Below are 53190 nucleotides of genomic sequence, written 5' to 3' on the forward strand. Positions count from 1 at the left end.
CCTGGACTGGACCGAGCGGCGTCACCACCTGGCCGGGGCCGCCGGGGCCGTGTTGTGCTCGGCGCTGCTGGAGCGCGGCTGGGTCGTGCGGATCGGCTCGGGGCGGGCGCTGCGGGTCACCGGCGGCGGGCGGCGGGCGCTGGCGGAGCTGCTGGGGCTGGACATGGGCGCGGACGCGGACGCGGATCCGGGCCGGGCTTGGGCGATGAGCGCCTGAGCGGTGAGGCGGCCCGGGGAGAGCGCCTCACTCCCCCCGGGGGGCGGGCGAACGCGCCGGCCCCCCGGGGGTGAGGCCCGGCCGCGGGCGACGGCGCGCCGGGGCCGGGTCTCACCCGGCGGTGACGCCGGCGCGGGCGGCGGCCAGGGCCGCTTCGGCGTCGGCGGCCGCCAGGTCGGCGTTGATGTGCGCGCCGGCCAGGGCGCCGGCCGCGGCGGACGCGCCGACCTGCGCCATCGGGTCGGTGGCGTTGCCCGCCACCCACACGCCCGGCACGGAGGTGCTTCCCGCGGGGCCGGTGGCGATGCGGCGGCCCATGCCGTGGGGCAGGTCCTCCATCGCCAGCCCCAGTCCGGTCAGGCCGTCGGTGCGGGCCAGCAGGGTGGTGGCCACCGCGATCACGCGGCGGGGCACGAGCCGCCCGTCGGTGAGCCGTACGCCCGTGATGCCGTCCTCGGTGGAGGTGACCTCCGCGACGGGGGTGTCTGTGACGGTGATGTCGCGGGCGGCGAAGCGCGCCCTGGTCTGCTCGTCCAGGTCGGTGCCGTGGGTGAAGTACACCAGGTCGCCGGTCAGTTGCCGGAACAGCAGCGCCTGGTGGGCGGAGGCCGGGCCGGCGGCCAGGACGCCGATGGGCTCATCGCGGACCTCCCAGCCGTGGCAGTAGGGGCAGTGCACCACGCCGCCGCCCCAGTGCCGGGCCAGGCCGGGGATGTCGGGCAGCCGGTCCCGCACGCCGGTGGCGATCAGCAGCCGGCGTGCGTGCAGGACGCGGCCGCCGGCCAGGGTGACGGTGAACCGGGGGTCGCCCCCGGCGGGTGAGGCGGGGGCGGCGGAGATCACCTCGCCGGTGGTGACGCGTCCGCCGTAGCGGCGTACTTCCGCCCGGCCGGTGCGCAGCAGCTCCGCCGGCGGGGTGCCGTCCAGGCCGAGCAGGCCGTGCACGCCCTCGGCGGGCGCGTTGCGGGGTGTGCCGCCGTCGATCACGATGACCGAGCGGCGGGAGCGGGCGAGCATCAGCGCGCCGTTCAGTCCGGCGGCGCCGCCGCCGATCACCACGGCGTCGGCGGTCTCGTCCGGCAGGTCGTCGCTTGCGTGCCCGGTGGTCGTCGGCGTCATGGGTGTGGCCCTTTCTCGTGGTCGGCGGACCTCATGGGGTGGGGTCCGGTGGTGACGACGCTAGGGGGGCTTTGCGTCTGAGGCATAGGGTTTTGCCTATGGAGCAAGACGATGACGAGTTGGACGGCCTGGTGCGCAAACGGATCCGTGCCCTGCGGGTGTCGCATGGCTGGTCCCTGGACGATCTGGCCGCCCGGGCCCGGCTCAGCCCTTCCACGATCAGCCGGATCGAGAACGGGCGGCGGCGCCTCGCCCTGGACCAGCTCGTCACGCTGGCCCGGGCGCTGGACACCTCCCTGGACCGGCTGGTGGAGACGGCCGGCGAGGACGTCGTCAGCAACCCGGTGCGTGATGCGGCCCATCGGCTGATGCGCTGGACGGTGCGCGCCGATCCCGGGGTCACCGTCCAGCGTCAGCGCCTGGTGGACCCGCCGCCGCGGGACCTGTCGCGGCTGCGCGCCCACCCGGGCCGGGAGTGGTTCGTGGTGCTGTCCGGCGCCGTGATCCTGCTCCTGGGCGAACGCCGTTTCCGGGTGGAGGCCGACCAGGCCGCGGAGTTCCCCACGATGCTTCCGCACGCCATCGGCGCCGCCGGCGGACCGGCCGAGATCCTGGGGATCTTCGACCGTGACGCCCGCCTCGGTCACCAGGACCGTGACGCCTCCGGGGCGGCCCGCCCGCCGCGCTGACCCGGGCGCCGGGTCTGGAGGCGTTCCAGGGCCCACAGGGTGAGGGCCGCGGCCGACAGGGTGCCGCCGAGCAGGCTGACCCCGCTCCGGCCGGCGTGGGTCCAGGCGAGTGAGGCCAGGGGCGGGCCGGCGGCGCAGCCGAGCTCGGACACCGTGCCCGCCGCGGTGCGGGCCGGCAGGCCACCGGGCAGCAGGCCCGTCATGACCGTGCCCACGACGCGGCCGCGTTCGCCGGGCGCGGCGGGGATGCTCCGCGGGGTCTGTGTCAGGGGTCGAGGTTGCGCCAACCCCCATCGATGACTCCAGCACATGATTTTCATCATGATCGATCGTGGTGCATGATGGGTTGGTGGAGCTGCAGCAGCTGAGGTATGTCGTCGCGGTCGCCGAGATCGGCAATTTCACCCGGGCGGCCGAGCGCTGCCATGTGGTGCAGTCGGCGCTCAGTCACCAGGTCGCCGCCCTGGAGCGGGAGCTGGGCGTCCGGCTGTTCGAGCGGACCAGCCGGCGCGTGCGGCTGACGTCGGCCGGGGAGGCGTTCCTGCCCGGGGCGCGGGCGTGCCTGGAGGCCGCCGAGCGGGCGCGGGCCGACGTCGCGGCCGCGAGCGGGGAGATCCGCGGGCGGCTCGCCGTCGGCGCCATCCCCACGGTCGCGGCCGTCGACCTGCCGGCCGCGTTGCGGGACTACCGGCGGCGCCACCCGCGGGTGCGGATCACGCTCGTCTCGGCGGGCAGCGAGAACCTCGTCGAGCAGGTCCGGCAGGGCGGCCTGGATGTGGCGTTCCTCGGCCTGCCGCCCCGCGCGCGGCCGAAGGGGGTGCGAAGCCGCAGGCTCGGCACGGGCGAGCTGGTGGCCGTGGTCGCGCCGGACCACCCCCTGGCGCACGGCGAGGCGGACTTGCGCGGCCTGGCCGATGAGCCGTTCGTCGACTTCCGCGCCGGCCACGCCGGGCGGGTGCAGTCGGATGAGGCGTTCGCGGCCGCGGGGGTGCGGCGCGAGGTGCCGTTCGAGGTGTCGTCGGCGGAGTTCATGGTGGATCTGGTACGGCAGGGCCTGGGGGTGGGCATGCTGCCGGCCGCGTACGCGCCGCGTTTTCCCGACCTGGGCGTCATCCGGCTCCGTGACGCCCCCACCCGGGCCGAGCACCTGATCTGGGGCGACCGGCCCTCCCCCGCGGCCGCGGCGTTCCTGGAGCTGGTCGGCGCCGGGGACGAGGAGGAGGGCTGATCGGGCGGTGGGACCGCCGGTCGTCTCCCGGGGCCGCCGTCACCGCGCCGGAGGGGACCGGGCATGATCGTGCGCATGGATCATGTTGTGGCACGGAAGTTCGTGGACGGCTGGGTGACGGCGTGGAACGCCCATGACCTGGAGGCACTGCTGGCTCACTTCGCGGAGGACGTGACGTTCCGTTCGCCGGTCGCGGCGCAGCTCCTCGGCGGCGACGGGATCATCCGGGGCAAGGCGGCGCTGCGCGCCTACTGGGCGGAGGGGCTGCGGCGCATCCCCGGCCTGCGCTTCGAGGTCATCGATTCCTACGTCGGTGTCGGCTGCCTGGTCATCAACTACCGCAATCAGAAGGGCGGCCTGGTCAACGAGGTGCTGATCTTCGACGGCCCGCTGGTGGTCGAAGGGTACGGGACGTATCCCGGCGGCGACGCCGACCCCGCCGGCGCGGCGGCGGACTGAGGCTCAGGCGGGGCGCAGCCGGTGGGTGAGGCTGGTGTGGCGGCGGCCGGCGCCGCGGGTGCGCACCGCCTGGCCCAGCGCGCGGCGCGAGCCGACGATGACGACGAGCTTCTTGGCCCGGGTGATGGCGGTGTAGAGCAGGTTGCGCTGCAGCATCATCCACGCGCTGGTGGCCAGCGGGACGACCACGGCCGGGTACTCGCTGCCCTGGGAGCGGTGGATGGAGACGGCGTAGGCGTGGGCGAGCTCGTCGAGCTCGTCGAAGGCGTACTCGACGTGCTCGTCCTCGTCCGTCAGCACGGTCATCCTGTGGTCGTCGGGGCGGATGTCGACGACCGTGCCGACGGTGCCGTTGAACACTCCCGCGGCGCCCTTGTCGTAGTTGTTGCGCAGCTGGGTGACCTTGTCGCCGACGCGGAAGACGCGGCCGCCGTAGCGGCGCTCCGGCAGGCCCTCGCGGGAGGGGGTCAGGGCCTCCTGCAGGAGGGCGTTGAGGTTGCCGGCGCCGGCGGCGCCGCGGTGCATGGGCGCCAGGACCTGCACGTCGCGGCGCGGGTCCAGGCCGAAGCGGCGCCGGATGCGGTTGGCCACCACGTCCACGGTCAGCGCCGCGATCTCCTCGGCCTCCTCGCAGGGGAACAGGAAGAAGTCGCCCATGCCCTCAAGGGCCGGCATCAGGCCGGAGTTGACCCGGTGGGCGTTGGTGACCACGCCCGACTCCTGGGCCTGGCGGAAGATGTGGGTCAGCCGCACCCGCGGCACGACGTCCTCGTCGGCGGCCAGCAGGTCGCGCAGCACCTCGCCGGCGCCGACGGAGGGCAGCTGGTCGACGTCGCCGACGAACAGCAGGTGGGTGCCGGGGGCGACGGCCTTGACGAGCTTGTTGGCCAGCAGCAGGTCCAGCATGGAGGCCTCGTCGACGACGACGAGGTCGGCGTCCAGGGGGTTGTCGCGGTCGAAGGTGGCGTCCCCGCCGGGGCGCAGCTGCAGCAGCCGGTGCACGGTGGTGGCCTCGTGCCCGGTCAGCTCCGACAGCCGTTTGGCGGCCCGGCCGGTGGGCGCGGCCAGGACGACCTTCGCCTTCTTGGCGCGGGCCAGGGTGACGATGGAGCGCACCGTGAAGCTCTTGCCGCAGCCGGGGCCGCCGGTCAGGACCGCGACCTTGTTCGTCAGGGCCAGCCGTACGGCGTGGGCCTGCTCGGGGGCCAGGTCGGCGCCGGTGCGTTTCCTCAGCCAGTCCAGGGCGACGTCCCAGTCGACGCCGGAGAAGACGCCGAGCCGGTCTGAGGAGGCGTGCAGCAGGGAGCGCAGCGAGGAGGCCAGCGACAGCTCGGCGCGGTGGAACGGCAGCAGGTACACCGCCGGGACGGCGCCGTCGCCGGCGGGCACCTCCTCGCGCACCACGCCCTCCTCGGCGACGAGTTCCTCCAGGCAGGCGCCGGTCAGCTCGGCCGGCACCGAGAGGATCTTGACGGCGTCGGCGACGAGGTTGGGCGCCGGCAGGTAGCAGTGGCCGTCGTCGGCGGCCTGCGACAGGGTGTAGCGCAGGCCGGCCTTGACGCGTTCGGGGCTGTCGTGCGGGATGCCGACGGCCTGGGCGATGGTGTCGGCGGTCTTGAAGCCGATGCCCCACACGTCGTCGGCCAGCCGGTAGGGCTCGCTCCTCACGACGGAGATGGAGGCCTCGCCGTACTGCTTGAAGATGCGCACCGCGATGGAGGTGGAGACCCCGACGCCCTGCAGGAAGATCATCACCTCTTTGATGATCTTCTGTTCCTCCCAGGCGGCGCCGATCATCTTGGTGCGCTTGGGGCCCAGGCCCGGGACCTCCACCAGGCGTTCGGGGGTGGTCTCGATGACGGTGAGGGTCTCGGTGCCGAAGTGGTCGACGATGCGCTCGGCCATCTTCGGGCCGATGCCCTTGATCAGGCCGGAGCCGAGGTAGCGGCGGATGCCCTGGACGGTGGCCGGCAGCACGGTGGCGTACGACCACACCTCGAACTGCCTGCCGTAGCGGGGGTGGGAGGTCCAGCGGCCGGTCAGGCGCAGCGACTCGCCGGGCTGGGCGCCCAGCAGCGGCCCGACGACGGTGAGCAGTTCGCTGCCGGAGCGTTCGGTGGCCACCCGGGCGATGGTGTAGCCGGTCTCCTCGTTGGCGTAGGTGATGCGCTCCAGGACCGCCGAGATCGACGTACCGGGGGCACCGCCCTTCTCCGGCTGCACGCCACCACCTCCAGCGCTGGATCGTCGGGCGCAAGTTTAGGCCAGGCGCCGCGGGGGCGGCGGCCGAGGTGATCGCGGGACCCGTGCGGCGCCTCGCGGCGCCTCGTGGGGGTGCGGCCGGGGCGGGCCCGCAACCCGCGGTCGCGATCGTGAAGGTGCGCGGGCCGCGGCGGGGTCAGCCGGCGGGTGTCTCCTGATCGGCCCACGTGGTCAGGAGCCGCAGCGCGGTGTGGGAGGCGGAGTCCTCATCGGCGGTGTGGACGACGAGCGCCAGTCCCGGATGGTCGGGCAGGCGCAGGGTCTCGTACGCCAGCTCCGGCTCCCCGACCAGCGGATGCCGGTACAGGTAGCGCCCGTGGCCTTTGTCCTTCACCCGGTGCTCGCTCCACAACCGGCGGAACTCGGCGCTGGCGGCGGCCCCGCCCGCCACTCCTGAAGGGGGACCGGGTCATGTCCCTCTTCGTCATCGCCGAGTTCCTCGCCGCACCCGGCCGGCATGATCGGCTCCGTACCGCGCTGGAAGCCCTGATCGAGCCGACGCTGGACGAACCCGGTTGCCTGGCCTACGCGGCCTACGTCGACCCCAACGATCCCGCCCGCATGGTGGTCATGGAGCGGTGGGAGAACCGGCGGGCCCTCGACGATCACCGCGCCACCCCGCATCTGCGTCACGCCCGGCAGGTCTTCGACCGGGTACTCGCGCGGCCGCCGGCCCTGCGCATCTTGGTCGAGGCTCCATAGCGACCAGGCCGCCGACGGCGGCGACGGCGACGGCGACGGCCGGCCGCGTCCGGCGTCGTCCTGTGCCGTGCCGCGGTCGGCCTACCCCGCCTGCGGCGCCGGGGCCGTGCCCGTACCGGTCGCGGCCGGTACGGGGACGGCGCGCAGCGCGCGTTCGACCTGCTCGGCCGGGTAGGGCGTGTGCCTGCTGGAGCCGAACAGCTCCCAGTAGAGGTCGTTCATGACGGCGGCGACGGGCGCGTAGCGCAGGATCGTGTCGGCGACGCCGTCCGGGATCGTCTCGGCGGCGCCGGCGGGGAGTTCGGGCAGGGCGCCGCCTTCGGCGCAGGCCCGGATGAAGGCGTTGCGCCGCGCCGGTGGCGTCCCCGGCGCCTGCCGCACCCCGCACACGTCGCCGACCAGCCAGTTGACCAGGCGCATCATGGCGTAGCCGAGGTCGTGGGTGCGGTGGCGTTCCACGAAGGCCGCCTCCTGCTCCGACAGCTCGAACCGGGCACTGGTGGCCAGGCCGAAGTCGGTGAGGTACAGGCGCCGGCCGTCGGTGAGGATGTTGCCGAAGTGGGCGTCGAAGTGCATCAGGCCGCCGGCGTTCATGGACGCCACCTCGCCGAGCATCTGCGACTCCAGCATCGCGCACGCCGCGGCGGCGGCCTCGGGGCCGGCGGCGACCTGCTCGGCGAGCCAGCCGTCGAGGGTGCGCGGGATGAACTCGGTGAACAGCACCAGGCTCGCCGAGGCGCGCTTCAGCGCCTCCAGCCGCTCGCGCACGGCCTGCGAGCCGTGCCAGTAGGCCACGACGGCGTCGATGTCGTCGTGCTCGGCGATCGGCGGCGGTGCGCCGGGCAGCACCCGCCAGTGGTGCAGCAGGGGGAAGGCGTCGGTGCGGCCGGCGGTCACCCAGTCCGTCGTCATGGTGTGCGCGGACAGCTCGCGCCAGGCGCCGAAGCCCGGCCCGGGGAAACCCGGCGCGCCGAGGCCGTACTGGCAGAACGCGGGCAGGCCGAAGAGGTTGGCGGTGGATCCGACGTCGCCGGGCCGGCGTTCGGCGTCGGTCAGGGGGACGCGTTTGACGAACACCGGCGCGCCGCCGACGTCCAGCAGCAGCGAGGCGCCGCCGACGCCGGAGCCCAGGGGGCGGGCGCCTTCCAGCAGCTCGCCGAGCCGCCGGTCGTCGAGCGGCTCCAGCGCGGCCGTCACCTCGCGGTGGCGGCTCAGCCGCTCGCGGCGGAAGACGTCCGCGTTCCGGTCCGGGATTGTCATGGTGCCCGCCCGCCTGTCGATGTGATCTTGATCGTGCCGGTGAGGACGCTACCGCCGGGGCCGCGGTCCCGCCACCCGGTGACGCCCGCTCCTCAGGCGTCGCCGGCCGGCGGGGCCCGGTGAAGGCGCCGGCGGCCGCGGCGAGGGAGGCGGCCCTGGCCGCCTGGCCGGGCAGGTTCGGGTCGGGCGGCGTGCGAAGGAGCACCAGCTGGTGGTACAGCGGCGCGGTGGCGGCGATGAGCAGCCGCCGGGCGTCGGTGCGCGGCGGAAGCTCGCCGCGCTCGGCGGCCCGGCCGACCACGGCCTCGCAGCGGGCGTAGCGGTCCTCCCACAGCCGACGCTGGGCGTGGTCGGCCTTCTCCGAGCGGAACGAGGCGGCGATCAGGGCCGCCATGATAGGCGGCTGCGCGGTCAGCGCGTCCTGGATCTCGTGGTTCAGCGCCGCCAGGTCGCCTTCCAGCGAGCCGGTGTCGGGGGGCTGCCAGTCGTCCTCGCCCGCGGCGTCGAGGACGTCGGCGAGCAGGCCGCCGACGTCTCCCCAGCGCCGGTACACCGTCGCGCGGTGCACGCCGGCGCGCGCGGCGACGGCGTCCATGGTGAGGCCGTCGTAGCCGTGCTCGGCGAGCTCGGCGAGCACGGCGTCGAGCACCTGCGCGCGGATGCGGGCGGTACGGCCGCCGGGGCGGCGCCGGGCCGCGGGCGCCGCCCCGGCGGCCCGCGGGTCCTGCGGGTCCTGGGAGTCCTGGGAGTCCTGCGGGTCCTGGGGTCGTGGCGCTGAGGGGGTCATCGCGTGGTCATCCGGTTTGCTCCGTGGGATGTCGGCATGCCAGTATCTTAATGCATCAGTTGTCGCACTAATGGGGTCGCCGGTGTTCCTCCGAAGCGCCCGCCCGGCCGTGCGGCTTCAGACGGTGCCCGTCCGCCCGCCGCCCGCGGCCCCGGCCTCCCACGCCGGTGCCCGCCGTCGCCCGGGCCCGCAGGACGGCCCGCAGAAAGGAGACGACCATGACCTCACCCGTTCCCGCCGATCCGACCGTGGTGCACCCCATGCCCGGCCAGCCACGGGTGGTGCTGCTGAAGCCCCTCATCACCTCGCCGCTGATCGAGGTCGGGGAGTTCTCCTACTACGACGACCCCGACGATCCGACCGCCTTCGAGACCCGTAACGTGCTGTACCACTACGGGCCGGAGAAGCTGGTCATCGGGAGGTTCTGCGCGCTGGGCGAGGGCGTGCGGTTCATCATGAACGGCGCCAACCACCGCATGGACGGCCCCTCGACGTTCCCCTTCCCGATCATGGGCGGCTCCTGGGCCGAGCACTTCGACCTCATCACCGGCCTGCCCGGACGGGGCGACACCGTGGTGGGCAGCGACGTCTGGTTCGGCTACCGCTCCACGGTGATGCCCGGTGTCCGCATCGGCCACGGCGCGATCATCGCCTCCGGCTCCGTCGTCGTCGACGACGTCCCCGACTACGGCGTCGTCGGCGGCAACCCCGCCCGGCTCATCCGCCGCCGCCACAGCGACGCCGACATCGACCGCCTGCTGGCCCTGGCCTGGTGGGACTGGCCGCTGGAGCACATCACCCGGCACATCCGCACGATCATGTCCGGCACCGTCGACGACCTGGAGAACGCGGCGCCCGCGTAGACGGGGTCGCGCCCGGCCCCCGCCCGTGCGGAGCGGCGGATCCCGGCGTGTCCGGCGACGACACCCCGGGTCCACCGGCCCCCGCCCGCGAGGGGCGGCGGGGCGGCGGCCCGCCGAGCCGTTCGTCCACCCTTCCGAAAATCCCGAATCGAGTCATCAGCATGCCTGCCTCACCCCACCACGACCCGTTCGCCCACCGCCTCGGCCGCCGGGCCGTAACGCTCACCCATCTCGACCCCGAGGCGCCGCTCGACGACCTGGAGCCGCTGCGCGGCATCATCGGCGCGGCCCGCGTCGTCGCGATCGGGGAGAACTCCCATTTCATCACCGAGTTCTCCCACCTGCGGCAGCGCATCCTGCGCTTCCTGGCCGAACGCTGCGGCTTCACCGTCCTGGCCTTCGAGTACGGCTTCAGCGAGGGCTTCCCCCTCGACGCCTGGGCCCGGGGCCAGGGCGCCGACGACGACCTGCGGGCCCACCTCGCCGAGACGATCCCCGTGGGCGTCGAGGAGCCGCTGCGCTGGGTGCGCCGGCACAACGCCGCAGCCGCGCGACCGGTGCGTTTCGCCGGGATCGACATCCCGGCGGCCGGCGGGTCCCTGCTGCCCGCCCTGGCCCCGGTCGCCGACTACCTGCGCCGGATCGACCCGGAGACCCTGCCGGTGCTCCAGGAGGCGATGCGGATCGCCGGATCGTTCGCCGGCGCCTCCGCCGCCTCGGCCGCACCGGCCTGGACCCGCCTGACCGCCGCCGAGCAGGACGCCCTCAGCGCCGCCCTGACGCGCCTGCTCATCCGGTTCCGCTCCCTGGAGCCGCTGTACGTCTCCCGCGGCAAGCGGCACGACTACGACGTGGCGCTGCGCCGCCTCGAAGGCGCCTGCCACGCCGACCACGGCTTCCGCGCCATGGCCGGCCTGTACGCCGGAAACGGCCTGACCGCCGACACCTCGGCCCGCGACGCCTACATGGCCGGATCACTCCTGTGGCACCTGGAACGCCTCGCGCCCGGCACCCGCGTCGTGCTGGCGGCCCACAACGCCCACATCCAGAAGGAGCCGATCTCCTTCAACGGCCGGCTCACCGGATTCCCGATGGGTCACTACCTGCACAGGGCCCTCGGCGACGACTACTTCGCCCTCGGCCTGACCAGCACCGCCGGCCACACGGCCGACATGCGCCCCGACGAGGACGCGCGCTTCGGGTTCGCCGTCGAGGACACCGCGCTGCAGCCGCCCGAGCCGGGCAGCGTCGAAGCCGCCTTCGCCGACGCCGGGCTCGGGCTCGCCGTCGCCGACCTCCGCCGGATGCGCGCGGAGGCCCCCGGCGACGCCGGCCACTCCCCCGGCCCCGACCGCATCCGGATCCAGAGCGCCTACGTGCACACCCCCGTCCTGGAGGCGTTCGACGGCGTCCTCAACGTCCCGGTCTCCACCGTGGCCGGTGACGCCGGAGCCGGCGCACCCTGAGGGACGACGGCCGGATCGCCGCGCTGAAACGCCGCGACCGCCGACGCCGGATCCGGGTCCGCCGGTCCCGGCTCGTCGCCGGGGCCGGTCACAGAGGCCGGTCAAAGGGGCCGCAGCGTTCCGCCGATCCGCTCCAGCAGCCCCCGGCGGGCGGCGTCGTCGGTGCTCAGCGTCAGCACGCAGGTCCGATCGCCGGGCGCGGGCAGCAGGAGGCGCAGGCCGTGCAGCCGCACGCCGCCGACGGTGAAGACGTATCCGACGCGCGCCGCCCGTCCGCCGGCGACCGGCACCGTGCCGGCCCGCAGGACGCGTCCCCGCAGCGGCGCCAGCCGCCGTACGGCGTCGGCGAGCAGCTGCGCGGAGGAGGCCGTGCCGGGCCGGCAGCGGGCGGTGAGGTTGGTGGCGAAGCGGTGCGGGGAGCGGCTCATGGAGGCGGGGTCGAACGCCCAGATCCCGTCGTGGGCCGCCACGGGCTCCAGCCCGGCCCGGGCCCGGTGGATCTGCTTGCCCGTCAGGCCCGCCCGGTCCAGGCGCCGCTCCAGGCCGCCTCCGGTGGCGTCCAGGGCGACCCAGGAGCGCGGCACGCCGAAGGTCAGGCCGTTCTCCGGCCCGCCGGCCCGCGCGAAGCCCCGCGGCAGGCCGCCTCCCCCGGCGCCGCCGTCCGGGGCCGGGCCGGTCGCGGTGCCCGCCGGGTTTCCGGGCGGGGCGGCCGGGCCGCGTACGGGAGCCGGGGCGGTGCCCGCCGGACCGCCGGCGCAGCCCGCGCAGGCGACGGCCGGCGCCAGGCACAGCGTGGCCGCGACGGCGCGGCGGCGGTGACGCGTCACGCCCCCTCCTCTCCCCGCTTCCCCGGGCCGTGTCCGGTCGCTTTTTCCACCGGGTCCGCACCCGCCTGTCCTCCCCGCGCGGGCGCGGAGAGGGCCGTGCGGCCGGCCCGGGTCGGCACGGCTCCTTTCCCGCAGGTTAAGCGGCGTGCGGCGGCAGCGGCGGTTTCCGGCGCGGTGTGTCGCCGCGCCGTACCGCGCCCGCCCGGAAACGGCCCGCGCCCGCCGGGGCCGGTCCGGGCCCGTCTAGACGGGTCGGCCGGGCACGGTGGCCGGAGCGGCCGCCGGCGCCTTCGGCCGCCCGGGAACGGCCGGCTCCGGCAGGGTGCGGAACAGCAGCCAGCTCAGGACGGGCATCAGGATCAGCGGGATCAGCGCCGTGCGCAGGGAGGTGACGTCGGCCAGGTGGCCGATGAGGGGACCGGCCAGGCCGTCGGCGACCTGGAGCTGCACCTGGTCGGCCTGCCCGCCGGCGACGACCCGCTCGGCCCGCGGGAGCCGGCCGTGCTGGCGGTCGCCCCCCTGCTGCGGGAGCTGATCCTCGCCTACACCCGCGCCCCGCGTGACGGCGGCCCCGAGCACGGGCGGCTGCGGGCCGTACTGCTGGACCAGTTGCGGGTCGCGCCGCAGCGACCCTTGCACCTGCCCACGCCCACCGCCCCCGGGCTCGTGCGGCTGTGGGAGATCCTGCGCGCCGATCCGGCCGACGACCGCACCCTGGCCGCGCTGGACCGGCAGGTCGGCGCGAGCAGCCGGACCCTGTCGCGCTTGTTCAGGTCCGACCTGGGCATGACCTTCCCGCAGTGGCGCACCCAGTTGCGTCTTCACCACGCGCTGATCCTGCTGGCCGAGGGCATGCCGGTGACCGTCGTGGCGCACCGGTGCGGCTGGTCGTCGGCCAGCGCCTTCATCGACGTCTTCCGCCGCGTCTTCGGGTGCACTCCGGGGGCGTACCGGGGACCGGCCTGAGAAGGGGGGCGCGAGCCGATCCCCTCGGACCGGGTGCGGGCCGCGCCCTTCGGGTGGCTCCCCTGGGGCGGCCGGCGCGGCGAACCGTCCCGGTGGCGCCGGCTCACACCGGCGACGCGCCGGGACCGGGCCGGGGCCGGGCCGGGTTCCCTCCGGGCCTCAGGCCGGTGACGCGCCGCCCGGCGGGTTCGCCGCCAGGAAGGCCGCCATGAGCGCGGCGACCTCCTCGGGCCGCTCGGTGAGCATGTCGTGGCCGGCGTCCAGCTCCCGGATGCGGACGTTGGACGGCAGGCCGGCGAGGTCGCGGCGCACTCCCTTGCGGAACGCCGCCATCAACTCCCCGCCCGGCATGCCCGGCGGGTCCTGGGTCGGGATCACCACCAGCGCGGGACAGGTGAGGTTGCGCAGCAGCGGGATCGTGTCGCGGAACGGCGGGGTGTGGCGCACCGCCGCGAGGAGTTCGGCGCCGGGCCGGGCGTAGGTCCGGCCGTCCCTTGTCGTCAGGGCCCTGGCGGGGAACATCGCCTGGACCTCGGGCGGCAGCGGCCGGCCCATGCTCGCGGCCTGGGCGTCGAAGGCGGCTTTGAGGTCCGCCAGGGCCCGGTCCCGCTCGGCCGGGTCCATCCCCGGGTAGTTGCCCGGGTCGCTCTCCGCCGAGCGCAGGCCGTCGAGGTTGACGACGGCGGGACACTCGGGGTGGCGCAGAGCCCACTGCACGGCGAGCATGCCGCCCAGCGAGTGGCCGGCGACGGCGGGGTTGCCCAGGCCGAGGCACCTGACCACGGCCTCGAGGTCGTCCAGGGCCGCCTCCCAGTCCCACGGGCCGTCGCCGGAGTGGCCGTGGCCGCGCAGGTCCATGGCGACGGTGCGGTGGCCTTCGAGGCCGAGGGCGTCCCAGACCTCCAGGGTGCCGCCGAGGCCGTGCAGCAGCAGGACGGGGTCACCGGCTCCGCCGGAGTCGCGCACGGCCAGGGGGACGTCGTGGTCAGTGACGGTCGTGTCGTGCGGCATGGCGCTCCTGGGGTTGGTCGAGCCGTCGTCGGATGGAGTCGGTGGTCACCCCGCCGTCGGGGTGGCGGTCGAGTTTGCCGCGTTTGACGAGGTCGTGAACGCCCTGGCGGGTGATGCCGAGCATCGCCCCGGCCGTGGCGAACGGCACCGCCTGCCTGCCCGGGTGGCCCGCGCGCCGGGCCACCGCCCGGCCGAAGGCCGTGCGCCACCACTCGTCGGGCGGGTCGAACGGGCCGTCTGCGGGGAAGAGCGCCGCGATGAGCCGCGCCGCGGTGTGGACCGCGAGCCGCTCGTCGGCTCCCAGCAGCTGCGCGGCCCACACCTCGGCCTCGATGCGCAGCCGTTCCCTGACCGGCCCGGTCTGCTCGTCGGAGCCGAGCAGGATCTCCAGCGGGTCGGTGATCCTTCGTTCGGTCAGCGCGGCCAGCTCACCGGCCAGCGCGACGTGCTCTGCCGTACTCACTTGACGAACGATAGCAAGTACTTGCTATATGGCGTCAAGTAGTGGGGTCTCCCGCCCGGGTCACCGATGCTCCATGACGATCACCGCGCTCGTGCCGGGCTCAAGGGCCTGGAAGACGTGCGGGGCGTCGCCGGGGTAGGTCAGGTAGTCGCCCGGGCCGAGCTCGACCGGCTCGCCGGCCGGGCCGGCCAGTGCCCGGCCCGCACCGATCACCAGGTGCTCGGTGGTGTGGGGCATGTGGGCGTCCGACAGGCGCGGCTCGCCCGGCTGGGCCTCGATGCGGTAGATGTCGCGCCGGGCGCCCGGCGGGCAGGAGGCCAGCAGTGTGGCGGCGTAGTCGGCGCGTTCGGAGCGGGTGGCCTCCCCCTCGCCGGCGCGGATCACCCGTACGGCCGGTCGCGGCGGATCGACCAGGTGGCTGAACGGCACGCCCAGAGCGACGCCGAGCGCCCACAGCGTCTCCACGCTGGGGTTGCCGGTGCCGGCCTCCAGCTGCGACAGGGTGGACTTGGCCAGGCCGGAGCGGCGGGCCAGCTCGCTCAGCGACAGCCCGGCGCGCTCGCGCTCCCGCCGGATCGACGTCGCGATCGACGCGATCAGGCCGAGGGGTGAGGGTTCGCCGGGGATCGGGACGCCGTCGGCCATGCGTTCACTCCATCGGATCGTTTCGTTCGGTTTGACGGACCGGCAGTGGAGTGTTCAGTATATCGACTATGCGTTCGTTATGGCGAACAATCGGTCGCGGCACTCTCCGCGACATCGCCCTGGTCTGCCTGGCCGACGCGCTCGTCGGCGCCTCCTTCGGCGCGATCGCCGTCTCCGGCGGCCTGCCGCCGTGGGCGCCGGTCGCCATGTCGCTGCTGGTCTTCGCCGGCGGCGCCCAGTTCGCCGCGCTCGGCGTGGTGCTGGCCGGCGGCGACCCGCTCGCCGCCGTCGCCTCCGGGCTGGTCCTCAACGCCCGCCTGCTGCCCTTCGGCTTCGCCGTCGCCGACGCCCTCGGCGGGCGGCTCGCCACCAGGCTGCCGGGCGCCCATCTGATCACCGACGAGGTGGTGGCGTTCGTGCTGGCCCGGCACGGAACGCGGGAGCGCCGCGTCACCTTCTGGACCTGCGGGCTCGCGCTGTTCGCCTCCTGGAACCTGGCCGTGGCGGGCGGCGCGCTGGCCGGCGGGGCCGTCGGCGACGTCGCGGCCCTCGGGCTCGACGCGGCCTTCCCCGCCGTGCTGCTGGCCCTGGCGCTGCCCGCGCTACGCGAGCGCGTCACCCGCCGGGCGGCCCTGTACGGCACGGCCGCCGCCCTCGCCGCCACGCCGTTCCTGCCCGCCGGCCTGCCGGTGCTGCTGTCCCTCGGCGGCCTGGCGGTGCCCGGCCGCCGCCCGGCGGCCGGGCGGCGGGGACCCGGCGCACGGCCGGAGTGAGACGACCCGCGCCCCGCGCGGGCACGGGCCACGCAAGGACGGGGCGCGGCTCCCGCCGTTCGCCCGACGAAGGATCCGACGAAGGAGGTGCGACCGATGCCCCTGCTGGCCATCGCCGTACTGGCCGCCGGGACGTACGCGTTCCGGCTGGCCGGGCCGCTGCTGCGTGACCGGGTGGAGGTCCCCGGGCGCCTGCGGCGGCTGCTGCCGGCCGCCACCGCCGTGCTGCTGACCGCGCTGGCGGTCACCGCCGCGCTCACCGAGGACGGCGGCTTCGCCGGCTGGGCCAGACCGGCCGGCGTGCTGGCCGCCGGCATCTTGGCGCTGCGCCGCGCGCCGTTCCCGGTGGTCGTCGTCGCGGCCACCGCCGTCACGGCCGCGCTGCGGCTGTGCGGGGTGCCCTGAGCCGGGTTCCCTGAGCCGGGTGCGGCTCTGGCGTCTTCAGGCCGGGTGGTAGATCAGGTGCACCACGCCGGTGCCGAAGGTCTGCGACTCCACCAGCTTCAGGGGCGTCTGCTCGCCGCCCTCGGGGAACAGCCGCCTGCCGCTTCCCACGACGATCGGGTGGACCAGCAGCCGCAGCTCGTCCAGCAGCCCCTCACGCAGCAGCGACCGCACGAGGGTGGCGCTGCCGGTGATCGAGATGTCCCTGCCCGGCCCCTGCTTGAGCCTGGCGATCTCCTCGGTGACGTTTCCGCTGATCAGCGTCGAGTTCTGCCACTCCAGCGTCTTCAAGGTGGAGGAGACGACGTACTTGGGCGTCTCGTTCATCTGCGCCGCCATCGGGTCGTCGCCCGCGGTGGGCCAGTAGCCGGCGAACTCCTGGTAGGTGGCCCGGCCCAGCAGCATGGCGTCGGCGCCGGCCGCCTGCGTCGCCACAGCCTGGCCCATCTCCTCGTTGAAGTAGGGGAAGTGCCACTTCTCCGGCGACTCCATGACGCCGTCCAGGGACAGGAAGAAACCGGCGACGATCTTTCGCATGACATCTCCTCGGTGGTTCGCCCGCGCCGGGCGCGATCATCTCTGATGAGATGCTCCCGCGCCCGCCGGGCGGGGGCCATCTCCCCAAGAGCCGTATCGGAGCGCCCCGCGTCCCGGGGCGCCCGGCGCTTCCGGGATCGGGCGGATCCGGATCAGGCGATCCGTCCCGGCGGGCCCGCGAGGCGGGAGGCGGCCCGCCGGGGCTCCGGATGCGGGTGCGCCGGAGACCACCGGCGATTGCATGTCCGATCACCGCTGGAATTGCACGTCCGGCCGCCGCCGGACGCCGTCTTCGCGACCGGCCTACTGTCGAGATCACGGCCCGCCGCCCGGCCCGGGAGGCGCGGCGGGCCGCACACCGGAAGACCGCGGCAGACCGCGGCCGGCGGCGAAGGCCGCCGCAAGGAACGGAGACTTTCGATGGATCTGCAGCTGTCCGGACGCGTGGCCGTCGTCACCGGCGCCTCCAAGGGCGTGGGACTGGCCGTCGTGCGCACCCTGCTGGCCGAGGGGGCCCGGGTGGTCGCCGCCTCCCGCAAGACCAGCCCCGGCCTCGACGACCTGGCCGGGAGCAACCTCGTGCACGTCCCGGCCGACCTGATGGACCCCGACGCCCCCGCGCAGGTCGTGGCCCGCGCCGAGGAGGAGTTCGGCGGCCTGGACATCCTGGTCAACAACGCCGGCGGCCCCCCGCCGGGGGTGAGCCTGCCGCGCTTCTCGTTCATGGCGCCCACCGACGACGACTGGCGGCAGATGTTCGAGTTCAATCTCTTCTCCGCCGTCCGGGCGGTCCGGGCCGCCATCCCGCTGATGCTGGCCCGCGGCGGCGGCTCGATCGTCAACGTCTCCTCCGGCGTCGCCCGCCAGCCCGCCCCGATGAACGTCGACTACAACGCCGCCAAGGCCGGTCTGAACACCCTCACCCAGACGCTGTCGGAGGAGTACGCGCCGCAGGGCATCCGGGTCAACACCGTCTCCCTGGGCCCGGTGCGCACGGCGTGGTGGACCGAGGAGGGCGGCGCGGCCGACATCATCGCCGCCCAGGCCGGCACCGACCGCGACAGCGTGTTGGACACCGTGGCGCCGCAGATGATGAATCTCACCACCGGGCGCCTGGTGGACCCGCAGGAGGTCGCCGACGTGATCGCCCTGCTGGCCTCGCCGCGCTCGGCCAGCACCACCGGCGCCGACTTCGCGGTGGACGCCGGTTTCTCCAAGGCCGTCTGAGGCCCCCGGAGAAGGCGGAAAGGCCCGCCCCGCCGTACGGTGCGTCCCACCGTACGGCGGGCTGGCACGGTCGGGAGCGCCGCGGCAGGCTCTCCCCCGGCATCAGCCGGTGAGCACCTGCGTCAGCAGCACACCGTTCAGGACGGTGACGGCGCAGGTCACCGCGGCGCCCAGCGCCGTGGTGAGCCGGCCGTTGACCAGCGGCCCCATGACGCGGCGGCTGGCGGTGAAGGCCACCAGCGGCACCAGCGCGAACGGGATGCCGAACGACAGCGCCACCTGGCTCAGCACGAGCGCGTCGGTGGGATCGACCCCAGCGGCCAGGATCGCCATGGCCGGCGCGATGGTCACCAGGCGGCGCACGGTCAGCGGCACGCGGCGGCGCAGGAAGCCCTCCATGATGATCTGACCGGCGTAGGTGCCCACGCTGGAGGAGGCCAGGCCCGAGGCCAGCAGCGCCAGGGCGAACGCCAGCGCCGCGACCGGCCCGAGCGCCGCCCCGATGCCGGCGTGCACGGCCGTGAGGCTGCCGGGGTCGCCGCCGTCGAAGGTGGCGGCGGCGACCGTCAGCATCGCCATGTTGACCAGGCCGGCCACGCCCAGGGCGAGTGTGATGTCGGCGCGGCTGGCCCGCACCGCCGTACGGCGGTCCGCCAGGCCCGCCGGATCGGCCGGGTCCACCACACCGGACGGGCCCACCGCGCCCGACGCGCCGGACGCGCCGCCCGGCAGGCTCGCCTGGTGGCGGGTCAGCGCCGAGTGCAGGTAGATGACGTGCGGCATGACGGTGGCGCCGATGATCCCGGTGGCCAGCAGCAGGCTTTCGGGCCCGGCCAGGCGGGGCACCAGCCCGGCGGCCGCGTCGGACAGGGAGCCGGAGTCCAGCACCTGGTAGGCGAAGCAGACCAGCACGACGGCGAGCATGGCGCCGATGACCGCCTCGAAGCGGTGCCGGCCGCGCGGCGCCAGCCCCAGCAGCGCGAACGACACCGCCGCCACCAGCGCCGCGGCCGGCAGCAGCGGCAGGCCGAACAGCAGGTTCAGCGCCAGCGCGCCGCCGATGAACTCCGCCAGGTCGGTGGCGACGGCCACCAGCTCCCCCTGCGCCCACAGCAGCAGCGTCAGCGGGCGCGGCAGCCGGTCGCGGCACACCTGCGGCAGGCTGCGGCCGGTGGCGATGCCGAGCTTGGCCGACAGGGCCTGGACGAACATGGCCATCACGTTGGCGCCGGCGATCACCCACAGCAGCATGTGGCCGTAGCGGGCGCCGCCGGACATGTTGGTGGCGAAGTTGCCCGGGTCGATGTAGGCGACCGAGACGACGAACGCCGGGCCGCACAGCCGGGCCAGCGCCGTGAGGCGCGCCGCCCGGCGCGGGCCCGGCGGGCCGAGGAGGGCGGGCGCCGGTCCGCCGGCCGGCGTCCCGTCCCGGCCGCGGGGGGAATCGAGCACGCGCGCCTCCCATCGTCTGAGGCCGCCCGCGGGCGGGTCAGCTCAGTGCGTCCTTGATCTTTCCTATCGGGCCGGTCTCGGTGCCCAGGACCGGGCCGCGCGGCTCGCCCAGGCTGCCGTCGTAGGTGTCGTACAGCTTGGGATCGGGTGGCGGCGGCATGGCCACGTCGCCCAGCGCGCGGGGCTCCATGTAGTAGGAGAACTCGTGCCTGCCGTCCGGCTGCGTGCCCGACGCCCAGCCGCCCTGCGCGCCCTCGTTACCCTCCGACAGGTTCCAGATCGCCGAGGCGTGTTCGGCGTGCTCCTCATCGAAGAGCGCGTTCGGCGCGACGGGCAGGGGCTCCAGGCCGTCGGACTGCAGCTCCTCGATGGCCTTCAGCCACATGTTCTGGTGCAGGGTGTCGCGGGCCAGGTTGAACTTCAGCATGTCCTTGACGCCGGGGTCGTCGGTCATGTTGTACAGCCGCGCCGCCTGCATGCGGCCCTGGGCCTCGGCGGCGACGTTGGCGTAGAAGTCGGCGAGCAGGTTGCCACTGGCTATGACGTAGCGGCCGTTCCAGGGGTAGCCGTTGCTGTCGGCCAGCAGCGGGCCGCCGCCGGAGACGATGGCCTGCTGGGGGTCCATCCCGCCGATCACCGCGCCGACCACGGGGTCGGCCATGGCCATCTTGGTGGTCGCGGTGGCCGGCGCCCCCTCCAGCAGGCGGGCGATCATCGTGGCGATCATCTCGACGTGGCCGATCTCCTCGGTCGCGATGTCCATGATCAGGTCTTTGTACTTGCCGGGGAGCCGGCAGTTCCAGCCCTGCATCAGGTACTGCATGGTGACGGTCATCTCGCCGTAGGCGCCGCCGAGCAACTCCTGGAGCTTGTGGGCGTAGACGGGGTCGGGCTTTTCCGGCTTGGCCTCGAACTGCAGGCGTTTGGTGTGGAAGAACATGCTCGCTCCTCGGGTCATGCCGGATGAGAGCCGCCCGGAGCCGTACGCCGCCCGCCGGGACAAGGACTCCTTTTCCGGTGGATCTCGCGGGGGGCGCCTGAGAATTCCATCACGGCCCCCCGGACCCGGGCCGGATCGCCACACCCTGCGCCGTTCCGTGCCGGGCAAAGTTCCTGCCACATCCCTAATCGGAGATATCACGCAACGATTGGTAATTAAACGGTCACTTTCCGTCGCGGTCATCAATGGGGATCTCCCGTACGGCTCGGCGCCGCGCGGGGTTTCCCGCGGCCGAGGCCGATCTTCTGTAGACACTGTCTACAAGGGGGTGGTAGACAGTGTCTATGGATTCTGAGGGCTCCCTGCGGGAGCGGCTGGTCGACGCCGGTGTGGAACTCGTGACGGCCGGGGGCAGCGCCTCGGTGGGCCTGCGGGAGATCGCCCGCCGGGCCGGGGTGTCACACGGCGCGCCGCGCCGGTACTTCCCCACCCACCACGCGCTGCTGTCGGCGATCGCCCACCGCGGGTTCGCCGACCTCGCCGCCCGCTTCGCCGCCGCCGGTGAGGGCACGGCGACGCCGCGCGAGCGGCTGCGGGCGATCGGTGCGGCCTACGTCGCCTACGCCGTCGAGAACCGCGGCATGTTCGAGCTGATGTTCCGCCACGACCTGCTCGACGGCGACGGCCCGGCCGCCGTCCCGGCTGGCGGCGGGGCCGATGACCGGGCCGGCGGGCACCCGGGCGACCGTACGGATGACCGCGCGCCCGGCCGGGAGAACGGTGAGGCGGGCGGTTCCGCGCCGGAGCGGCCGCGGCTGCGGGAGACGACGCGGCCCCTGTTCCGTGAACTCGTCGGCCTCGTCGAACTCGTCGCCCGGCACCGGGCTGAGCGGAAGGGGCACGAAGGGACCGGTCCCGGGGGCCGGGAAGGGGACGCCGAGCCGCCGGAGGTGACGGCCGCCGCCCTGTGGGCGAACCTGCACGGTCTCGCCCAGCTGTGGAGCTGGGGAAGCCTGCCGCTGATGCTCGACGCCGCGCCCGCCGACACCGGTCGCCTCGACCGGCTCGTCGAGGCGGTCCTGGAGGCCCACCTCGGGCCGGCCCCCCGGTGAGCGGCGCCGTACGACGCCGCCTGGCGCTGACGGCGAGCGTGGCCGGCGCGGCCATCGTCGCGCTGGACGGCACCGTGCTGCTGGCCGCGCAACCCAGCCTGCGTCGCGAACTGGGCGCCGACCTGGCGCAGGCGCAGTGGGCCGGCACCGCCTACCTGGTCGCGGTGGCCGCGCTGCTGGTCCTGGCCGGCCGCCTCGGCGACCGCCACGGGCACGTCCGGCTGCTGGTCATCGGCACGCTCGGGTTCGGGGCCGCCTCGGCCGCCATCGCCTTCGCACCCACCGCCGGCTGGCTGATCGGCCTGCGCGCCGTCCAGGGCGTGTTCGCCGCGCTGCTGCAGCCGGCGACGCTCGCGCTGCTGCGCCTGGCCTACCCCGGCGACCGGCTCGCCAGACCGGTCGCCCTGCGCACCGCCGCCATCGGCGTCGCCTCGGCGGCGGGCCCGGTCCTCGGCGGGTTCCTCGTCGCGCACCTGGGCTGGCGCTCGGTGTTCGTCATCAACATCCCCCTCGCACTCGCCACCGCCGCGCTCGCCCTGGCGGTGCGCACGCCGCGTGCGCCGCGTGCGGCGGCGGAACGGCTGGACGCCGGCGGCGCGGCGCTGATCGCACTCGCCCTGGCCGTGCTGACCGGCACGCTGTCGCAGGCGCCGGGCCGCGGCTGGAGCGCCGCGCCGACGCTGCTCGGGCTCCTCACGGCCGCGGCGGCCATGGTCGCGTTCGCCGCGCACGAACGCCGGGCCGGCCACCCGATCGTGCCCCGCGCCGTGGCCCGGTCGACGCCGGTGACCGCGTCGATGGCGATGCTGCTGGTCACCGCGGCCGGCATGTTCGGCGCGCTGTTCTCGGCCACGTTCCGCCTGCAGGACCTGCTCGGGCTCGACGCGCTGGCCGGCAGCCTGCGCGCCCTGCCGCTGACCGTGCTCATGGTCGTCGGCGCCCCCGTCGCCGGCGCCGCACTCGGCCGGTACGGGGCGCGCCGCACCGCCGTCACCGGCGTGCTCCTGGCGGCGTCGGGCATCGCGGCGCTGTCCTTCCCGCTCGACGGGTGGACGGCCGGGGCGGGCTTCGCCGTCCTCGGCGCGGGCTTCGCCGCCGTGATGGTCACCGCCACCGGCACCGTCGTCGGCGACGCGCCCGCCGGGTACGCCGGGGTCGTCGGCGGCCTCAAGCAGACCGCCGGCAACATCGGCACCGCCCTCGGCACCGCCGTGGCCGCGGGCCTCATGCCCGCCGTCGCGGCCGGGACACCCGCGGCGGTCCCCGGCCGGGCCGCGGACCCCGTCATGTTCACGCTGGCGGCGCTCACCGCCCTCGCCGTCCTCCCGGCGGCCCTGCTGCCCGCCTCGCGGCCGGCGACCCGGAAGACGGCGCACGGCGCCCGCGGTGACCGCGGTGATCATAGTGATCATGGTGACCGTACGGTCTCCGCCCGGTGACAGCGGTGGCCGGCTCCGGTCCGGGCCCGCGATCACAGGCCGCAGCCGCGCGTCTCGCGACCACGGTGAGGGCGGCGGCGCCGGTCAGGACGGTGCCAGGACCGCACGGGCGATCCCGGCCAGGGCGGACGCGACCTCCTCGCGCGGCACGCCGTTGCGTCGCTGCAGGTCGTAGACCTCCGGCCCCAACGGGGCCAGGAGCGTGTCGGCGAGCACGTCCGGTCCGGGCACCCCGGCGGCCACGACCAGGGACCGCACGTGCGCGCGCCAGAAACCGTAGGCTCCGGTGGCGAAGCGCGAGGCGCCGGTCTCCGCGCCGAGCAGCAGATGCCCGTGTCGCTCCAGCAGCTCCGTCATCGCGTCGTAGAACGCGGCCAGCCGCTCGGCCGGCGGTGCGCCCGGCCCGAGCGGAGGGTCGCCGCGCAGCAGCTTTTCCTGCAGCCCGCGCTCGTGCTCGTCGAGCAGGGCCAGCGCGATCGACGCCGGGTCGGGGTAGCGGCGGTAGAGCGTGCCCCGCCCCACCCCGGCGGCCCGGGCGATCTCCTCCATGGTCACCGGGCGGCGCTCGGCGAACAGCCGCTCGGCGGCGGCGAGCACCTTCTCCCGGTTGCGTGCGGCGTCGGCCCGCTCGCGTGGCCGCGTGGAGGCGTCGGTCAGCAGGTCAGTGCGCTCGCGCGGTCGCGCGGCGGTGTCGTTCGGCGGATCGGTCCGTGGCGTCACACCTCCGATTCTAGCCAAGTGGACACCATGTCCGGTTGTGCTACAGTCCTCTCAACCGGACGGAGTGTCCGTTTGAGAGGAATCCGTGATGCCCCGACTGCTGCACCTGGACGCCAGCGCCCGCCGCGCGTCCTTCTCCCGAGCGCTGAGCGCCGCCTTCGCCGAGGAGTGGCGGGCCGCGGGCGGTGAGGTCACCTACCGCGACCTGGCCGCCGACCCCGTGCCTCCGATCGGCCAGGCGTGGACCGAGCTGTGCGACCACGTCCTGCGCCACGCCATCACCGACATCGGCCGTTACGGCGAGGCGGTCCGCACCCCCGAGCAGGCCGCCGCCTGGGCCGTCCTGCAGCCGCTGCTGGAGGAGGTGGTCGCCGCCGACGTCGTGCTGATCGGCACCCCGATGTACAACTTCTCGATCCCCGCCGCGCTCAAGGCGTGGATCGACCAGATCACCTTCCCCCGCATGTCCCTGGCCGGGCGGCGCTTCGTCGTGGCCTCCGCGCGCGGCGGCGCCTACGGGCCCGGTACGCCGCGTGAGCCGTACGACCACCAGGAGCGCTACCTGCGCGACTTCTTCGCCGGGCACTTCGGCATCGACGACGCGGTGTTCGTCAGCACCGAACTGACCAACTCGCTGGTCGATCCGGCGCTGGACCACCTGCGCGGTGAGCACGCCGCCTCCCGCGACGCGGCCGAGGTCGCCATACGCCACCTGGCCCGCGAACTGACCCGCGAGGGAAGGCACCGGGTTCCAGCCCCCGAGCCGCGACACGAAGTGTCGCAATGAGCCCGCGAGGGGGCGCCGGTGTCTGGACTGAGAAGAGAACGAGCGCAGCGAGCGAACGACGAGGGAAGACACCGGACCAAGAGCCCCGAGCCGCGACACGAAGTGTCGCAATGAACACAGCGAGGGGCGCCGGTGTCTGGACTGAGGAACGCAGGAGCGGAGCGACGGAGTGACGAGGGAAGACATCGGGTTCCAGCCCCCGAGCCGCGACGCGCAGCGTCGCAGTGAGCACAGGCCGTCATGAACACGAGCTGGATCCTGCTGGTGGCGGCCGGGCTGGTGGAGATCGCCTGGTCGCAGAGCATCAAGCCGACCGACAACTTCACCAGGCCGCTGCCCACCCTGCTGTGCCTGGCGCTGGCCGTCGTCGCGGTCTACCTGTTGTCGCGGGCGATGGAGACGCTGCCCGTCGGCACGGCCTATGCCGTCTTCACCGGCATCGGCGCGGTCGGCGCGATCGTTCTCGGCATCGTGGTCCACCGTGACCCGGTCACGGCCGGCCGCCTGGCCGCGTTGTCCCTGATCATCGGCGGTGTCGTCCTCGCCCGCCTCACCTCCCCCGACGCCGGATGAGATCCGGTACGGCCCTCGTCCGGGTCCGCGTCCCCGGGCCCGGAGACGGGGGCCGGGGGCCGGGGGCGCGGGCCTGAAGGCCGGGGACCTCCCGTCGCGCCGCGGGTCTGCCCGAGGAGCTCCCGCAGCGAACGAGGCCGGCGTCCCGGGGTGCCGGCCACGGTCGTGGCCGTGCGGCGCAGCGGGGTGCGCGCGTTGGGATGGTCGACGACGCCGGGTTCAGGCCTCCGAGTCGTGACGCGCGGCGTCGCCATGGACACGACCGGGCCCCTCCGTCAGCCCGGCCAGCCGGCACAGTACGGCGAAGCCGTCCTCGGTGCCGGGCCAGTGGCGGCGCACCGCGGGCAGCCCGGCTCGGCGCACCACCGAGCGCAGCGTCGCGGTGACGACGATGGCGTCGTCGGCGTAGCCCAGGACCGGGATGAAGTCCGGCACCAGGTCCAGGGGGAAGGCCAGGTAGGCCAGGAGCAGGGCGAGCCTGATCCGCACGCCGCGCGGCAGTTCCGGGTCGGCGGCCAGCCGGCGCACAAGACGCAGCACGTCCGGCAGCAGCCGCAGTGCCTCGCGCAGCAGATCGCCGCGCGGCCGTACCGCGACCAGTACGGCCACCAGTGCCACCCACGTCAGCGCCAGCGCGGCGGCGACGCCCAGTAGCAGGTCCCACCCCCACGAGCCGGTCATGCCACTCCTTCGTCGGCCGCGCCACGGCGTCTCTTCCCCGGATCCGGCACTTCTGTCCGGCACCGCTGTCCAGTGCCGCTGTCCGGTGACGCGAACGTACCAGCGGCGGCCGCGCAGGGCCTGTACGGGTCGCGCCGGTCCCTGGAAAAGCCTGCGATCCCGGCGGGGCATCGGCGACGATCTTCGCAGCACCGACCGCCGGCCCCCGCACGCGAAAGGCCCCCGATGGCACACCCCACCGATGGATCACGGCCCAGCTCCGCCCGTATCTACGCCCACCTGCTCGGCAGCGCGGACATCGACGGGGCGGATCGCGAAGCCGCCGACACGCTCGTCGGCGCGTTCCCCAGTGTCCGCGACGCCGGCCGCGCCAACCGCGGGTTCCTCCTGCGCGCCGTCCGGGAGATCGCCGCGACCGGCGTCACCCAGTTCCTCGACCTCGGTTCGGGGCTCCCGGTCCATCCCAACGTCCACGACGTCGCCCGCGCCCTCCACCCGGACGCCCGCGTCGTCTACGTCGACAACGACCCCACCGTGGTGTCGCACCGCCAGGCGACCGTCGACGGTGACGGCGTGGTCACCGTCGAAGGGGACCTGCGCGACCCCGAGAAGATCCTGGAACACTCACGGGTGCGCGCCACCCTCGACTTCGACCGGCCGATCGGGCTGATCGCCGTCGCGGTCCTGCACTTCGTTCCCGGAGACGCCCAGGCCATCATCTCCTCCCTGCGCGACGCCCTGGCCCCGGGCAGCCACCTGGTCGTCACCCACGCCTGCTCCGAGACCATGTCGGAGGAGGAGATCAAGATCGGAGAGGCCATCTACCAGCGGACCAGCAGCCCCGTCAACCTCCGCACCCGCGCCGAGATCAACGCGCTGTTCGACGGGTTCGACCTCCTGCCCCCGGGTCTCGTCCCGCCCGCGGACTGGCGGCCGGTCGCCCCCGGACTCGAGCCCTACCCCGAGCGGTCACATGAGATGCTGGCGGCCGTCGGCGCGCTGAGCCGCTGACCCCCTTCCGGCCGGGCCCGGCGGGGGTGGCCGTTCTCGCCGGGCCCGCCCTCGGTGCATCCGAGGGCGGCGCCGTGAACGGCCTTCCCGGCGTGTTCCACCTCGCCCGGCGTCTCGGTGACGGCGGGTACGGACGGACCCGCGTGGGTCAGGTGTTGACCTGCAGGACCCACACCGACACGTGGTCGCCGCCCCGGGTGTAGACCAGGCGGAACGTCTCGGCGCGGAACTCGAAGGCGTCCGGGATGCCGCCGTACGGCCGGGCCCCGATGGGCTCGGGGTCGGCGGTGAGGTCGAGCAGGGTGTCGGCGATCGTGGCGCGCAGGCCGGGCGCGGCCGCGCGCAGGAGTTCCCGTACGGCGGGGGTGAGCAGGAGGCGGTGCTTCAAGAGCGCCCGCCCGGGGCGGGCAGGTCGAGGTCGGCGTACAGGTCGGCCGCGCTGTCGTAGGCCGCCATGTCCGTCTCGCCGCGGTCGTGGGCGGCGATCGCCGCGGTGACGCCGGCGATCTCCCGTTCCCGGCGCAGGCGCAGCAACTCCTCGTACTCCTCTTCGGAGATGAGGACGGCGCGTTCGCCGGCGGAGCGGCGGATGCGGGTGGCCTCGTGGCGGTGGGCGGCGCGGGCCACCAGGACGCCGAGGTTGTTGCGCGCCTCGACGATGCCCAGTGCGTCGTTCGTCATGCCCTCCACCATACGCACATGGTGTACACCCTGCGCAGGATGCTCAGGATGTACACCCCCGGACGCCGGTGGGCGGGCCCGGCGACGTCCGGGACGGCCCCGGCGGTCCGGCCGTGTCAGGCCGTGTCCGGCCGTGTCAGCCTCCGGAGGCACCCTCGTTCCGGCCGGTGAGGGCCTCGAGCTCGGCGACCGCCCGGTCGGTGGCCGTCTCGGCGGCGATCTCGGCCGCCAGCCGCCGCGCCTCGCGACGGTAGGAGGGCTCGTGGAGGACGCGGCCGACCGCTCGGGCGATCGTGCGGGGTGAGGCGTTCTTGCTCACGATGATCCCGGCGCCGGCGAGCTCGACATGCCGCGCCACCTCCGTCTGGTCGCGGCCGAGCGGCACGCAGACCAGGGGCACCCCGGCGGCCAGGGACTTGACGGCCGTCCCGTGGCCGGCGTGGGTGATCGTCACCGCGGCGTGGCGCAGCGCGACGCCGTGCGGGGCGGCCGCGGTGACCAGGACGTTGCCGGGCGCGCGGATCGTCGCCGGGTCCACGGCCGGGCCGGTGGTCAGCAGCCCGCGCACCGGCAGCGTGCCGAGGGCTTCGGCGATGCGCTGGAGTTGCGTGCGCTGGTTCATGAACGATGAGCTCAGGCCGACCAGGACCAGGGGCGCGTCGCCTTCCGGCAGTTCGGGAAGCTCCGGCTTCCCGGCCCAGGCCGGGTCGTCGAGCCGCGGGCCGACGTGCCGCAGGTGCGCGGGGAAGCGCCTGCCGGGGTGGTCCAGCGCACGCGGGGACAGCACGAGCAGCCGGTCGACGCGGTCGAACGCCTCGACCACCGAGGCCACCGGCGGCAGGCCGTGTGCGGCACGGGCGGCGTTCAGCGCCGGCAGTCCCTTCCCCCACGGTTTGACGGCCATTCGTGCCAGCGCCCGGTCGCGCAGACGTCCCAGCGCGCCCGAGGCGGGGGCGAGGCCCAGACCGGGCGGTGGCGCCCCCGGGGTGGGGAACGGATAGAGGGTCGTCACCAGCGAGGCCACCGGGATCCCGGTGGCCTCGCCGCCGGTGAGCGCGCCGAGCAGCATGTGCTCGGCGACCAGCACGTCGGCCGGGCGGGCCCGCAGCTCGGCCAGTGTGTCCCGGGCGTAGTGGGCCGCGGGGCCGCAGACGATGCGGTCTCTCAGCCGGGCGAGCGCGCCCAGCGGCGTGCGGGCCTCGAAGTCCTTGATGACGTCCTTGGCCGGATCGGCGGCGTCGCCCTGGGGCGCCGTGGTCCAGGCGATCGCTTCCACGCCGGCGGCGGCGACCTCCTCGTGCAGTGACGTGTCGGCCAGCACCCGGACGCCGTGGCCGCGTTCGTGCAGCGCGCGGGCGATCGACAGGACGGGCGGCACGGCTCCGCCACCGGACCAGGTGGCGAACAGGAAGTCCTTACGCATCGCGTCTCTTTCGGGGGTCGATGGAGGTCAGCAGGTCGCGCATGGCACGTTCGGCGTCCTCGCGCGACAGGCCGAGGTCGCGCCGCCACAGTTTCCACAGGTAGACGTCCGTGGCGGCGTAGTGCAGGTTCAGCGTGTGCTCGCGGGCCGGGCCCGGGGCCGGGAGGCGGTCGGCGAAGACCCGTTCCAGCCACGCCCGATGCTGGGCGCGCGCATGGGCGGCCGCCCGGGCGGCCGCCGGGACACGGTCCATCTGCGCGATCCAGAGCACGCCGGCGTCGCCGCGGTGCTCGTAGTCCGCGAAGAGCGTCGCCACGATCGCCGCCACATCGCCGACCGGCGCCTGGCGGGCGACCTCCGCCTGCGACGCCACCTGGTCGGCGACGGCGTCGGCCAGTCCGTCCTTGCCGCCGAAGTGGTTGACGATCGTCTGCACCGACACTCCCGCCTCGTCGGCGATGTGCTGCAGCGTGACGTCGTCGTACCAGCGCCGCGTCCACAGCGCGGCCGCCGCCTCCAGCACGCGCGCACGCGTGGCCTCCACGGCCGCGGCGCGGGCGCCCATGCGGTACGGGCGCCTGGCCCCACTTTCCATGGAGTCATGTTTATATTCAATTGAGGGAAAGGTCAACCGAAAATCGGCTCGCCCTGGACCAGGCCGGGGTCCACGGTGACGGCGGCCTGAGACCCCGGACGATCGGGCGTGCCGGCTCGCCGCCTCCGGCTCCGCCCTGTCAGCGTGCCGCCGGGCGCTGGCGGCGGGCGACGACGAAGAGCGTCCCCGCGCCGGCGAGCGCCATCAGCGCGGTCAGGGCGAGCAGCGTCGTCATCGAGGAGTCGAGCGCGGCCGGCCTTCCCCGGCCGCGGTTGGCCGGGAAGGCCAGGCTGCCCGAGACGGTGTGCGTGATGCGCCCGCTTCGCAACGTGAGCTGGAACTTCCACGGCCCGTCCGGAAGCCGGTCGCCCAGCGGGATGGTCACCCTGCCCGTCTGGTCGGGGGCCAGGGTCGTGCCGGGAGGGACCTGGTAGGGGCCCGCCCGTATTCCGCTGGGACCGTCCGACAGCGTGAGCTGCCCGGACAGGTCGATGGCCCGCTCGCCCGTATTGCGTACGGTCGCCGCGATCGACGGCCGGCCGTCGTCCAGGCGATGGGGCACCACCTCGCCGATGCGGAACTGCGACGGCGGCTCGCCCTCGGGGCCGACGTCGAGATAGACACGGATCCCCACGCGGTTGACCAGCGCGATGTTCCGCCTGGCGTTCGGCCGCCCGGTGGACACCTGCGCCCAGATGACGCCGTACTGCTCGCCCTTGGTCGCCGGCTCCGGGACGCGGACGGTGGCCGTCACCTGCGAGCTGCCGTGCGGCGGCACATCGACGGCGGGACGGTTGAGCTTGATCCACGAGGTCAGCTCGTTCTGGGTGCGGCCCGGCGCGAAGGTGAACCTGCCCTGTCTGATGTCCGCGGCGGCCGCGTACAGCTTCACGTGCTGCCGCCGCGGGGAGCTGTTGGTGATCTGCAGGCGCCGGCTGAAGGTGGTTCCCGGGTTGACGTGGTCGACGATGAAGATGCGCGCGCGGGGGTCGTCCATCCGGTTCTCCGGCGCCTCCAGCAGGACGATCCCGATGGCGCCCTTCGCCTGGGGGCGCGGCGGGTCGGCGGCCGCGACCGCCGCGCCGAGCCCGCCGGACACCGCGAACGCGAGCAGCGCGGCCGGCAGGCTCACCCGCGGGAGGATGTCAGGCGACAGAGTGGTTCACCGTCCCGGTGTAGACGCCGGCGACCGCGCCGGCGGGGACGTTGATCACGACGGTCGGGTTCCAGGTGGCGGAGTTCGCGCCGGAGCCGGTCGTCTTGCTGAAGGCCGTGCGTGAGAGGTCGAGCGACTGCGCGGCCGCGGCGTTGGCCTGGCCGGGCACGAAGGTGCCGCTGCCGGTGGTGCCGGTCGCGGCCCCCGACCAGTACAGGACGGCGGTGTTGGGGATGGTCTCCGGTGCGGTGCCGCCGCCCGTGGTGAACCCGCCGGTGGCCGCGACGACCGACGCGGTCCAGGTGGCGGCCAGCGTGGCCCGCTGGTCCGACACCGTGATCGAGCCGAGCTGGCCGCTGATCTGCCCGCCCGGGGCTCCGCTGCCGATGTTGACCGGCCCGCTGGGCACGGTGATCGTCAGCCCGTCGGGGGCGGTGACGGTGAAGGTCACCGTGGTGGAACAGGTGGTCGAGGCGGGACAGGTGCCCGCCGTGGCGGGCAGCGCGGCCGTCAGGGCCGCCACCAGGCCCGTGACTCCCCAACAGACTGTGCCGAGACGGCGTGCGGACATGGCCGCTCCTTTTTCATCCCGTCCAGGCCCACGTCAGGACCTGTGTACGCGGCCCATCCTGAACAGGGAGATCAACGAGGAGAACCGTTGGATGTGGTGTCTGCCGACTCTTCATCACCACCTGTACAGTCTTGGCGGTCATGCGGGATCACCAGACCCCGTCCATGCCGCAGGGCGGCCGATCGGACGGCCGCGCCTTCGGCGGGCGGCGCCGCCGCCCGCCCCCGCCTGCTCCGCGCCCGCCGCCGCACCTGCCCGCGGCCCCGGAGCAGGACTTCCAACCCGGTCATTGCCAGGGGATTACCTGTCCCGGGCGGCGAAGGGGAAGGAGGCCGTACCTCGATGATCTAGGCTGTCGATCGGTCCTCCCGCCGACGGCGAACCGGTGCCTGGGCACGTCGCCAAGACATCTGTGAGGAGTCGGCATGAGCAAGGCCCGTACCGGCGTCTTTTCCGCGAGAGCTCCGCTGGTGCCGCCGTGCCTGGCCGGGATGCTGCTCGTCCTGGCCGCACCGGCCGCCGCCGGCCCCGTCCCGGGCTCGCCGGCCGTCCGCATCGCCACGGTCGCCCTGCGCGCCGATACCCTGACGATCACCGTGCCCGGATCGGTGGACCTGGGCAGCGGCCCGGCCGGCGACTCGATCAGCGCGTCCATGGGCACGGTGACCGTGGCCGACAACCGGGGGGGAACCCCGTCGTGGACGGCGACCGCGGCGGCCACGAACTTCACCACCGGGTCCGGTACGCCCGCGCAGACGATCACGAAAGGCAACGTCGCCTACTGGTCCGGCCCGGTCACCACCTTCTCCGGCAGCGCCGCCCGGAGCGCCGGGCAGCCGACGGCCGACCAGCAGGTCGCCCTGTCCTCGCCGGTGACCGCGTTCACCTCGCGCAAGCTGGTGGGGATCCCCACCTCCACGAGCTGGGCGCCGACGCTCGTCGTCACCGTCCCCTCCACCGCCGCCCCCGGCGTCTACACCGGGGTCGTCACCCACTCCGTCGCCTGAGCCGCCCTGCCGGAAGGCCCGGCCCGCGATAAGTTGGGGCTTTCCTGACCGGCCACGGACCGTGCGTGATCGAAGGCGGCCGGTGACCCTGCCAGATTGGGTTCGCCGGGCCGGACACGGGCCGACGACGGCGCCCGGAGCGCCGCCCGGGACGAGGTCGTGCCGATGGCGCGGCACCCACGACTCCCCGGTTCCACAGCGCCACGGCGCTCGACGTCCCGGTGCTCCGCCGCGGGGTCTCACGGGGTGTCTCGGACCGCCGGGCGTGACCCGGCGACCGGCCCGCGCCCGTGCCGAACGTCTGCTGAAAGGGATGTCATGCGTCATCGCACTCGACGCCTCGGGTATCCGCTGGTCGCCCTGGCCCTGGCCATGACGGCGATCGCGCCCGCGTCCGCGGCGGTCTCCGCCCCGCCAGGGCCGTCTCCGCTGCGGCCCTGGGTGAAGCTCTGCCTCACGCTCAAGCGGATGCCGGAGCATCGCGGGATCCGCTGCCACTACCCGCCCGCGCCGCGGCCGGCGCCGCGGCCCGCTCCCCGGCGCGTGGCCGAGGCGCTGCGCGCTCCGGCGATCGACGAACTGCAGATCCCCACCATCCCGTCGACGCCGGTGGGGCTCACGTCCGGGCCGGACGACGCGATCTGGTTCACCGAGAACTACGCCAACAAGATCGGCCGCGTGACCACCGGCGGCGCGTTCACCGAGTACTCCCTCCCCACCTTCGACGCCGAACCGGCCCACATCACCACCGGTTCCGACGGCGCCCTGTGGTTCACCGAGTCCAACGCGGACAAGATCGGGCGGATCACCACCTCGGGGACCATCACCGAGTACAGCCTGTCCACCCCCGGCGCCTTCGTCTGGGCCATCACCGCCGGCCCCGACGGCGCCCTGTGGTTCACCGAGTCCAACGGCAACAAGATCGGGCGGATCACCACCTCGGGGACCATCACCGAGTACAGCCTGCCGGCCGCCGATTCGTATCCGATGCGCATCACCACGGGACCGGACGGTGCGATCTGGTTCACCGAGGCCCTCGCCGGGAAGATCGGGCGGATCACCACCTCGGGAACCATCACCGAGTACACGGTCCCGTCCACCGGGGCGATGCCCATCGGCATCACCACCGGCCCCGACGGCAACCTGTGGTACACCGACGGGAACGGGAAGGTGAGCAACGTCACCACCTCGGGCGTCTTCACCGAGTACGCGGTGAGCGATCCCAACAGCTTCCCGTGGGGCATCACCAGCGGCCCGGACGGCAACCTGTGGTTCGTCGAGCAGGTCGGCGGCAACGTCGCCAGCGTCACCACGGCGGGGACGATCAATGAATACCCGCTGCCCACGAACCTGGCCGGGCCGTTCGACATCGTCCTGGGGCCGGACGACAACCTCTGGGCCACCGAGGACTACGTCGACCAGCTCGCCGTCATCACTCCCTGACCCGTGCCGGACCGGCCGGTCCGGCGGCCCTCCCCCGGTGGGAAGGCCGCCTGACCGGTCGCGCCGCGGGACCGTCTCGTCCGCGCATCCGTTGAAGCGCCGCCGGAGGCCGTCCGGCTCCATGTGCCACCGCCACCCGGTTGACGTGCCGCCGGAGGCCGTCCGGTTCCCCGTGCCGCCGTCACCCGGCCCCGTGCTCGCCGCCGACGGCCGAAAGGGCCGCCATCTCCTCGTCGGAGAGCCGCAGCTCGCCGGCGGCCACGTTGGCGGCCAGGTGAGCGGGGTCACCGGTTCCCGGGATGGCCAGCACGTGCGGTCCCTGGTGGAGGGTCCACGCCAGCCGGACCTGCGCGGGCGTCGCGCCGTGCGCGCGCGCCACGGCGAGCACCGTCTCGTCGTCGGTCCCGAGCGCGCCCGCCTCGCGCCCGGCGCCGGCGATCGCGAAGAACGGCACGAAAGCGACGCCCTGGGCGCCGCAGGCCCGCAGGAACTCCCGATCGGCGGCCGGCGCGCCGAGGCCGTAGGAGTTCTGCACGCAGACCACCGGCGCGATGGCCCGGGCCTCGGCCAGCTGGCCGGGCGTGACGTTGGAGACGCCCAGGTGGCGGATGAGCCCGGCGTCGCGCAGACCGGCCAGCGCGCCGAAGTGCTCGGCGATCGAGCCGGACCCGCGGCTCGGCGGAACGCGGAGGTTCACCACGTCCAGGTGGTCGCGGCCGAGCTGGCGCAGGTTCTCCTCGACCTGGCCGCGCAGCTGCTCCGGAGCGGCCCACCACCACTCCCCCGACGGGTCCCGGCCCGGCCAGACCTTGGTGGTGATGACCAGGTCGTCCGGGTACGGGGCCAGCGCCCGGTTGATCAGTTCGTTGGCCGAGCGCAGCGAGGAGAAGTAGAACGCGGCGGTGTCGATGTGGTTCACCCCCAGCTCGACCGCGCGCCGCAGTACGGTGATCGACCGTTCCCGGTCGCTGGGCACGCCCAGGTCGAAGGCGGCGCTGCCGGTGAGGCGCATCGCGCCGAGCCCGACGCGGTTGACCGTCAGGTCGCCGAGCTTCCAGGTGCCCGCGGCCGCCGCGGTGGTGGGCACATGCAGGTCTGACATGGGTCTCCTTGGTGAGAACGGTGAACGGCGGAAGCCGGATGCCCGGCTCGCCGCCCGGGAAGCGGCTCCGGCGCAAGGGGCTCGGCCGTACCGGGAACGGCTGCCCCAGGCATGAAAAAGAGCCTCCTCGGTGGACGGGGTCCGTACCGGGGAGGCTCAGGTGTCAGTGGAGATCATATCGCGGACCCGGGGCCCGCCCCCTCCCGGCGGCGGCCGGCGCGGTGGCGGTGACCGGGCCCCGGCCGCCGGGCGAGGTCAGTCCGGCAGGTAGTCGAAGGTGTCCGGATTCGGTCCGACCCGTCCCCGCTCGCCCTTGTCGAGTGAGCTGATCGCGTCGACCTCCTGCGGGGTGAGGGAGAAGTCGAACAGGGCGAAGTTCTCCGCCATCCGCTCGCGCCGCATCGACTTGGGGAAGACGATGTCGCCGCGCTGGATGTGCCAGCGCAGGACGATCTGCGAGGCGCTCCTGCCGTGGTCGGCGGCGATCTCGGCGATCTTCGCGTCGTTCAGGACGGCGCCCTGCCCGAGCGGGCTCCACGCCTCGACGGCGACGCCGTGGCGGCGGGACGCCTCGCGCGCGGTGTCGTTGGTGAAGTAGGGGTGCGCCTCGATCTGGTTCACCGCGGGCACCACCCCGGTCTCGGCGATGATCCGGTCGAGGTGGTCCGGCTGGAAGTTCGACACGCCCGCGGTACGCAGCCGGCCGTCGGCGACCAGGTCGGTGATGGCCTTCCAGGTCGAGACGTAGTCACCGTCGTACAGGGTGGGCAGCGGCCAGTGCATCAGGAACAGGTCCAGCCGCTCCAGGCCGAGCCTGGCCATCGTCTCGTCGAAGGAACGCCGCACGTCGTCGGGGCGGTGCTTGTCGTTGGCGAGCTTGCTGGTGACGTACAGCTCCTCGCGGGGGATGCCGGAGGCCGCGATGGCCCGGCCGACGCCCTCTTCGTTGCCGTACATCTGGGCGGTGTCGACATGCCGGTAGCCGACCTGCAGGGCCTGGCCGACGATGTCGGCGGTCTGCTCGGGCGGGATGAGATAGGTGCCGAAACCCAGCTGCGGGATCTGTGTCTTGTCGTTGAGGGTGATCGTTGGAACCATGCCTTCAACGTACCCACGAAACCCCAGGTGAACGGGGGTGCCGGTGATGCCGCCACCTATGGAGGCCGGAGACCGTGTCGCGGGCCGAGGGCCGCAGCCCTCTCCCCGGCCGGCGTCCACCGCGTGCCGGGTGAGGACGGCCGGGGCCGACGGCAGGTCTGGGAAGCCTTCCGGTGAAGGACGGCCTGCCGTCGGCGCGGTCCTCACAGGAACAGGAAACCGATGGCCAGGGCGGCGATCACGGTGCCCAGCGCGATGGCCAGGGCGATCTCCCTGGCACCGGCGCGATCCTCGCGGCGGATCCAGGCCAGGTCCGGACGGCGGCGGGGCCGGCAAGGGGGGATGCCATGGGGGCTCTCCGAACGAGGGGGTGGGTGTCGTGGGCCTGGAGGTGGCTCACCAGTTCAGTTCGTCGCAGCCGCGGTGGTCGGCCGGTTCCACCTGCAGCGTGGCGTGGGCCACGCCATGACGAAGGCGCAGCAGGTCGCGGGCCTGGTCGAGGACGGCGTGGTGGTCTTTCTGGTCGGCGGTGACCAGGTGGGCGGTGGCCACGTTCATGCCGGAGGTGAGGGTCCACAGGTGCAGGTCGTGCACGTCGCGCACGCCGTCGATGGCGGCCAGGTCGGCGGCGACGGCGGAGGCGTCGATGCCCTCTGGCACGTGCTGGCCGAGCACGGCGAAGACCTGACGGCCGAGCGAGATCGCCCGTACGGCGACGAACGCGCCGATGGCCAGGGCGATGACGGTGTCCCAGTACGCCTGCCCGGTCGCGGCCACCAGCCAACCGGCGGCGATGACGCCGACCGAGCCGGCGGTGTCGGCCACGACCTCCAGGTAGGCGCCCTTGACGTTGAGGCTTTCGCTGGCGCCGGAACGCAGCAGGAGCAGCGCGACCAGGTTGACGGCCAGGCCGAGAGCGCCGACGATCAGCATCGGCCCGGTGGAGACCTCGGCGTTCTGGCCGATGCGGCCGATCGCCTCGGTCACGACGTAGACCGCGACGCCCAGCATCAGCACGACGGCCAGCAGAGAGGCGAAGATCTCGGCCCGGTAGGAGCCGTAACTGCGGCGGCCGGTGGTGTCGGGGCGGGTGGCGATCCTGGTGGCGACCAGCGCCGCGCCGAGGGTGACCACGTCGGCGGCCATGTGCCCGGCGTCCGACAGCAGTGCCAGCGAGCCCGACAGCAGGCCGAAGACCAGTTCGACCACGAAGAAGCCGCCGATCAGGACGAAGGAGACCGCCAGCCGCCACCGGTGCCGGCCGCCCGCGTGTCCGTGCCCGTGTCCGTGTCCGGTGCCCATCAGGTGGTCCCGTCGCGCTCGGGGTGGAGGAGCTCGGTGTGCTCGATGTGGGCCAGCGCCACATCGAGCAGCATCCGCACGTGCGGGTCGGCCAGCCGGTAGTAGGCCATCCGGCCGGCGCGGCGCGCGGTGACGATGCGGTGCGCGCGCAGCAGGCGCAGCGCGTGGGAGGCGGCCGACTCGCTCTGGCCGGTCACCGCGGCCAGGTCGCACACGCACAGCTCACCGTCCAGCAGCGCGACCAGCAGTCGCAGCCGGTTCGGGTCCGACAGCAGGCCGAAGACGTCGGCGGTGTCGGCCAGGTCCTCGGCCGCGGGCATGCGCTCGCGTACGGCGACGACCCGGTCGGCGTCGACCACTTTGACCGTGCAGCCGTCCACCGCGACGACGCCATCATCTGAATATTTATTCATATGAGCAATATAGGGGGAGATCGGGAATATCTGTCAAGATCGACGCTCCGGGGCTCGATGCCCGCTCCACCATCCCCTTGCCACGGCATTCCCAATTCGAGCTATCATCGCCATATGGCGATTGATGATGATGCCGGCCGCTGCGTCAGCGCCGACATCGCCGCCGGCATCTCCCCGGCGGCGGCTCTGTTCCACTCCCTGGCCGATGAGAACCGGCTGCGCATCGTGGCCCGGCTCGCGCGCGGCGAGGCCCGGGTGGTCGACCTGGTCGGCGAGCTCGGCCTGGCCCAGTCCACGGTCTCCAAGCACCTGGCCTGCCTGCGCGACTGCGACCTGGTCGACTACCGCGCCGAAGGCCGCCAGTCCTTCTACTCCCTGACCCGCCCCGAGCTGATGGATCTGCTCGCCTCGGCCGAGCATCTGCTGGCCGCCACCGGCCACGCCGTGGTGCTCTCCCCCATCCACGGCACCCGGCACGGCACCGCTCACGGCGCAGCCGACGCGCGCGGCACGCTGCGGGCCGAACTCGACCACGACCTGGAACACCTCGACCAGCGGGCAGGCGAGATCGAAGGGAAGACGGTGTCATGACCACGCTCAACCTGCCCGCCCCGGACCGGCGCACCTTACTGCGGCGCCGCATCCGGTTGCTGGTCGCGGCCACCATCACCTACAACGTGATCGAGGCGGCGGTGGCCATCACCGCCGGCACCGTCGCCTCGTCGGCCGCCCTGATCGGCTTCGGCCTGGACTCCATCGTGGAAGTCGCCTCCGCCGCCGCCGTGGCCTGGCAGTTCTCCGCCACCGACCACGAGAAGCGGGAGAAGACCGCGCTGCGGATCATCGCGATGTCGTTCTTCGCGCTGGCCGCCTACGTCACCTTCGACGCCGTGCGCGCCCTGCTGGGCGTCGGCGAGGCCGAACACTCCACCCCCGGGCTGATCCTGGCCGCCCTCAGCCTGGTGATCATGCCGTTCCTGTCGTACGCCCAGCGCCGCGCCGGTCGCGAGCTCGGCTCCGCCTCCGCGGTCGCCGACTCCAAGCAGACCCTGCTGTGCACCTACCTGTCGGCGGTGCTGCTCGTCGGGCTGGCGCTCAACAGCCTGTTCGGCTGGTCCTGGGCCGACCCGATCGCCGCCCTGGTCATCGCCGCCGTCGCGGTCAAGGAAGGCCGCGAAGCCTGGCGCGGGGACGCCTGCTGCGCCGTCCCCACCTCCGCCCCCACCTCTCTCTCCGCCGACGACACCGTGCCCGTCACCGCGTCCGTCACCGCGTCCGGGGCGGACGGCTGCGCGGACGGCTGCTGCTCACCCATCCAGAAGAACACGCGGGAGGACCAGCGATGATCGGCCGTCCGATGCCCGAGCGGGTGCGGGGCGCCTACCGCGCCGAGATGCGCGCCGCCCGCACCGCCACCGAGCCCGGGGCGCGCTGGCGGCACCTGGAGCGCGCGCACATCATCTCCCAGCCCTGGCCCTGGCCCCACACCCGCAACCACATCGCCATGTTCGCCCTCGCGATCGCCCAGCGCGACCGGCGCGAGGCGTTCGGCCAGGTCGTCCGGATCATCGTCGCCGCGCCCGGCAGCGCCCTGGGCCGCTACCCCGAGGGCAACACCGGCCGCGCCACCGTGAGCCTCACCCAGCCGATGCCCCTGCCCGACGATCTGGCCGCGCTGCTGCAAACCGCCTGAACCGGCTCCCTGTCCGCCTCGCCTGCCCCCTGCCCGACCTCGGTCCTGCGGTCCCGTCACGCCGCGTGGCCCAGCACGCGTCGCGGCGTGATCCGGATCACCACGCGCACGTTCTCCGGGGGGAGCCGGAGGTACTCCTCTCCGCCGCCGGCGCCCTCGTACTTCTCCGCCAGCTCCACCGCCAGTCGCCTTCCCTCGTCCTCGGTGACCGTCGCGAGCCCGCGGACCTCGATGTATCTGTCGGGATCCGAAAGGTCGAACACGCTGAGGCTGGCGCGCGGATCCCGTTCCAGGTTCAGGACCTTGCGTCTGCCGGCCTGGGAGGAGATCACCACGTCGTCACCGTCGGTGCCGACCCAGACGACCGAGGTCTGAGGGCTGCCGTCGGGGTTGAGAGTGGCGAGGATGCCGATGTTGGGGGCGCCGAGGATCTGCCGTGCGGAGTCGCTGAGGGTAACGCTCATGATCGGCAGCCTACGCCCCGGAATGTTCCGACGGCCTGGCATCCGCGCACCTGACGCGCCTTGCCCGGCGAGCAGATCGCCGAGCGGCGCCGGAACTCCCATGACCGAGGTCGGGGACGAATTGGGTGTTGGTCCCGCGTTCCGGCCGGGGCTTTCCGGCTCCGGAGAAACCGCCGCGCCGAAGCGGTCCGCCTGGCCGCCCGGGCTCAGCGGGGCCTTACGCCAGTACCGGTCGAGGTCTTCGGGAGTGGAGACCAGGCCGCCGCTGGGACCGAACTCTTAGATGGGCAGCCGGTCGGTCGGAATGGCGGAAGAAAAGGGAGAGCGCTATGCTCAATCCCTCTCTCAAAAAGCTCAGAATTCCTCGTTAGGAGTTTATCAGAGAGATGGAGATCCGTCAACACGAATCCGCTCTCGCCGCCGCGCTGCGCGCCGAGCAGGCCTACGTCACCCGGACCTACGAGCGGCTCGACGCCGTCCGGCGGCACACCCGCGCCGCGCTGGAGGAGGCATACGGGCGCGAGACCGGCGGCCTGCACCAGGCCCGCTACGAGCGGGAGGTCACCGCGGGCGAGTACGCCCGCCGCCTGGCCCGCCTGGAGGCCGTCGAGCACGGCCTGTGCTTCGGCCGGATCGACGACGCCGACGGTGACACCCGCTACATCGGCCGCGCCGGACTGCGCGACGCCGACGGCGAGATCGTCCTGACCGACTGGCGGGCCCCGGCCGCCCGCCCCTTCTACACCGCCACCCCCGGCGACCCCGGCACGCTCGTGCGCCGCCGGCACCTGCACACCCGCGACCGCGTCGTGGTCGGCCTCGACGACGAGGTGTTCGACCTGGAACGCCTGGCCGAGGGCGAGCGCCGCGCGCTCGTCGGCGAGGCGGCGCTGCTGGCGGCCCTGCGGCGCGGCCGTACCGGGCGGATGGGCGAGGTGGTGGCCACCATCCAGCGCGAGCAGGACCGGGTGATCCGCTCCGGACTGGCGGGCGCGCTGGTGGTGCAGGGCGGGCCCGGCACCGGCAAGACCGTCGCCGCCCTGCACCGGGCGGCCTTCCTGCTCTACACCCACCGCGACGTGCTGGAACGCCGCGGTGTCCTCATCGTGGGCCCCAACGCCACCTTCTCCCGCTACATCGGCCGGGTGCTGCCGTCGCTGGGCGAGACCGACGTGGTGCTGTCGTCGGTCGGGCAGCTGTACCCGGGCGTGCACGCCGTCGCCGCCGACTCCCCTGTCGCCGCCGCCCTCAAGGGCGACCTGGGCATGGTGCGGGTGCTCGCCGCGGCGCTGCGCGACCGCCGGCGCGTCCCCGACGGCGACCTGGAGGTGGACGTCCCGGTGCGCACCTCGCTGCGCGACGGCGTGGAGGTGGTCGTGCGGTGGATGACGTTGCGGGCCGGCCACGACGACTGCGTGCGCGCCCGCGACCGGGCCGCCCACGCCCGTCTGCCGCACAACGCCGCCCGCAAGCTGTTCGTGATGGACATGCTCAGGGCGCTGGCCCTGGACGAGGCCCGGCGACTGGACGCCCCGGACACGGAGGAGGACCTGCGCCACGCCCGCCGGGCGCTGTGGGCCCATGAGCAGGTCCGCCGGGCGCTGGACGCGCTGTGGCCGCCGCTGACCCCCGAGGAGCTGGTCGCCGGCCTGCTGTCCGACCCGGCCGCGCTGGAGTCGGCCGCGCCCGGCCTGACCCCGGCCGAGCGCGCCGCGCTGCTGCGTCCGTACGGCGCGCCGTGGACGACGGGCGACGTCCCGCTGCTGGACGAGGCGGCCGAGCTGCTGGGCGAGGACATCGGCGACGCCGAGGCCGCCGGGACGTTCTCCCGCGCCGAGCGTGAGCGGGCCGAACGCGAGGCCGACGAGCGGTACGCGCTGGGCGTGCTGGAGTACACCGGCCTGTTCGAGGACGACATGATGGAGGCCGCCGCGCTGGCCGACCGCCACCGCGCGCCGGACCCGGAGACCACCACCGCCGAGCGGGCCGCCGCCGACCGCCGCTGGGCCTACGGCCACGTCATCGTGGACGAGGCGCAGGAACTGTCGGCCATGGCCTGGCGCACCGTGATGCGCCGCGTCCCGGCCCGCTCGCTGACCATCGTGGGCGATCTCGCCCAGACCGGCTCGCCGGCCGGGGCCCGCTCGTGGGACGAGATGCTCGACCCCTACCTCGAAGGCCGCCTGCGCACCGAGCAGCTACTGGTCAACTACCGCACCCCGGCGGAGATCATGGAGGTGGCCGCCGACGTCCTCGCGGCGGTCGCCCCCGGCTCGCAGCCGCCGGAGTCGGTGCGCGACGGCGGCGCTCCCCCGCGCGCCGTACGCCTCGACCCCGGCCTCCCCGGAGGCCGCGCCGCCCTGACCGCCCTGGTGCGCGACGAGTTCGCCGCGATCGGCGAGGGCCGCCTGGCCGTCATCGTCCCCGACGCCCGCCACGAGGCGCTCACCGCGCTCTTCCCCCGCGACGGCGACGTCCTGGACTCCCCCGTCGCGGTCCTGACCGTCACCGCCGCCAAGGGGCTGGAGTTCGACGCCGTGGTGGTCGTCGAGCCCGGCGAGATCCTCATCCAGTCCCCGATGGGCGGCAACGACCTGTACGTGGCGATCACCCGGGCGACCCGGCGCCTGACCGTCACCTGCCGCGGCGAACCGCCGCCGATGCTGTCGCGTCTGCGCCTTTGACGTCCCGCCCTGTCACCGGGCGGCTCCGGCCGTCGGGCGGGACGCGCCGCGATGATCGGTCGCGCCGGATCCGCCGGCCGGGGGACGCCAGGGTCCCGTCGCTCCCGCCGGACGGCCCGGCGCGACCACCGGGTACCCTGGCGATTGGCTTATTGCGAATATTCGCAATTCATAAGATGCGACGGCCGGGTGGGCCGGACGGTGAGGAGGCCCCCTGATGTCAGTGCCGCTGTACAAGGCCAAGGCGGAGCTGTTCCGGCTGCTGGGTCATCCGGTGCGGATCCGGGTGCTGGAGTTGCTGCAGGACGGGCCGATGCCCGTGCGCGACCTGCTGGCCGCCATAGAGGTCGAGCCGACGGGCCTGTCGCAGCACCTGGCCGTGCTGCGCCGTTCGGGGATGGTCAGCGCGCACCGCGACGGCTCCACCATGGTCTACGAATTGTCCGGCGGGGATGTGGCCGAGCTGCTGCGCGCGGCCCGCAGGCTGCTGACGCAGATGCTCGCCGGACAGCGTGAGCTGCTGGGCGAGCTGCTCGAGGCCGAGAACGGCGCCTCGTGAACACTCCCCCGTCCTCCCTGGGGGCCCGGGTCCGCTCGCTACTGCCCGAGCGCGCCGAGCTGGCCGCGATGGGCCGCCGCCCCCGCCGCGACCTGCTGGCCGGGCTCACCGTGGCGATCGTCGCGCTGCCCCTGGCGCTGGGGTTCGGCATCTCCTCGGGAATGGGCGCCGAGGCCGGACTGGCCACCGCCGTCGTCGCCGGGGCGCTGGCGGCGCTGTTCGGCGGCTCCGGCCTGCAGGTGTCGGGCCCCACCGGCGCGATGACGGTCGTGCTGGTGCCGATCATGCACGAGCACGGCGCCTCGGGCGTGCTGACCGTCGGCGTGCTGGCCGGGCTGCTGCTGGTCGCGCTGGCGCTGGGCCGCGCGGGCAGGTACATGGCCCTGGTGCCGGCTCCGGTGGTGGAGGGCTTCACCGTCGGCATCGCCTGCGTGATCGGCCTGCAGCAGGTGCCCGCCGCCCTCGGCGTGCCGGTCCCGGACGGCGACAAGGTCACCGCCGTGGCCTGGAACGCCGCGCGTGACTTCCTCGCCCACCCGGGCTGGCAGGCCCCGACCGTCGCCGTCGCGGTGGCCGTGTCGATGCTGGCGGGCGCCCGGTGGCGGCCCGCCGTGCCCTTCTCCGTGCTGGCCGTCGCCGCCGCCACCGCCGCCGCCGAGCTGGCCGGCCTGCCGGTCGCCCGGATCGGCGACCTGCCCGCCGGGCTGCCCGCTCCCTCCCTGGCCTTTCTGGACGTGACCGCGGTGCCATCGCTGCTCGCCCCGGCGGTCGCGGTCGCCGCGCTGGCCGCGCTGGAGTCGCTGCTGTCGGCCGCCGTCGCCGACGGAATGAGCGTCGGTCACCGCCACGACCCGGACCGGGAGCTGTTCGGCCAGGGACTCGCCAACCTCGCCGCCCCGCTGTTCGGCGGCGTCCCGGCCACCGGGGCGATCGCCCGTACCGCGGTCAACGTCCGCTCCGGCGCGGGATCCAGACTGGCCGCCCTGGCCCACGCGGGCATCCTGGCCGTGATCGTCTTCACCGCCTCCGGCCTGGTCTCCCGGATCCCGCTGGCCGCACTCGCCGGGGTGCTGCTGGCCACCGCCTTCCGGATGGTGGAGGCCGGATCGGTCGCGGCGATGCTCCGCTCCACCCGGGGCGACGCCGCGGTCCTCCTCCTGACCGCCGCCGCGACCCTGGCGCTGGACCTCGTCCAGGCCGTCATCATCGGCCTGGTCGTCGCCGGGGCGCTGGCCCTGCGCGCCGTCGCCCGCGACGCCCGGCTGGACCGGATGCCGCTCCGCCCCGACCTGCCCGGCGACCACACCGAGGAGGAGCACGCCCTGCTGGCCGAGCACATCGTCGCCTACCGGCTGGACGGGCCGCTGCTGTTCGCCGCCGCGCACCGCTTCCTGCTGGAGCTGTCGGAGCTCGCCGACGTCTCCGTGGTGATCCTGCGCATGTCCCGGGTGACCGCCGTCGACGCCAGCGGCGCCCTGGTCCTCGGCGACGCCGTCCGGCGGCTGCAGCGCCGCGGCGTCACCGTCTACGTCTCCGGTATCCGCGACGGCCACCACCAGCCGCTGCGGGCACTGGGCGCCATCGCCGGCCTCGACGAGGCCGGGCGTGTCTTCGCCACCACCCCCGAGGCCATCGCGGCGGCCCGTGACGGTCTGCGGCGGGCCGGGGTGCTGCCGCCCCCGGAGGCCGATGCCGCCCTGCCGGGGTAGCCCTGGCAGGGCGGGCCGGGACGGCGCGGCGTCAGCCGAGCGCGTGACCGGTGGTGGCGTCGACGTGGGCGGGAACCTCCTCGTGCCGGTCCCCGACGCTCAAGGTGCCCGACGGCTCGAACATCAGGATCGAGGCGCCGCCGTCTGAGGACGGCCGGTGCTCGACGCCGTGCGGGACGACGAACACCGAGCCCCTGGGCAGGACCACGACGCGCTCGCCGCGCACCCCGGAGCCGTCCGCCCCGGAGCCGTCCGGGCCGAGCCCGCCGTCACGCAGGGCGATGCGCAGCTCGCCCTCCAGGACGAGGAAGAACTCGTCGGTGTCGTCGTGGGCGTGCCAGACGTGCTCACCGGCCACCTTGGCCACCCGCACGTCGTAGTCGTTGACCCGGGTGACGATCCGGGGGCTCCAGAGCCGGTCGAAGGAGGCCAGCGCGGCCCCCAGACCGATGGGTTCAGGTGTCATGCGGCCATCGTGGCCGGTGGCGGCCCGCGACGGTGAGTGCTAGGAATCGCATATATCGCATGAATCCTCGCAAGGACCGGCCGGACGACCGCACCGGGTGGTCATGATCGTCGATGCGGGGTCCAACCCGTTCGAGATGGGCGTGGCCACCGAGCTGTTCGGGCTGCGCCGGCCGGAGTTGGAGCGGCCCTGGTACGACTTCACGCTGTGCGCCGCGGCACCGTCCGTGCCCATGCACAACGGGTTCTTCACGCTGTCGGACATCCCCGGGCTCGATGCCGCCGACGATGCCGACACCCTGATCGCGCCCAACCGGCCCGACCCGCTGACCAGGCCGGACCCGGCGGTGCCGGCGGCCGTACGGCGGGCCGCCGCGCGAGGCGCCCGCCTGGTGAGCTTCTGCACCGGCGCCTGGTCTTCGCCGCCCACCGCGACGGCGGCCAGCGGCAGTTCGTCGAACGGTCCGTGCCCGCCGTACCGGACACCTCCCTGGCGCCGGTGCTGGCCTGGGCCCGGCGGCGCCTGGACCGGCCGCTGACCGTGGCCGACCTCGCCGGGCGCGCGGCGGTCAGCCAGGCCACCCTGCACCGGCGCACCGGGCTGACCCCCACCGCCTACCGGGGGCGGTTTCGGCTGACCCCCTGAGCCGATGCGCGGGTTTCCGGCGCCCCGCATGAATCCGCCGTCACACGCCGCGCCCCGGCCTTGGAGGTCCCGGCGGGACAGCGGGCTCGTATGGCCTAGCCTGGGACCTCATCAGCGTCAGGACATGTGAAGGAGCAGATGGTGGCACCGGTTCTGGAGGGTACGGCCCGCGCCCTGCTGCGCAGGATCGCGCAGGAGCAGGCCGGCTCGCGGCTGCCGTCGCTGGCGGCGGTCGTGGTGCGCGACGGGCGCCCGGTCTGGTTCGGCTCCCGCGGCCGGGTGGACGGCGCCGCGCCCACCGAGGCCACCCAGTACCGCATCGGCTCCATCACCAAGAGCATGGTCGCCGTCGTCGTCATGCGGCTGCGCGACGAGGGCCGGATCGCCCTGCTCGACCCGATCGGCAAGCACGTCCCCGGCACCTCGGTGGGCGAGGTGAGCATCGCCCAGCTGCTGTCGCACACCGCCGGGCTGACCGCCGAGCCGCCCGGCCAGTGGTGGGAGCGCACCCCCGGCATGCCGGTGGAGGAACTGCTGGCCCTGCTCGGCCCGGAGACCGCCCGGCACCGCCCCGGCCGCCTCTTCCACTACTCCAACCTCGGCTTCGCCCTGCTGGGCGAGATGGTCGCCCGGCACCGGGGGACGGACTGGGCGCGGGCCGTACGGGACGAGGTCCTGGAGCCGCTGGGCATGCGCGACACCACGCCCCGGCCCCGCGCCCCGCACGCGACCGGCTACGCCGTCCACCCGTGGGCCGATGTGCTGCTGCCCGAGCCCGAGCACGACGCGGGGGCCCTGGCCCCGGCCGGGCAGATGTGGTCCACCCCCGCCGACCTCGCCCGGTGGGCGGCGTTCCTGGCCGGCGACACCGGTGACGTGCTGAGCGCCGACACCCTGGCCGAGATGCGCGAGCCGGCGACCGTCGACGACGGCGAAGCCTGGACCAGCGGCTTCGGCCTGGGCCTGCAGTTGGCCCGCGTGGGAGGCCGCCGCCTGGCCGGTCACGGCGGCTCCATGCCGGGCTTCCTGGCCTCGGTGTGGGCCGATCCCGGCGACGCGACCGGCGTGCTGTTCCTGACCAACGCCACCTCCGGGGCCAGCCGGGCCCTGACGACGGACCTGCTGGCCATCCTCGACGAGCACGAGCCGCGCCTGCCCGCCGAGTGGGAGCCGGCCGCCGTCGATCCCGCCCTGCTGGAGCTGACCGGTCCGTGGTACTGGGGGCCGGCCGCCTACGCGCTGCGCCTGCTGGGCGGCCGGGACCTGTCGCTGTCACCGATCGGCGGCACCGGCCGGGCCTCGCGGTTCACCGCCCGCGCCGACGGCACCTGGATCGGCCTGGACGGCTACTACACCGGGGAGACGCTGCGGCTGGTGCGCCGCGCGGACGGCTCGGTCAGCCACCTCGATCTCAACACCTTCGTCTTCACCCGCACCCCCTACGACCCGGCGGCCGAGGTGCCGGGCGGGGTGGACGAGGGCGGCTGGCGCGCCTGAGACGGGGCGCGGCGCGCGACAAGGCGCGGACCTGGCCCGTACGGCAGGGGCTTCCCGGGGCGGAGCCCTGCCCGGGTCGCGCGCCTCGCCGGGGCCCCGGGCCGGGGAGGGACGGCCGGGCCACCGCGCCCGCCGCCCGTCGTCGCCCTCCGGGGGGAAACCGCCGGAGGGACGGAACCTCGTGTGCCAGCATTGTGCGGGTGACCGAGCCATCGCCGCGGCGCGGCGTCGCACTCCTGGATGTGCACCGTCTCCGTCTGGTCGAGATCCCCGCGCCCCCGGTGCCGCCCGGGGAGCGGGCGGCCATGGACCGCGCGTGGGACGAGGCGGTCCGGGCCAACCCGAGCTTCTTCGACGGGCCGGTGGCCGCCTCGGCGGGACTGGAGTGGGAGGGGCCGCGCAGCGCGGTCCTGACCTGGGCGAGGATCACCTACCGGCGCTACGCCCTGCGCCTGGTCCCGGGCGCCACCGCGCGGCTGCCGCCCCTCTTCGTCAGCATCGCGCAGCCGACGGACGACGGGCGGCTGCTGGTGGGACGGATGTCGTCGTCGACCGCCGCTCCCGGCCGCTGGCAGCCGCCGGGCGGGTCGGCCGAACCGCCCGAGGACTCCGGATCCCTCGACACGGCCGCGCTCGCCCGGCACGCCGCCCGGGAACTGGCCGAGGAGACGGGCCTGGACACGGCGCCGGACGAGATGACCCTGCGGTCCATCGTCCACGGCGAGGAGGGCGACGTCGGCGTCCTGTTCCTCGCGCCGCCCCGGCCGGAGCCGCTGCTGCGTGAGCGGTTCGCGGCCCTGGTGGCGTCGGAGACGGCGCTGGGCCGGGAGCCGGAACTGGACCGGATCGCCCTGGTCCGCTCCCCTGCCGAGCTGGCCCGGCTCGGTGGGACGCAGGTGGACTACCTGGAGCCGATCGTCCGCCGGTACGCGGGATCGGCGCCCCGGAGCGACGCGGGCCCCGCCTAGTGCCGTGACCGGCCGGCGGTTCCCGGGCGGTCACCGATTCTCCGGCGGCGGCCCGGGACCGCGACGCGGGTGGCATCCTGAGGGGCGACGTCGATCACGAGGAGAGAAACGATGACCTCCCACTCCCCCGCCACCCGGTCCGCCCCCCGGCACACCCCGCTCGACGCGGACGAGATGGCCCGGAGCGAGCTGGCCTTCTCCCCCCTCGTCACCGAGCACCTCCTGGCGAGCGGGCGGTTCCGGGTGACCGCCGAGACCCCGGACATGGTGGAGCTGTTCCAGCGTGTGGCCCGCAGGGTGGGCGAAGCGCTGGGAAGGCCCGTGGTCAGCTACGCCAACGGCAGGGACATCGTGATCGCCTTCCCCTCGGTTTGACCGGCGCGTTCGATGGGTGGTTCCTGTCCTGACCGGTCGTGACCGGGTGCGCCCGGGAACCGGGCCCGCCGACGGGCGGCCGGCCGGTCGGTCGGTAGACCGGCGGATTTGAGAGTCCGGCAGGAGGAAAGACCGTCATGCGCGCCACCGTTCTGCACGCTCCGGGGGACGTACAGGTGGAGGACATCGAGGACCCGAGGGAGGCACGGCGCGAGCGCGAAGGCCGCCGGGGGCACTCCCGGCGGCCTTCGTTTTCGCGTCCGGACTCCTTTCTGGCTCATTTACCGGCAACAGTGAAGTTATTCAGTGAAATGTTCTTCCGGTCGCTGGTTCTTTTCCGCCGGGCCGTTTCCCCTCAGGCGGGAAACGCCGGGCTGGCGGAGGTCAGCGGAAGGACAGCTGCGTGGACCCCAGGAGGCCCTTGGGGTTTCCGGCACTGACGTAGCAGGCGGTGACCGAGCAGTCCACGGAGCCGGCCGCCGCCCCCTCGGGCGTGGAGGCCTGGAAGCTCTTGCGGACCACGAACGGGACGCTCGCCGAGCCGGCACCGTCCACGGTCACCGTCTTCACCGTCGCCGGGTTGCAGGCCAGCTGGTCGTTCACGGTGGCGCACTGGAGGATGGTGACCTGGTCCCCGGCTGCGGCGCCGGTGACCGAGGCGGTGACCGAGGCGCCGTCCGACAGGCCGGTGGCCGGCGTCACCGAGAAACCGGAGGCGGCGGCGAAGGCCGACGGCTGCGACACCAGGGCCATACCACCGACCGCGACCGCGGCGGCGACACCCAGCTTGGCGAAAAGACCGGTCTTCTTCTGCATTTCTTGCTCCTTCTCTCTCTTGCCTTCTCTGGCTTTTCCCTGTTTTTCTCCGGCGATCGCTCGCCCTTGCAAGAACAACTTTGCGCCATTCGCGGGGGACATTCCAGAAAAAGCCGTTTCAGCAAGCTGCCCGCCGATATCAACTTCCTGTCAACGCCGAAGTTGCGTTGCGGGCGAAAGCGAAGTAAGGGGCGCAACCGGGTTGCGGGCCGTACATCGCGGCTGAGCGCCGGCGGCGTGCCGCCGGGGTGACGCCGCCCGGGCCCTCCCCGGGGGCGACCGAGGAGGGCCCGGGCTTCACGACGAGGCCGGCCCGGGCTTCATGACGAGGCCGGCTCGTCAGAGTGTCGCCGGTCGCCCGTCGGCCACCCGTTCGTCTTCCCGGCCGGGCGGGCGGGTTCGTCCCGTGTGGTCCGCGTGTCCGGTCACCGGGCGTTCCGGGCGGCCTGGTTCTGCCGCCATCGCTCCACGACCTGCTGGAACGCCTCGCTTACGAGGAGGAGGAGCTCGGCGGAGGACTCGAAGCGGGCACCCGCCGGGGTCGCGGCCCCGAGGATCTCGGCTCCGCGCTTCGACGCGGCCACCAGGGCGTCGTTCATCTGCAGAGAGGCGAGCATGGTCCGGAGCCAGACCTCGTCGTCGATGACGTAGCGTTCGCGCCGTGTGCCGGGAACCCGTTCCCGGGTGAGCATGCCCTGCTGTTCGAGGAAGGCGACGGCGTGCGAGACCGACGCCGGGCTGACCTGAAGTCGCTGGACCAGGTCGGCGGCGGTGAGAGCGCCGGAGTCGGTGATGTACAGGCAGGCCAGCACCCTGGCCTCCATCCGGGGCAGCCCCTGCTGGACGAGGAGGGTGGTGAAGGACTCCGTGAAGTCCCGCACCTCCCGGGGGTCGCGCCCGTGACCGTCGTCGGGGACCGGCGGGGCCGGAGGCCGGGCCTGCCTGTGGCGGCGCGCGCGGTGCCGGGTGGCCTCGTGCGCCTGGTCCGCTCCGTAGCCGTCGGGGCCGCCGTTGCGGGTGACCTCCCGCATGACGGTCGAGGCGGGTCGTCCCAGGCGCCGGCCGATCTCCGCGTATCCGAGTCCCTCGGCCAGTCCCGCGGCGATGCGCCGGCGGTCCTCATCGGTGAGCCTGCCTCCGGGCATCGGTGGTCGTCTCCCATCTGCCGGCACGCGTGGGGCTCGGCGCCCGCGCGCTCGCTGCACAGTATGCATTCACTCGTAGGTCATTGCAATGGGCGCTCGGCCCTCCGTTGCGTTCGACTTCACGCTCATTGCAATGAACGGCTCATTCATCTCTATATACCAGGCGTAACTGGCCCATCCATCATGTTGATAGATTCGTAAACGCAATGTAGTGTCGCCTGCGTTCAGAGATTTCCGAACGCAGGCGGGCACCCGTGACGCCGCGGAGGGAGTCCCCATGACCGAACTCACCTCCCACCCCGCGCGTCGCCCGTCGAACCCACGAGCGCCGGACCGGGGCGGGTCCGGCGGATCGAACGCTGTACGCAAGGAGATTCATGATGGAACAGGGCAACGGCGGCTTCTCGGCGACGGGGCTGCACAGGCTGCGTGACGTGCTGACCCGGCATGTCGAGTCGGGGAGGATCCCCGGGCTCGTCGCCCTGTTCAGCCGGGGCGAGGAGACGCACGTCGAAGCGATCGGGACGATGCGTCACGACGGTGGCGCGCCGATGAGCCGGGACACGATCTTCCGGATGGCCTCGACGTCCAAGCCGGTCTCGGTCGCGGCGGCGATGGTGCTGCTGGACGAGTGCAGGCTGCGGCTGGACGACACGGTGCAGGAGTGGCTGCCGGAACTCGCCGACCGGCGGGTGCTCAAGCGATTCGACGGCCCGCTGGACGACACCGTGCCGGCACGGCGGCCGATCACCGTCCGGGACCTGCTGACCTCCACCTTCGGGCTCGGCATGGACATGACGTCACTGGGCACGCCGATCATGAACGCGGTCTTCGAGCAGGGGCTCACCCCCAACCTGCCGGTGCCGGTGCCCGAGCCGGACGAGTGGATGCGCCGCCTGGGCGAGCTTCCGCTGATGCACCAGCCCGGGGAGCGCTGGCAGTACCACATCAGCAACGACCTCCTCGGTGTGCTCGTCGCCAGGGTCACGGGCCGGCCGTTCGAGACGTTCCTGCGCGAGCGTGTCTTCGACCCGCTGGGCATGAAGGACACCGGTTTCCACGTGCCCGCCGATCAGATCGACCGGTTGCCGACCCTCTACGCCCCCGACCCGCAGACCGGGGAGTTCCTCGTGTGGGACGAGGCCGAGGGGGGACGGTGGAGCCGGCCTCCGGCGTTCGCGGGCGGCGGCGGCGGACTGGTCTCCACCGCCGACGACTACCACGCCTACTTCCGGATGCTGCTGAACGGCGGGAAGCACGGCGGTGAGCGGATCCTGTCCCGGCCCGCCGTCGAGCTGATGACCACCGACCGTCTCACGCCCGAGCAGAACGCCGCCCGCAAGGCCATGGCCACCGAGAACGTCCACATCTCGCACGGCCAGGGCCAGCACGGCGGCTGGGGCTTCGGGATGGCGGTGCGCACCTACCGCGGTGACTACGCGCCCATCGGCCAGTTCGGCTGGGACGGCGGAAGCGGCACCGCGAGCTACGCCGACCCGGCCAACCGGCTCATCGGAATCCTGCTCACCCAGGTCGGAGCGTCCACCCCGGACTCGATGCGGCTCGTCCACGACTTCTGGACCACGCTCTACCAGGCCATCGACGACTGACGGTGACGATGCGGGCGGGTGTCTCCCGGCGAGGTCCGACCCGGCGTCCCGCCGGACCGCGGGGAAGAACGGACCGCGGGGAAGAACGGACCGCGGGGAAGGACGGTTCAGAGCGGGATGTTGCCGTGGCGGCCCCGGGCGGCGGGTGCGGCGGCCAGCGCCTCGGCCAGGCGACGGCGGGTGTCGGCCGGATCGATGATCTCGTCGACCACGCCGATGTCGCGGGCCCGGCCGACACCGCCGGCCAACGCGACGTGCTCGGCCACCAGGCGGGCGCGCAGCGCGTCGCGCTCGTCGTCGGGTGCCGCGGCCAGCGCCCGCCGGTGCAGCAGGTTGACCGCGGCCTCGGCGCCCATCACCGCCACCTCCGCCGACGGCCAGGCGTAGACGGCGGTGGCGCCCAGGGCGCGGGAGTTCATCGCGATGTAGGCGCCGCCGTAGGACTTGCGGACGACCAGCGTGACGCGGGGCACGCTGGCCTCGGCGAAGGCGTGCAGCAGCTTGGCGCCGCGGCGGACCACGCCGTTCCACTCCTGGTTGACGCCGGGCAGGTAGCCGGGGACGTCGACGAGCACCACCAGCGGCACCCCGAAGGCATCGCACATGCGCACGAACCGGGCGGCCTTCTCGGCGGAGGCGGAGTCCAGGCAACCCGCCAGCCGCAGCGGGTTGTTGGCGACGACGCCGACGGTACGGCCCGCGAGCCGGCCCAGGCCGACGACGACGTTGGGCGCCCACCTGGCGTGCAGCTCCACGAACGAGCCGGCGTCGAGGACCTTGCCCACCAGCGGCTTGACGTCGTAGGCGCGGTTGGCCCGCTCGGGCAGCAAGCCGGCCAGCTCCGGCTGGCGGCCGATGCCGTCCGGCTCCGGTATCCCCTGGCCGCCCAGCAGGGCGGCCAGGCGGCGCGCGACGGCGACGGCCTCCTCCTCGCCGCCCGTCGTGACGTGTGCGACCCCGGAGCGACGGCCGTGGGCGTCGGGGCCGCCGAGGCTCTCCATGTCGACGTCCTCGCCGGTGACGCTGCGCACGATGTCGGGACCGGTGACGAAGACGCGCCCGGCGTCGCTCATGATGACGATGTCGGTGAGCGCCGGGCCGTAGGCGG

General features: G+C 74.0%; 60 protein-coding genes and 1 pseudogene (2 of these 61 cut by a window edge). 30 read left to right on the top strand and 31 right to left on the bottom strand.

Annotated elements, in window-relative coordinates; genetic code table 11:
* A protein-coding gene (locus tag ACQP10_RS17205; protein ID WP_433541716.1) for an ArsR/SmtB family transcription factor crosses the window boundary here: on the top strand, window positions 1-217 show its end. Its footprint begins 521 nt before the window's first position; 217 of the gene's 738 nt are visible here — the last part of the coding sequence; its start codon lies beyond the left edge, outside the window; it ends in the stop codon at window positions 215-217.
* A gap of 111 nt (window positions 218-328) precedes the next feature.
* Here the strand turns inward: ACQP10_RS17205 and ACQP10_RS17210 are convergent, their stop codons facing one another.
* A complete protein-coding gene (locus ACQP10_RS17210; protein WP_346021719.1) occupies window positions 329-1336 on the bottom strand; it encodes an NAD(P)/FAD-dependent oxidoreductase in 1008 nt (335 codons plus the stop codon).
* A 98-nt stretch (window positions 1337-1434) separates the two neighbouring features.
* Here ACQP10_RS17210 and ACQP10_RS17215 point away from each other — a divergent pair, with 98 nt between their 5' ends.
* Complete coding sequence (locus tag ACQP10_RS17215; RefSeq protein WP_390001661.1) at window positions 1435-2025, top strand: helix-turn-helix domain-containing protein; 591 nt, start codon at window positions 1435-1437, stop codon at window positions 2023-2025.
* Here the strand turns inward: ACQP10_RS17215 and ACQP10_RS17220 are convergent.
* Complete coding sequence (locus tag ACQP10_RS17220; protein ID WP_399500658.1) at window positions 1980-2336, bottom strand: hypothetical protein; 357 nt, start codon at window positions 2334-2336, stop codon at window positions 1980-1982. The two genes, ACQP10_RS17215 and ACQP10_RS17220, sit on opposite strands and share 46 nt — an antisense overlap.
* A gap of 38 nt (window positions 2337-2374) precedes the next feature.
* On the opposite strand from ACQP10_RS17220, the gene ACQP10_RS17225 reads away from it, so the two are divergent.
* Together ACQP10_RS17225 and ACQP10_RS17230 are read left to right on the top strand one after the other, a co-directional pair.
* Window positions 2375-3253 carry a LysR family transcriptional regulator gene (locus ACQP10_RS17225; RefSeq protein ID WP_433541717.1) on the top strand — a complete coding sequence of 293 codons (879 nt, stop codon included), beginning with the start codon at window positions 2375-2377 and terminating at the stop codon, window positions 3251-3253.
* Window positions 3254-3328: 75 nt separating this feature from the next.
* Window positions 3329-3712, top strand: a complete 384-nt coding sequence (locus ACQP10_RS17230) for a nuclear transport factor 2 family protein (protein WP_346021715.1) — start codon at window positions 3329-3331, stop codon at window positions 3710-3712.
* A 3-nt stretch (window positions 3713-3715) separates the two neighbouring features.
* On the opposite strand, the gene recD2 is transcribed toward ACQP10_RS17230, so the two are convergent.
* Both recD2 and ACQP10_RS17240 read right to left on the bottom strand, forming a co-directional pair.
* Window positions 3716-5935, bottom strand: coding sequence for an SF1B family DNA helicase RecD2 (recD2, locus tag ACQP10_RS17235; protein ID WP_346021714.1), 2220 nt, complete (start codon window positions 5933-5935; stop codon window positions 3716-3718).
* Between the two features lie 175 nt (window positions 5936-6110).
* Window positions 6111-6365 carry a hypothetical protein gene (locus ACQP10_RS17240; RefSeq protein WP_399500661.1) on the bottom strand — a complete coding sequence of 85 codons (255 nt, stop codon included), beginning with the start codon at window positions 6363-6365 and terminating at the stop codon, window positions 6111-6113.
* Between the two features lie 20 nt (window positions 6366-6385).
* On the opposite strand from ACQP10_RS17240, the gene ACQP10_RS17245 reads away from it, so the two are divergent.
* Complete coding sequence (locus tag ACQP10_RS17245; protein WP_399500662.1) at window positions 6386-6676, top strand: putative quinol monooxygenase; 291 nt, start codon at window positions 6386-6388, stop codon at window positions 6674-6676.
* Window positions 6677-6757: 81 nt separating this feature from the next.
* On the opposite strand, the gene ACQP10_RS17250 is transcribed toward ACQP10_RS17245, so the two are convergent.
* A complete protein-coding gene (locus tag ACQP10_RS17250; protein ID WP_433541718.1) occupies window positions 6758-7936 on the bottom strand; it encodes a serine/threonine protein phosphatase in 1179 nt (392 codons plus the stop codon).
* Between the two features lie 217 nt (window positions 7937-8153).
* Window positions 8154-8723: pseudogene (locus ACQP10_RS17255) on the bottom strand (TetR/AcrR family transcriptional regulator); the annotation flags it as partial.
* Between the two features lie 218 nt (window positions 8724-8941).
* Here ACQP10_RS17255 and ACQP10_RS17260 point away from each other — a divergent pair.
* A complete protein-coding gene (locus tag ACQP10_RS17260; protein WP_390001674.1) occupies window positions 8942-9586 on the top strand; it encodes a CatB-related O-acetyltransferase in 645 nt (214 codons plus the stop codon).
* A 161-nt stretch (window positions 9587-9747) separates the two neighbouring features.
* On the top strand, window positions 9748-11052 hold the full coding sequence (locus ACQP10_RS17265; RefSeq protein ID WP_433541719.1) for an erythromycin esterase family protein: 1305 nt from the start codon (window positions 9748-9750) through the stop codon (window positions 11050-11052).
* Between the two features lie 101 nt (window positions 11053-11153).
* Here the strand turns inward: ACQP10_RS17265 and ACQP10_RS17270 are convergent, their stop codons facing one another.
* Entirely contained in the window at window positions 11154-11879 is a 726-nt protein-coding gene (locus tag ACQP10_RS17270; RefSeq protein ID WP_433541720.1) for a hypothetical protein, read from the bottom strand.
* A gap of 243 nt (window positions 11880-12122) precedes the next feature.
* On the bottom strand, window positions 12123-12329 hold the full coding sequence (locus ACQP10_RS17275) for a hypothetical protein (RefSeq protein ID WP_346021706.1): 207 nt from the start codon (window positions 12327-12329) through the stop codon (window positions 12123-12125).
* Between ACQP10_RS17275 and ACQP10_RS17280 the strand changes: the two genes are divergently transcribed.
* Window positions 12282-12845 (top strand): helix-turn-helix transcriptional regulator, encoded by a 564-nt coding sequence (locus tag ACQP10_RS17280; protein WP_433541721.1) that lies wholly within the window; start codon window positions 12282-12284, stop codon window positions 12843-12845. The two genes, ACQP10_RS17275 and ACQP10_RS17280, sit on opposite strands and share 48 nt — an antisense overlap.
* Window positions 12846-13004: 159 nt before the next feature.
* Here the strand turns inward: ACQP10_RS17280 and ACQP10_RS17285 are convergent, their stop codons facing one another.
* Genes ACQP10_RS17285 through ACQP10_RS17295 form a run of 3 tightly spaced genes read right to left on the bottom strand, consistent with a single transcriptional unit; the run spans window position 13005 to window position 14964 of the window.
* Complete coding sequence (locus ACQP10_RS17285) at window positions 13005-13856, bottom strand: alpha/beta fold hydrolase (protein ID WP_433541722.1); 852 nt, start codon at window positions 13854-13856, stop codon at window positions 13005-13007.
* Window positions 13831-14319, bottom strand: coding sequence for a hypothetical protein (locus tag ACQP10_RS17290; RefSeq protein WP_346021703.1), 489 nt, complete (start codon window positions 14317-14319; stop codon window positions 13831-13833). Before ACQP10_RS17290 ends, ACQP10_RS17285 begins: the two co-directional genes overlap by 26 nt.
* Window positions 14320-14379: 60 nt before the next feature.
* The gene (locus ACQP10_RS17295; RefSeq protein WP_346021702.1) at window positions 14380-14964 is read right to left on the bottom strand and encodes a helix-turn-helix domain-containing protein; all 585 of its coding nucleotides are present in this window, start codon (window positions 14962-14964) and stop codon (window positions 14380-14382) included.
* Between the two features lie 68 nt (window positions 14965-15032).
* Here ACQP10_RS17295 and ACQP10_RS17300 point away from each other — a divergent pair, with 68 nt between their 5' ends.
* Together ACQP10_RS17300 and ACQP10_RS17305 are read left to right on the top strand one after the other, a co-directional pair.
* Window positions 15033-15737, top strand: coding sequence for an AzlC family ABC transporter permease (locus ACQP10_RS17300; RefSeq protein ID WP_346021701.1), 705 nt, complete (start codon window positions 15033-15035; stop codon window positions 15735-15737).
* A gap of 96 nt (window positions 15738-15833) precedes the next feature.
* On the top strand, window positions 15834-16142 hold the full coding sequence (locus ACQP10_RS17305; protein ID WP_399500668.1) for an AzlD domain-containing protein: 309 nt from the start codon (window positions 15834-15836) through the stop codon (window positions 16140-16142).
* 36 nt (window positions 16143-16178) lie between these two features.
* Here ACQP10_RS17305 and ACQP10_RS17310 read toward each other — a convergent pair whose 3' ends face one another.
* Window positions 16179-16718 (bottom strand): dihydrofolate reductase family protein, encoded by a 540-nt coding sequence (locus ACQP10_RS17310; protein WP_346021700.1) that lies wholly within the window; start codon window positions 16716-16718, stop codon window positions 16179-16181.
* Between the two features lie 420 nt (window positions 16719-17138).
* On the opposite strand from ACQP10_RS17310, the gene ACQP10_RS17315 reads away from it, so the two are divergent.
* Entirely contained in the window at window positions 17139-17945 is an 807-nt protein-coding gene (locus tag ACQP10_RS17315; RefSeq protein WP_346021699.1) for an SDR family NAD(P)-dependent oxidoreductase, read from the top strand.
* Window positions 17946-18047: 102 nt separating this feature from the next.
* On the opposite strand, the gene ACQP10_RS17320 is transcribed toward ACQP10_RS17315, so the two are convergent.
* Together ACQP10_RS17320 and ACQP10_RS17325 are read right to left on the bottom strand one after the other, a co-directional pair.
* Entirely contained in the window at window positions 18048-19397 is a 1350-nt protein-coding gene (locus ACQP10_RS17320; protein WP_346021698.1) for an Nramp family divalent metal transporter, read from the bottom strand.
* 37 nt (window positions 19398-19434) lie between these two features.
* Window positions 19435-20337, bottom strand: coding sequence for a manganese catalase family protein (locus ACQP10_RS17325; RefSeq protein WP_346021697.1), 903 nt, complete (start codon window positions 20335-20337; stop codon window positions 19435-19437).
* Window positions 20338-20681: 344 nt separating this feature from the next.
* Here ACQP10_RS17325 and ACQP10_RS17330 point away from each other — a divergent pair, with 344 nt between their 5' ends.
* Together ACQP10_RS17330 and ACQP10_RS17335 are read left to right on the top strand one after the other, a co-directional pair.
* Window positions 20682-21449, top strand: a complete 768-nt coding sequence (locus tag ACQP10_RS17330) for a TetR/AcrR family transcriptional regulator (protein WP_390001692.1) — start codon at window positions 20682-20684, stop codon at window positions 21447-21449.
* Complete coding sequence (locus tag ACQP10_RS17335) at window positions 21446-22888, top strand: MFS transporter (RefSeq protein WP_399500669.1); 1443 nt, start codon at window positions 21446-21448, stop codon at window positions 22886-22888. Before ACQP10_RS17330 ends, ACQP10_RS17335 begins: the two co-directional genes overlap by 4 nt.
* 84 nt (window positions 22889-22972) lie before the next feature.
* Here the strand turns inward: ACQP10_RS17335 and ACQP10_RS17340 are convergent, their stop codons facing one another.
* Window positions 22973-23608, bottom strand: coding sequence for a TetR/AcrR family transcriptional regulator (locus ACQP10_RS17340; RefSeq protein ID WP_390001696.1), 636 nt, complete (start codon window positions 23606-23608; stop codon window positions 22973-22975).
* 88 nt (window positions 23609-23696) lie between these two features.
* Here ACQP10_RS17340 and ACQP10_RS17345 point away from each other — a divergent pair, with 88 nt between their 5' ends.
* Window positions 23697-24395, top strand: coding sequence for an FMN-dependent NADH-azoreductase (locus ACQP10_RS17345; protein WP_433541723.1), 699 nt, complete (start codon window positions 23697-23699; stop codon window positions 24393-24395).
* Window positions 24396-24635: 240 nt separating this feature from the next.
* Window positions 24636-24968, top strand: a complete 333-nt coding sequence (locus ACQP10_RS17350; RefSeq protein ID WP_179823605.1) for a DMT family transporter — start codon at window positions 24636-24638, stop codon at window positions 24966-24968.
* A 219-nt stretch (window positions 24969-25187) separates the two neighbouring features.
* Here ACQP10_RS17350 and ACQP10_RS17355 read toward each other — a convergent pair whose 3' ends face one another.
* The gene (locus ACQP10_RS17355) at window positions 25188-25649 is read right to left on the bottom strand and encodes a YkvA family protein (protein WP_399500671.1); all 462 of its coding nucleotides are present in this window, start codon (window positions 25647-25649) and stop codon (window positions 25188-25190) included.
* Between the two features lie 225 nt (window positions 25650-25874).
* On the opposite strand from ACQP10_RS17355, the gene ACQP10_RS17360 reads away from it, so the two are divergent.
* Entirely contained in the window at window positions 25875-26660 is a 786-nt protein-coding gene (locus ACQP10_RS17360; RefSeq protein ID WP_346021691.1) for an SAM-dependent methyltransferase, read from the top strand.
* 148 nt (window positions 26661-26808) lie between these two features.
* Here the strand turns inward: ACQP10_RS17360 and ACQP10_RS17365 are convergent, their stop codons facing one another.
* From ACQP10_RS17365 to ACQP10_RS17390, 6 genes are all read right to left on the bottom strand, one after another.
* A complete protein-coding gene (locus ACQP10_RS17365; RefSeq protein WP_179823599.1) occupies window positions 26809-27048 on the bottom strand; it encodes a type II toxin-antitoxin system RelE family toxin in 240 nt (79 codons plus the stop codon).
* On the bottom strand, window positions 27045-27341 hold the full coding sequence (locus ACQP10_RS17370) for a type II toxin-antitoxin system prevent-host-death family antitoxin (RefSeq protein ID WP_179823597.1): 297 nt from the start codon (window positions 27339-27341) through the stop codon (window positions 27045-27047). The genes ACQP10_RS17365 and ACQP10_RS17370 overlap by 4 nt, the downstream gene beginning before the upstream one ends.
* Window positions 27342-27477: 136 nt before the next feature.
* Complete coding sequence (locus tag ACQP10_RS17375) at window positions 27478-28764, bottom strand: glycosyltransferase (RefSeq protein ID WP_433541724.1); 1287 nt, start codon at window positions 28762-28764, stop codon at window positions 27478-27480.
* Window positions 28757-29359, bottom strand: a complete 603-nt coding sequence (locus ACQP10_RS17380) for a TetR/AcrR family transcriptional regulator (RefSeq protein ID WP_392571743.1) — start codon at window positions 29357-29359, stop codon at window positions 28757-28759. The genes ACQP10_RS17375 and ACQP10_RS17380 overlap by 8 nt, the downstream gene beginning before the upstream one ends.
* A 139-nt stretch (window positions 29360-29498) precedes the next feature.
* Window positions 29499-30491 (bottom strand): hypothetical protein, encoded by a 993-nt coding sequence (locus ACQP10_RS17385; protein WP_179823591.1) that lies wholly within the window; start codon window positions 30489-30491, stop codon window positions 29499-29501.
* A gap of 13 nt (window positions 30492-30504) precedes the next feature.
* Window positions 30505-31038, bottom strand: a complete 534-nt coding sequence (locus tag ACQP10_RS17390; RefSeq protein WP_433541725.1) for a hypothetical protein — start codon at window positions 31036-31038, stop codon at window positions 30505-30507.
* A 473-nt stretch (window positions 31039-31511) separates the two neighbouring features.
* Between ACQP10_RS17390 and ACQP10_RS17395 the strand changes: the two genes are divergently transcribed.
* The gene (locus ACQP10_RS17395; protein WP_392571745.1) at window positions 31512-32093 is read left to right on the top strand and encodes a hypothetical protein; all 582 of its coding nucleotides are present in this window, start codon (window positions 31512-31514) and stop codon (window positions 32091-32093) included.
* Window positions 32094-32411: 318 nt separating this feature from the next.
* Window positions 32412-33536, top strand: coding sequence for a Vgb family protein (locus ACQP10_RS17400; protein WP_399500672.1), 1125 nt, complete (start codon window positions 32412-32414; stop codon window positions 33534-33536).
* A 181-nt stretch (window positions 33537-33717) separates the two neighbouring features.
* Here the strand turns inward: ACQP10_RS17400 and ACQP10_RS17405 are convergent, their stop codons facing one another.
* From ACQP10_RS17405 to ACQP10_RS17420, 4 genes are all read right to left on the bottom strand, one after another.
* The gene (locus tag ACQP10_RS17405; protein ID WP_399500673.1) at window positions 33718-34638 is read right to left on the bottom strand and encodes an oxidoreductase; all 921 of its coding nucleotides are present in this window, start codon (window positions 34636-34638) and stop codon (window positions 33718-33720) included.
* A gap of 255 nt (window positions 34639-34893) precedes the next feature.
* Window positions 34894-35736 (bottom strand): aldo/keto reductase, encoded by an 843-nt coding sequence (locus tag ACQP10_RS17410; RefSeq protein ID WP_346021683.1) that lies wholly within the window; start codon window positions 35734-35736, stop codon window positions 34894-34896.
* A gap of 396 nt (window positions 35737-36132) precedes the next feature.
* Window positions 36133-37038 carry a cation diffusion facilitator family transporter gene (locus tag ACQP10_RS17415; protein ID WP_433541726.1) on the bottom strand — a complete coding sequence of 302 codons (906 nt, stop codon included), beginning with the start codon at window positions 37036-37038 and terminating at the stop codon, window positions 36133-36135.
* Window positions 37038-37451 (bottom strand): ArsR/SmtB family transcription factor, encoded by a 414-nt coding sequence (locus tag ACQP10_RS17420; protein WP_346021681.1) that lies wholly within the window; start codon window positions 37449-37451, stop codon window positions 37038-37040. Before ACQP10_RS17420 ends, ACQP10_RS17415 begins: the two co-directional genes overlap by 1 nt.
* 114 nt (window positions 37452-37565) lie before the next feature.
* Here ACQP10_RS17420 and ACQP10_RS17425 point away from each other — a divergent pair, with 114 nt between their 5' ends.
* Genes ACQP10_RS17425 through ACQP10_RS17435 form a run of 3 tightly spaced genes read left to right on the top strand, consistent with a single transcriptional unit; the run spans window position 37566 to window position 39144 of the window.
* Complete coding sequence (locus ACQP10_RS17425) at window positions 37566-38042, top strand: ArsR/SmtB family transcription factor (protein WP_399500675.1); 477 nt, start codon at window positions 37566-37568, stop codon at window positions 38040-38042.
* Entirely contained in the window at window positions 38039-38797 is a 759-nt protein-coding gene (locus tag ACQP10_RS17430; protein ID WP_399500676.1) for a cation transporter, read from the top strand. Before ACQP10_RS17425 ends, ACQP10_RS17430 begins: the two co-directional genes overlap by 4 nt.
* Entirely contained in the window at window positions 38794-39144 is a 351-nt protein-coding gene (locus ACQP10_RS17435; protein WP_346021678.1) for a DUF3703 domain-containing protein, read from the top strand. The genes ACQP10_RS17430 and ACQP10_RS17435 overlap by 4 nt, the downstream gene beginning before the upstream one ends.
* Window positions 39145-39200: 56 nt before the next feature.
* Here ACQP10_RS17435 and ACQP10_RS17440 read toward each other — a convergent pair whose 3' ends face one another.
* On the bottom strand, window positions 39201-39608 hold the full coding sequence (locus ACQP10_RS17440; protein WP_390001728.1) for a PPOX class F420-dependent oxidoreductase: 408 nt from the start codon (window positions 39606-39608) through the stop codon (window positions 39201-39203).
* A gap of 386 nt (window positions 39609-39994) precedes the next feature.
* On the opposite strand from ACQP10_RS17440, the gene ACQP10_RS17445 reads away from it, so the two are divergent.
* The 3 genes from ACQP10_RS17445 (at window position 39995) to ACQP10_RS17455 (ending at window position 44560) form a co-directional block, all read left to right on the top strand.
* Window positions 39995-42292 carry a HelD family protein gene (locus ACQP10_RS17445; protein WP_390001730.1) on the top strand — a complete coding sequence of 766 codons (2298 nt, stop codon included), beginning with the start codon at window positions 39995-39997 and terminating at the stop codon, window positions 42290-42292.
* A 217-nt stretch (window positions 42293-42509) separates the two neighbouring features.
* Entirely contained in the window at window positions 42510-42851 is a 342-nt protein-coding gene (locus ACQP10_RS17450; RefSeq protein WP_346021675.1) for an ArsR/SmtB family transcription factor, read from the top strand.
* Window positions 42852-42919: 68 nt separating this feature from the next.
* Window positions 42920-44560 carry a SulP family inorganic anion transporter gene (locus ACQP10_RS17455; protein ID WP_390001808.1) on the top strand — a complete coding sequence of 547 codons (1641 nt, stop codon included), beginning with the start codon at window positions 42920-42922 and terminating at the stop codon, window positions 44558-44560.
* 31 nt (window positions 44561-44591) lie between these two features.
* Here ACQP10_RS17455 and ACQP10_RS17460 read toward each other — a convergent pair whose 3' ends face one another.
* Window positions 44592-45026 (bottom strand): cupin domain-containing protein, encoded by a 435-nt coding sequence (locus ACQP10_RS17460; protein ID WP_390001733.1) that lies wholly within the window; start codon window positions 45024-45026, stop codon window positions 44592-44594.
* A gap of 103 nt (window positions 45027-45129) precedes the next feature.
* On the opposite strand from ACQP10_RS17460, the gene ACQP10_RS17465 reads away from it, so the two are divergent.
* The 5 genes from ACQP10_RS17465 (at window position 45130) to ACQP10_RS17485 (ending at window position 48511) form a co-directional block, all read left to right on the top strand.
* Complete coding sequence (locus tag ACQP10_RS17465; protein ID WP_433541727.1) at window positions 45130-45564, top strand: hypothetical protein; 435 nt, start codon at window positions 45130-45132, stop codon at window positions 45562-45564.
* Window positions 45525-45671, top strand: a complete 147-nt coding sequence (locus ACQP10_RS17470; protein ID WP_433541728.1) for a hypothetical protein — start codon at window positions 45525-45527, stop codon at window positions 45669-45671. The genes ACQP10_RS17465 and ACQP10_RS17470 overlap by 40 nt, the downstream gene beginning before the upstream one ends.
* 138 nt (window positions 45672-45809) lie before the next feature.
* Window positions 45810-47168: a serine hydrolase domain-containing protein gene (locus ACQP10_RS17475; protein WP_179823565.1), complete on the top strand. Its 1359-nt coding sequence runs from the start codon at window positions 45810-45812 to the stop codon at window positions 47166-47168.
* A gap of 200 nt (window positions 47169-47368) precedes the next feature.
* Window positions 47369-48136, top strand: a complete 768-nt coding sequence (locus ACQP10_RS17480) for an NUDIX domain-containing protein (RefSeq protein ID WP_390001735.1) — start codon at window positions 47369-47371, stop codon at window positions 48134-48136.
* 111 nt (window positions 48137-48247) lie between these two features.
* Window positions 48248-48511 (top strand): hypothetical protein, encoded by a 264-nt coding sequence (locus ACQP10_RS17485; RefSeq protein WP_346021669.1) that lies wholly within the window; start codon window positions 48248-48250, stop codon window positions 48509-48511.
* A gap of 384 nt (window positions 48512-48895) precedes the next feature.
* On the opposite strand, the gene ACQP10_RS17490 is transcribed toward ACQP10_RS17485, so the two are convergent.
* Together ACQP10_RS17490 and ACQP10_RS17495 are read right to left on the bottom strand one after the other, a co-directional pair.
* A complete protein-coding gene (locus tag ACQP10_RS17490; RefSeq protein ID WP_346021668.1) occupies window positions 48896-49327 on the bottom strand; it encodes an enediyne antibiotic chromoprotein in 432 nt (143 codons plus the stop codon).
* Window positions 49328-49752: 425 nt separating this feature from the next.
* Complete coding sequence (locus ACQP10_RS17495) at window positions 49753-50472, bottom strand: GbsR/MarR family transcriptional regulator (protein WP_346021667.1); 720 nt, start codon at window positions 50470-50472, stop codon at window positions 49753-49755.
* Window positions 50473-50852: 380 nt separating this feature from the next.
* Here ACQP10_RS17495 and ACQP10_RS17500 point away from each other — a divergent pair, with 380 nt between their 5' ends.
* The gene (locus ACQP10_RS17500) at window positions 50853-52082 is read left to right on the top strand and encodes a serine hydrolase domain-containing protein (protein WP_433541729.1); all 1230 of its coding nucleotides are present in this window, start codon (window positions 50853-50855) and stop codon (window positions 52080-52082) included.
* 107 nt (window positions 52083-52189) lie between these two features.
* On the opposite strand, the gene ACQP10_RS17505 is transcribed toward ACQP10_RS17500, so the two are convergent.
* Window positions 52190-53190, bottom strand: the 3' portion of a protein-coding gene (locus ACQP10_RS17505) for an acyl-CoA carboxylase subunit beta (protein WP_346021757.1). The gene runs 412 nt beyond the window's last position; only the last 1001 of its 1413 coding nucleotides appear in the window; the start codon falls outside the window, past its right edge — the gene reads right to left on this strand; it ends in the stop codon at window positions 52190-52192.

The organism is Streptosporangium sandarakinum, assembly GCF_050942225.1.
Lineage (GTDB): Bacteria > Actinomycetota > Actinomycetes > Streptosporangiales > Streptosporangiaceae > Streptosporangium > Streptosporangium nondiastaticum.

What these genes read in the sequence shown, in the direction of transcription:
- ACQP10_RS17345 (WP_433541723.1), top strand. Translation starts at nt 23,697, where the DNA reads ATGCCCCGACTGCTGCACCTGGACGCCAGCGCCCGCCGCGCGTCCTTC.
- ACQP10_RS17490 (WP_346021668.1), bottom strand. Translation starts at nt 49,327, where the DNA reads ATGCAGAAGAAGACCGGTCTTTTCGCCAAGCTGGGTGTCGCCGCCGCG.
- ACQP10_RS17455 (WP_390001808.1), top strand. Translation starts at nt 42,920, where the DNA reads ATGGGCCGCCGCCCCCGCCGCGACCTGCTGGCCGGGCTCACCGTGGCG.
- ACQP10_RS17380 (WP_392571743.1), bottom strand. Translation starts at nt 29,359, where the DNA reads ATGGAAAGTGGGGCCAGGCGCCCGTACCGCATGGGCGCCCGCGCCGCG.
- ACQP10_RS17400 (WP_399500672.1), top strand. Translation starts at nt 32,412, where the DNA reads ATGCGTCATCGCACTCGACGCCTCGGGTATCCGCTGGTCGCCCTGGCC.
- ACQP10_RS17265 (WP_433541719.1), top strand. Translation starts at nt 9,748, where the DNA reads ATGCCTGCCTCACCCCACCACGACCCGTTCGCCCACCGCCTCGGCCGC.
- ACQP10_RS17245 (WP_399500662.1), top strand. Translation starts at nt 6,386, where the DNA reads ATGTCCCTCTTCGTCATCGCCGAGTTCCTCGCCGCACCCGGCCGGCAT.
- ACQP10_RS17410 (WP_346021683.1), bottom strand. Translation starts at nt 35,736, where the DNA reads ATGGTTCCAACGATCACCCTCAACGACAAGACACAGATCCCGCAGCTG.
- ACQP10_RS17360 (WP_346021691.1), top strand. Translation starts at nt 25,875, where the DNA reads ATGGCACACCCCACCGATGGATCACGGCCCAGCTCCGCCCGTATCTAC.
- ACQP10_RS17250 (WP_433541718.1), bottom strand. Translation starts at nt 7,936, where the DNA reads ATGACAATCCCGGACCGGAACGCGGACGTCTTCCGCCGCGAGCGGCTG.
- ACQP10_RS17500 (WP_433541729.1), top strand. Translation starts at nt 50,853, where the DNA reads ATGGAACAGGGCAACGGCGGCTTCTCGGCGACGGGGCTGCACAGGCTG.
- ACQP10_RS17465 (WP_433541727.1), top strand. Translation starts at nt 45,130, where the DNA reads ATGATCGTCGATGCGGGGTCCAACCCGTTCGAGATGGGCGTGGCCACC.
- ACQP10_RS17315 (WP_346021699.1), top strand. Translation starts at nt 17,139, where the DNA reads ATGGATCTGCAGCTGTCCGGACGCGTGGCCGTCGTCACCGGCGCCTCC.
- ACQP10_RS17405 (WP_399500673.1), bottom strand. Translation starts at nt 34,638, where the DNA reads ATGTCAGACCTGCATGTGCCCACCACCGCGGCGGCCGCGGGCACCTGG.
- ACQP10_RS17460 (WP_390001733.1), bottom strand. Translation starts at nt 45,026, where the DNA reads ATGACACCTGAACCCATCGGTCTGGGGGCCGCGCTGGCCTCCTTCGAC.
- ACQP10_RS17450 (WP_346021675.1), top strand. Translation starts at nt 42,510, where the DNA reads ATGTCAGTGCCGCTGTACAAGGCCAAGGCGGAGCTGTTCCGGCTGCTG.
- ACQP10_RS17495 (WP_346021667.1), bottom strand. Translation starts at nt 50,472, where the DNA reads ATGCCCGGAGGCAGGCTCACCGATGAGGACCGCCGGCGCATCGCCGCG.
- ACQP10_RS17445 (WP_390001730.1), top strand. Translation starts at nt 39,995, where the DNA reads ATGGAGATCCGTCAACACGAATCCGCTCTCGCCGCCGCGCTGCGCGCC.
- ACQP10_RS17475 (WP_179823565.1), top strand. Translation starts at nt 45,810, where the DNA reads ATGGTGGCACCGGTTCTGGAGGGTACGGCCCGCGCCCTGCTGCGCAGG.
- ACQP10_RS17420 (WP_346021681.1), bottom strand. Translation starts at nt 37,451, where the DNA reads ATGAATAAATATTCAGATGATGGCGTCGTCGCGGTGGACGGCTGCACG.
- ACQP10_RS17330 (WP_390001692.1), top strand. Translation starts at nt 20,682, where the DNA reads ATGGATTCTGAGGGCTCCCTGCGGGAGCGGCTGGTCGACGCCGGTGTG.
- ACQP10_RS17425 (WP_399500675.1), top strand. Translation starts at nt 37,566, where the DNA reads ATGGCGATTGATGATGATGCCGGCCGCTGCGTCAGCGCCGACATCGCC.
- ACQP10_RS17355 (WP_399500671.1), bottom strand. Translation starts at nt 25,649, where the DNA reads ATGACCGGCTCGTGGGGGTGGGACCTGCTACTGGGCGTCGCCGCCGCG.
- ACQP10_RS17310 (WP_346021700.1), bottom strand. Translation starts at nt 16,718, where the DNA reads ATGCGAAAGATCGTCGCCGGTTTCTTCCTGTCCCTGGACGGCGTCATG.
- ACQP10_RS17305 (WP_399500668.1), top strand. Translation starts at nt 15,834, where the DNA reads ATGCCCCTGCTGGCCATCGCCGTACTGGCCGCCGGGACGTACGCGTTC.
- ACQP10_RS17435 (WP_346021678.1), top strand. Translation starts at nt 38,794, where the DNA reads ATGATCGGCCGTCCGATGCCCGAGCGGGTGCGGGGCGCCTACCGCGCC.
- ACQP10_RS17285 (WP_433541722.1), bottom strand. Translation starts at nt 13,856, where the DNA reads ATGCCGCACGACACGACCGTCACTGACCACGACGTCCCCCTGGCCGTG.
- ACQP10_RS17350 (WP_179823605.1), top strand. Translation starts at nt 24,636, where the DNA reads ATGAACACGAGCTGGATCCTGCTGGTGGCGGCCGGGCTGGTGGAGATC.
- ACQP10_RS17370 (WP_179823597.1), bottom strand. Translation starts at nt 27,341, where the DNA reads ATGACGAACGACGCACTGGGCATCGTCGAGGCGCGCAACAACCTCGGC.
- ACQP10_RS17220 (WP_399500658.1), bottom strand. Translation starts at nt 2,336, where the DNA reads ATGTGCTGGAGTCATCGATGGGGGTTGGCGCAACCTCGACCCCTGACA.
- ACQP10_RS17230 (WP_346021715.1), top strand. Translation starts at nt 3,329, where the DNA reads ATGGATCATGTTGTGGCACGGAAGTTCGTGGACGGCTGGGTGACGGCG.
- ACQP10_RS17485 (WP_346021669.1), top strand. Translation starts at nt 48,248, where the DNA reads ATGACCTCCCACTCCCCCGCCACCCGGTCCGCCCCCCGGCACACCCCG.
- ACQP10_RS17430 (WP_399500676.1), top strand. Translation starts at nt 38,039, where the DNA reads ATGACCACGCTCAACCTGCCCGCCCCGGACCGGCGCACCTTACTGCGG.
- ACQP10_RS17415 (WP_433541726.1), bottom strand. Translation starts at nt 37,038, where the DNA reads ATGGGCACCGGACACGGACACGGGCACGGACACGCGGGCGGCCGGCAC.
- ACQP10_RS17325 (WP_346021697.1), bottom strand. Translation starts at nt 20,337, where the DNA reads ATGTTCTTCCACACCAAACGCCTGCAGTTCGAGGCCAAGCCGGAAAAG.
- ACQP10_RS17295 (WP_346021702.1), bottom strand. Translation starts at nt 14,964, where the DNA reads ATGGCCGACGGCGTCCCGATCCCCGGCGAACCCTCACCCCTCGGCCTG.
- ACQP10_RS17210 (WP_346021719.1), bottom strand. Translation starts at nt 1,336, where the DNA reads ATGACGCCGACGACCACCGGGCACGCAAGCGACGACCTGCCGGACGAG.
- ACQP10_RS17215 (WP_390001661.1), top strand. Translation starts at nt 1,435, where the DNA reads ATGGAGCAAGACGATGACGAGTTGGACGGCCTGGTGCGCAAACGGATC.
- ACQP10_RS17260 (WP_390001674.1), top strand. Translation starts at nt 8,942, where the DNA reads ATGACCTCACCCGTTCCCGCCGATCCGACCGTGGTGCACCCCATGCCC.
- ACQP10_RS17300 (WP_346021701.1), top strand. Translation starts at nt 15,033, where the DNA reads ATGCGTTCGTTATGGCGAACAATCGGTCGCGGCACTCTCCGCGACATC.
- ACQP10_RS17375 (WP_433541724.1), bottom strand. Translation starts at nt 28,764, where the DNA reads ATGCGTAAGGACTTCCTGTTCGCCACCTGGTCCGGTGGCGGAGCCGTG.
- ACQP10_RS17395 (WP_392571745.1), top strand. Translation starts at nt 31,512, where the DNA reads ATGAGCAAGGCCCGTACCGGCGTCTTTTCCGCGAGAGCTCCGCTGGTG.
- ACQP10_RS17440 (WP_390001728.1), bottom strand. Translation starts at nt 39,608, where the DNA reads ATGAGCGTTACCCTCAGCGACTCCGCACGGCAGATCCTCGGCGCCCCC.